This window comes from Roseateles sp. GW821-FHT09B06, from assembly GCF_059418245.1.
On sequence record NZ_JBWKPM010000001.1, the window covers coordinates 1 to 55195 of the forward strand.

51 protein-coding genes, 1 pseudogene and 3 riboswitches (1 of these 55 cut by a window edge) are annotated in these 55195 nt (G+C 69.1%); of the genes and pseudogenes, 34 read left to right on the forward strand and 18 right to left on the reverse strand.

Going from position 1 to position 55195, the window contains the following annotated elements:
* Positions 1 to 737, forward strand: a pseudogene (locus AC07OQ_RS00005) (hypothetical protein); the annotation flags it as partial.
* Positions 738 to 742: 5 nt separating this feature from the next.
* Here AC07OQ_RS00005 and AC07OQ_RS00010 read toward each other — a convergent pair.
* Both AC07OQ_RS00010 and AC07OQ_RS00015 read right to left on the reverse strand, forming a co-directional pair.
* Positions 743 to 1552, reverse strand: coding sequence for an alpha/beta fold hydrolase (locus AC07OQ_RS00010; RefSeq protein ID WP_495051024.1), 810 nt, complete (start codon positions 1550 to 1552; stop codon positions 743 to 745).
* Positions 1549 to 2859 carry an O-acetylhomoserine aminocarboxypropyltransferase gene (locus AC07OQ_RS00015; RefSeq protein ID WP_495051025.1) on the reverse strand — a complete coding sequence of 437 codons (1311 nt, stop codon included), beginning with the start codon at positions 2857 to 2859 and terminating at the stop codon, positions 1549 to 1551. The genes AC07OQ_RS00010 and AC07OQ_RS00015 overlap by 4 nt, the downstream gene beginning before the upstream one ends.
* A gap of 72 nt (positions 2860 to 2931) precedes the next feature.
* On the opposite strand from AC07OQ_RS00015, the gene AC07OQ_RS00020 reads away from it, so the two are divergent.
* The 5 genes from AC07OQ_RS00020 to AC07OQ_RS00040 all read left to right on the forward strand — a co-directional run bounded on the left by AC07OQ_RS00020 (position 2932) and on the right by AC07OQ_RS00040 (position 10313).
* Positions 2932 to 3396 (forward strand): CBS domain-containing protein, encoded by a 465-nt coding sequence (locus tag AC07OQ_RS00020; RefSeq protein WP_495051026.1) that lies wholly within the window; start codon positions 2932 to 2934, stop codon positions 3394 to 3396.
* Between the two features lie 147 nt (positions 3397 to 3543).
* Positions 3544 to 4641 (forward strand): chorismate synthase, encoded by a 1098-nt coding sequence (aroC, locus tag AC07OQ_RS00025; RefSeq protein WP_495051027.1) that lies wholly within the window; start codon positions 3544 to 3546, stop codon positions 4639 to 4641.
* On the forward strand, positions 4641 to 5843 hold the full coding sequence (locus tag AC07OQ_RS00030; protein WP_495051028.1) for an MFS transporter: 1203 nt from the start codon (positions 4641 to 4643) through the stop codon (positions 5841 to 5843). Before aroC ends, AC07OQ_RS00030 begins: the two co-directional genes overlap by 1 nt.
* 90 nt (positions 5844 to 5933) lie before the next feature.
* The gene (locus AC07OQ_RS00035) at positions 5934 to 7097 is read left to right on the forward strand and encodes an efflux RND transporter periplasmic adaptor subunit (protein ID WP_495051029.1); all 1164 of its coding nucleotides are present in this window, start codon (positions 5934 to 5936) and stop codon (positions 7095 to 7097) included.
* 12 nt (positions 7098 to 7109) lie between these two features.
* Entirely contained in the window at positions 7110 to 10313 is a 3204-nt protein-coding gene (locus tag AC07OQ_RS00040; RefSeq protein ID WP_495051030.1) for an efflux RND transporter permease subunit, read from the forward strand.
* Positions 10314 to 10320: 7 nt separating this feature from the next.
* On the opposite strand, the gene gntR is transcribed toward AC07OQ_RS00040, so the two are convergent.
* Complete coding sequence (gene gntR, locus AC07OQ_RS00045) at positions 10321 to 11367, reverse strand: HTH-type transcriptional regulator GntR (protein WP_495051031.1); 1047 nt, start codon at positions 11365 to 11367, stop codon at positions 10321 to 10323.
* Positions 11368 to 11535: 168 nt separating this feature from the next.
* Between gntR and AC07OQ_RS00050 the strand changes: the two genes are divergently transcribed.
* The 6 genes from AC07OQ_RS00050 (at position 11536) to AC07OQ_RS00075 (ending at position 16199) form a co-directional block, all read left to right on the forward strand.
* The gene (locus AC07OQ_RS00050; RefSeq protein ID WP_495051032.1) at positions 11536 to 12036 is read left to right on the forward strand and encodes a gluconokinase; all 501 of its coding nucleotides are present in this window, start codon (positions 11536 to 11538) and stop codon (positions 12034 to 12036) included.
* Positions 12033 to 12542, forward strand: coding sequence for a TRAP transporter small permease (locus tag AC07OQ_RS00055; RefSeq protein WP_495051033.1), 510 nt, complete (start codon positions 12033 to 12035; stop codon positions 12540 to 12542). The genes AC07OQ_RS00050 and AC07OQ_RS00055 overlap by 4 nt, the downstream gene beginning before the upstream one ends.
* Before the next feature lie 8 nt (positions 12543 to 12550).
* Positions 12551 to 13843 carry a TRAP transporter large permease gene (locus AC07OQ_RS00060; protein WP_495051034.1) on the forward strand — a complete coding sequence of 431 codons (1293 nt, stop codon included), beginning with the start codon at positions 12551 to 12553 and terminating at the stop codon, positions 13841 to 13843.
* A 31-nt stretch (positions 13844 to 13874) separates the two neighbouring features.
* Complete coding sequence (locus AC07OQ_RS00065; RefSeq protein WP_495051035.1) at positions 13875 to 14897, forward strand: TRAP transporter substrate-binding protein; 1023 nt, start codon at positions 13875 to 13877, stop codon at positions 14895 to 14897.
* 193 nt (positions 14898 to 15090) lie between these two features.
* On the forward strand, positions 15091 to 15519 hold the full coding sequence (locus tag AC07OQ_RS00070) for an MbcA/ParS/Xre antitoxin family protein (RefSeq protein WP_495051036.1): 429 nt from the start codon (positions 15091 to 15093) through the stop codon (positions 15517 to 15519).
* Positions 15510 to 16199, forward strand: coding sequence for an RES family NAD+ phosphorylase (locus AC07OQ_RS00075; RefSeq protein WP_495051368.1), 690 nt, complete (start codon positions 15510 to 15512; stop codon positions 16197 to 16199). The genes AC07OQ_RS00070 and AC07OQ_RS00075 overlap by 10 nt, the downstream gene beginning before the upstream one ends.
* On the opposite strand, the gene AC07OQ_RS00080 is transcribed toward AC07OQ_RS00075, so the two are convergent.
* The 5 genes from AC07OQ_RS00080 to AC07OQ_RS00100 all read right to left on the reverse strand — a co-directional run bounded on the left by AC07OQ_RS00080 (position 16200) and on the right by AC07OQ_RS00100 (position 23254).
* A complete protein-coding gene (locus tag AC07OQ_RS00080) occupies positions 16200 to 17588 on the reverse strand; it encodes an L-serine ammonia-lyase (RefSeq protein ID WP_495051037.1) in 1389 nt (462 codons plus the stop codon).
* 34 nt (positions 17589 to 17622) lie between these two features.
* The gene (gcvP, locus tag AC07OQ_RS00085; RefSeq protein ID WP_495051038.1) at positions 17623 to 20520 is read right to left on the reverse strand and encodes an aminomethyl-transferring glycine dehydrogenase; all 2898 of its coding nucleotides are present in this window, start codon (positions 20518 to 20520) and stop codon (positions 17623 to 17625) included.
* Between the two features lie 82 nt (positions 20521 to 20602).
* Entirely contained in the window at positions 20603 to 20980 is a 378-nt protein-coding gene (gene gcvH / locus AC07OQ_RS00090) for a glycine cleavage system protein GcvH (RefSeq protein WP_495051039.1), read from the reverse strand.
* 41 nt (positions 20981 to 21021) lie between these two features.
* A complete protein-coding gene (gene gcvT / locus AC07OQ_RS00095) occupies positions 21022 to 22164 on the reverse strand; it encodes a glycine cleavage system aminomethyltransferase GcvT (protein WP_495051040.1) in 1143 nt (380 codons plus the stop codon).
* Positions 22165 to 22216: 52 nt separating this feature from the next.
* Positions 22217 to 22339, reverse strand: a riboswitch (glycine riboswitch).
* 9 nt (positions 22340 to 22348) lie between these two features.
* Positions 22349 to 22454: riboswitch (glycine riboswitch) on the reverse strand.
* A gap of 53 nt (positions 22455 to 22507) precedes the next feature.
* Positions 22508 to 23254, reverse strand: a complete 747-nt coding sequence (locus AC07OQ_RS00100; RefSeq protein WP_495051041.1) for an SDR family oxidoreductase — start codon at positions 23252 to 23254, stop codon at positions 22508 to 22510.
* Between the two features lie 113 nt (positions 23255 to 23367).
* On the opposite strand from AC07OQ_RS00100, the gene AC07OQ_RS00105 reads away from it, so the two are divergent.
* Genes AC07OQ_RS00105 through AC07OQ_RS00115 form a run of 3 tightly spaced genes read left to right on the forward strand, consistent with a single transcriptional unit; the run spans position 23368 to position 26355 of the window.
* Positions 23368 to 24315 carry a LysR family transcriptional regulator gene (locus AC07OQ_RS00105; protein ID WP_495051042.1) on the forward strand — a complete coding sequence of 316 codons (948 nt, stop codon included), beginning with the start codon at positions 23368 to 23370 and terminating at the stop codon, positions 24313 to 24315.
* Between the two features lie 58 nt (positions 24316 to 24373).
* Positions 24374 to 25033, forward strand: a complete 660-nt coding sequence (locus AC07OQ_RS00110; protein ID WP_495051043.1) for a response regulator — start codon at positions 24374 to 24376, stop codon at positions 25031 to 25033.
* Between the two features lie 2 nt (positions 25034 to 25035).
* The gene (locus tag AC07OQ_RS00115) at positions 25036 to 26355 is read left to right on the forward strand and encodes an ATP-binding protein (RefSeq protein ID WP_495051369.1); all 1320 of its coding nucleotides are present in this window, start codon (positions 25036 to 25038) and stop codon (positions 26353 to 26355) included.
* A 3-nt stretch (positions 26356 to 26358) separates the two neighbouring features.
* On the opposite strand, the gene AC07OQ_RS00120 is transcribed toward AC07OQ_RS00115, so the two are convergent.
* From AC07OQ_RS00120 to AC07OQ_RS00130, 3 genes are read right to left on the reverse strand one after another with little or no spacing between them, the layout of a single operon-like run.
* Complete coding sequence (locus AC07OQ_RS00120) at positions 26359 to 28455, reverse strand: S8/S53 family peptidase (RefSeq protein ID WP_495051044.1); 2097 nt, start codon at positions 28453 to 28455, stop codon at positions 26359 to 26361.
* Complete coding sequence (locus AC07OQ_RS00125) at positions 28452 to 29591, reverse strand: phosphatase PAP2 family protein (RefSeq protein WP_495051045.1); 1140 nt, start codon at positions 29589 to 29591, stop codon at positions 28452 to 28454. Before AC07OQ_RS00125 ends, AC07OQ_RS00120 begins: the two co-directional genes overlap by 4 nt.
* Positions 29592 to 29610: 19 nt before the next feature.
* Complete coding sequence (locus AC07OQ_RS00130; protein ID WP_495051046.1) at positions 29611 to 31386, reverse strand: adenylate/guanylate cyclase domain-containing protein; 1776 nt, start codon at positions 31384 to 31386, stop codon at positions 29611 to 29613.
* 214 nt (positions 31387 to 31600) lie between these two features.
* Between AC07OQ_RS00130 and AC07OQ_RS00135 the strand changes: the two genes are divergently transcribed.
* The 3 genes from AC07OQ_RS00135 to AC07OQ_RS00145 all read left to right on the forward strand — a co-directional run bounded on the left by AC07OQ_RS00135 (position 31601) and on the right by AC07OQ_RS00145 (position 35472).
* On the forward strand, positions 31601 to 33106 hold the full coding sequence (locus tag AC07OQ_RS00135; RefSeq protein ID WP_495051047.1) for a Do family serine endopeptidase: 1506 nt from the start codon (positions 31601 to 31603) through the stop codon (positions 33104 to 33106).
* Between the two features lie 166 nt (positions 33107 to 33272).
* Complete coding sequence (locus tag AC07OQ_RS00140) at positions 33273 to 34100, forward strand: flagellin N-terminal helical domain-containing protein (protein WP_495051048.1); 828 nt, start codon at positions 33273 to 33275, stop codon at positions 34098 to 34100.
* A 403-nt stretch (positions 34101 to 34503) separates the two neighbouring features.
* Complete coding sequence (locus AC07OQ_RS00145) at positions 34504 to 35472, forward strand: hypothetical protein (protein ID WP_495051049.1); 969 nt, start codon at positions 34504 to 34506, stop codon at positions 35470 to 35472.
* 47 nt (positions 35473 to 35519) lie between these two features.
* Here the strand turns inward: AC07OQ_RS00145 and AC07OQ_RS00150 are convergent, their stop codons facing one another.
* Genes AC07OQ_RS00150 through AC07OQ_RS00180 form a run of 7 tightly spaced genes read right to left on the reverse strand, consistent with a single transcriptional unit; the run spans position 35520 to position 41789 of the window.
* A complete protein-coding gene (locus tag AC07OQ_RS00150) occupies positions 35520 to 37619 on the reverse strand; it encodes a flagellar biosynthesis protein FlhA (RefSeq protein WP_495051050.1) in 2100 nt (699 codons plus the stop codon).
* A complete protein-coding gene (gene flhB / locus AC07OQ_RS00155; protein WP_495051051.1) occupies positions 37616 to 38761 on the reverse strand; it encodes a flagellar type III secretion system protein FlhB in 1146 nt (381 codons plus the stop codon). Before flhB ends, AC07OQ_RS00150 begins: the two co-directional genes overlap by 4 nt.
* Complete coding sequence (fliR, locus tag AC07OQ_RS00160; protein WP_495051052.1) at positions 38754 to 39542, reverse strand: flagellar biosynthetic protein FliR; 789 nt, start codon at positions 39540 to 39542, stop codon at positions 38754 to 38756. Before fliR ends, flhB begins: the two co-directional genes overlap by 8 nt.
* A gap of 7 nt (positions 39543 to 39549) precedes the next feature.
* Positions 39550 to 39822: a flagellar biosynthesis protein FliQ gene (gene fliQ / locus AC07OQ_RS00165; RefSeq protein WP_495051370.1), complete on the reverse strand. Its 273-nt coding sequence runs from the start codon at positions 39820 to 39822 to the stop codon at positions 39550 to 39552.
* A complete protein-coding gene (gene fliP, locus AC07OQ_RS00170) occupies positions 39816 to 40571 on the reverse strand; it encodes a flagellar type III secretion system pore protein FliP (protein ID WP_495051053.1) in 756 nt (251 codons plus the stop codon). The genes fliQ and fliP overlap by 7 nt, the downstream gene beginning before the upstream one ends.
* On the reverse strand, positions 40568 to 40927 hold the full coding sequence (locus AC07OQ_RS00175) for a FliM/FliN family flagellar motor switch protein (protein ID WP_495051054.1): 360 nt from the start codon (positions 40925 to 40927) through the stop codon (positions 40568 to 40570). The genes fliP and AC07OQ_RS00175 overlap by 4 nt, the downstream gene beginning before the upstream one ends.
* Before the next feature lie 13 nt (positions 40928 to 40940).
* Entirely contained in the window at positions 40941 to 41789 is an 849-nt protein-coding gene (locus AC07OQ_RS00180) for a FliM/FliN family flagellar motor switch protein (RefSeq protein ID WP_495051055.1), read from the reverse strand.
* A 418-nt stretch (positions 41790 to 42207) separates the two neighbouring features.
* Positions 42208 to 42304: riboswitch (cyclic di-GMP riboswitch) on the forward strand.
* A 623-nt stretch (positions 42305 to 42927) separates the two neighbouring features.
* On the opposite strand from AC07OQ_RS00180, the gene fliE reads away from it, so the two are divergent.
* The 16 genes from fliE to flgN form a co-directional block, all read left to right on the forward strand.
* Positions 42928 to 43272, forward strand: coding sequence for a flagellar hook-basal body complex protein FliE (fliE, locus tag AC07OQ_RS00185; protein WP_495051056.1), 345 nt, complete (start codon positions 42928 to 42930; stop codon positions 43270 to 43272).
* Between the two features lie 13 nt (positions 43273 to 43285).
* Positions 43286 to 44965 (forward strand): flagellar basal-body MS-ring/collar protein FliF, encoded by a 1680-nt coding sequence (fliF, locus tag AC07OQ_RS00190; protein WP_495051057.1) that lies wholly within the window; start codon positions 43286 to 43288, stop codon positions 44963 to 44965.
* Positions 44958 to 45995, forward strand: a complete 1038-nt coding sequence (locus AC07OQ_RS00195) for a flagellar motor switch protein FliG (RefSeq protein WP_495051058.1) — start codon at positions 44958 to 44960, stop codon at positions 45993 to 45995. The genes fliF and AC07OQ_RS00195 overlap by 8 nt, the downstream gene beginning before the upstream one ends.
* Positions 45992 to 46669: a flagellar assembly protein FliH gene (fliH, locus tag AC07OQ_RS00200; protein ID WP_495051059.1), complete on the forward strand. Its 678-nt coding sequence runs from the start codon at positions 45992 to 45994 to the stop codon at positions 46667 to 46669. The genes AC07OQ_RS00195 and fliH overlap by 4 nt, the downstream gene beginning before the upstream one ends.
* On the forward strand, positions 46666 to 47976 hold the full coding sequence (fliI, locus tag AC07OQ_RS00205) for a flagellar protein export ATPase FliI (protein WP_495051060.1): 1311 nt from the start codon (positions 46666 to 46668) through the stop codon (positions 47974 to 47976). The genes fliH and fliI overlap by 4 nt, the downstream gene beginning before the upstream one ends.
* Positions 47973 to 48416: a flagellar FliJ family protein gene (locus tag AC07OQ_RS00210; RefSeq protein WP_495051061.1), complete on the forward strand. Its 444-nt coding sequence runs from the start codon at positions 47973 to 47975 to the stop codon at positions 48414 to 48416. Before fliI ends, AC07OQ_RS00210 begins: the two co-directional genes overlap by 4 nt.
* Before the next feature lie 75 nt (positions 48417 to 48491).
* Positions 48492 to 49853 carry a flagellar filament capping protein FliD gene (gene fliD, locus AC07OQ_RS00215; protein WP_495051062.1) on the forward strand — a complete coding sequence of 454 codons (1362 nt, stop codon included), beginning with the start codon at positions 48492 to 48494 and terminating at the stop codon, positions 49851 to 49853.
* Between the two features lie 10 nt (positions 49854 to 49863).
* Positions 49864 to 50250 carry a flagellar export chaperone FliS gene (gene fliS, locus AC07OQ_RS00220; RefSeq protein WP_495051063.1) on the forward strand — a complete coding sequence of 129 codons (387 nt, stop codon included), beginning with the start codon at positions 49864 to 49866 and terminating at the stop codon, positions 50248 to 50250.
* Positions 50243 to 50572 carry a flagellar protein FliT gene (fliT, locus tag AC07OQ_RS00225; RefSeq protein WP_495051064.1) on the forward strand — a complete coding sequence of 110 codons (330 nt, stop codon included), beginning with the start codon at positions 50243 to 50245 and terminating at the stop codon, positions 50570 to 50572. Before fliS ends, fliT begins: the two co-directional genes overlap by 8 nt.
* Before the next feature lie 50 nt (positions 50573 to 50622).
* Complete coding sequence (locus AC07OQ_RS00230; protein ID WP_495051065.1) at positions 50623 to 51699, forward strand: flagellar hook-length control protein FliK; 1077 nt, start codon at positions 50623 to 50625, stop codon at positions 51697 to 51699.
* Entirely contained in the window at positions 51696 to 52172 is a 477-nt protein-coding gene (locus AC07OQ_RS00235) for a flagellar basal body-associated FliL family protein (RefSeq protein ID WP_495051066.1), read from the forward strand. The genes AC07OQ_RS00230 and AC07OQ_RS00235 overlap by 4 nt, the downstream gene beginning before the upstream one ends.
* A gap of 11 nt (positions 52173 to 52183) precedes the next feature.
* Positions 52184 to 52912: a FliA/WhiG family RNA polymerase sigma factor gene (locus AC07OQ_RS00240; protein WP_495051067.1), complete on the forward strand. Its 729-nt coding sequence runs from the start codon at positions 52184 to 52186 to the stop codon at positions 52910 to 52912.
* Positions 52913 to 52936: 24 nt separating this feature from the next.
* The gene (gene motA / locus AC07OQ_RS00245; protein ID WP_495051068.1) at positions 52937 to 53878 is read left to right on the forward strand and encodes a flagellar motor stator protein MotA; all 942 of its coding nucleotides are present in this window, start codon (positions 52937 to 52939) and stop codon (positions 53876 to 53878) included.
* Positions 53868 to 54863 (forward strand): flagellar motor protein MotB, encoded by a 996-nt coding sequence (locus tag AC07OQ_RS00250; RefSeq protein ID WP_495051069.1) that lies wholly within the window; start codon positions 53868 to 53870, stop codon positions 54861 to 54863. The genes motA and AC07OQ_RS00250 overlap by 11 nt, the downstream gene beginning before the upstream one ends.
* 34 nt (positions 54864 to 54897) lie before the next feature.
* Positions 54898 to 55188 carry a flagellar biosynthesis anti-sigma factor FlgM gene (gene flgM, locus AC07OQ_RS00255; protein WP_495051070.1) on the forward strand — a complete coding sequence of 97 codons (291 nt, stop codon included), beginning with the start codon at positions 54898 to 54900 and terminating at the stop codon, positions 55186 to 55188.
* A protein-coding gene (gene flgN, locus AC07OQ_RS00260; RefSeq protein ID WP_495051071.1) for a flagellar export chaperone FlgN crosses the window boundary here: on the forward strand, positions 55185 to 55195 show its 5' end (the start). The gene runs 451 nt beyond the window's last position; only the first 11 of its 462 coding nucleotides appear in the window; it begins with the start codon at positions 55185 to 55187; its stop codon lies off the right edge, out of view. Before flgM ends, flgN begins: the two co-directional genes overlap by 4 nt.

Genomic DNA, 55195 nt, shown 5'->3' on the forward strand with positions numbered 1-55195 from the left:
AGGCCCTGCCGGCCGCCCCGCGCGCACCGCGGCTGCGCGAGGTCCCGCCGGCGCCGCTGGAGCGGGCCGCTGCGCTGCCTGTGCCGCCCGTTCTGGCTCCGGCCGAGGACTTGACCCAGGCCCTGCCGGCGCTGCCGCCGCAGGTCAGCGCGACCCTGCCGGCGCCGACCGTCATCGAACGCGGCGCCGCGCCGGCCGCGCCGGAGCTGACGCCGGCGGCACCCGGTGTGGCAACGGTGGAGCCCCTGCCTGAGGCGCCGTCGCTGCCGCAGCCGCGTCCAGCGCAATCGGCACAATTGGCGGCGCCGCAGCGCGCGGTCGAGCGCCTGCCGGCCGCGCAGCAGGAAGCGCTGCGGCCGCTGGCGCCGCGCTTCGAGCCGTCGCCGTCGCTGCTGCCCTCGACGCTGCCGGCTTTACCGGCGCCGCCGGTGAGCGTCGGCGCGCCGGATGCCGGTTCAAGGCTGGGGCACGACGTGGCCACGCCGCCCTCGACGCCCGCCAGCGCCGTGCCGCCCAAGCTGAACCTGAGCCTGCCGCGCGGCGGCGAGATCGCCGGCCGGGAGTCGCGCGGCGTGCTGCAACTGATGCCGCATCCGCCGGAGCGCAAGTCCAAGCTGGGCGAGGGCATCGAGAATGCCGCGCGCAAGGATTGCCGCGATGCCCATAGCGACAAGGGCCTGGTGGCGGCCGCGCCGCTGCTGCTGGGCGCGGCCAGCGGCAAGGGCTGCCGCTGGTAGTCGCGTCAGGCGCCGAGTGCCTGGCGCAGGGCCTTCAGCATCGCATCCGGCAGCTCGGCCATCAGCGAATGGCCGGCCGGCAGGCGATGCACCTGGGGCCGGCTCGCCATGGCCTCGACCAGGGCCGCGGTCTGCTTGGGCGAGGTCATCTGGTCGCGCTCGCCCAGCACCAGGTGCGTGGGGCAGCGCACCCGGGCCGCGGCCTCCAGCCCTTGCTCGTAGCCGTCGCAGAGCTTGAAGTCGTGCTCGAACAGGTTGAGCCCGGTCTGCTGGGCCTGCAGGCGGCGTTTCAGTGCGATCTCGCCGCCCTGCAGCCAGGCGCCGGGGCCGGGGTAGGCGGGCTTGGCGCCCAGGCCGGCGAAGGAGAAGCTGTTGACCATCGCGATCGCGCGCTCGGGCCGCTCGCGGGCGGTGCTCAGCAGGGCCTCGGACACCTTCATCGGGTAGGCCGTGGCCACCATGGCCAGCGCGCGAGCGCGCTCCGGCGCCTGGGCCGCGGCCTCCAGCGCGATCAAGGATCCCATGCTGTGGCCGACCAGCGCGGCCCGGCCTACGCCGGCGGCGTCCAGCAACTGCCAGATCCAGGCGCCAAGCGCCGGGATGCTGGCGAGCGGCGCGCCGGCGCTGCGGCCATGGCCCGGCAGGTCCAGCGCCAGCACGCTGTGGCCGTGATGGGCGAACCAGCGCGCCAGCAGGGTCCAGACGCTGTGGTCGTTGAGCGCACCATGGATGAAGACGACGCAGGGCAGGGTGGGGTCGAAGGTCTTGCCGCCGCTGTAGGCATAGGCTTCGGTGTCGTTGACGAGGATCTTCATGCTGCTTTGGCGGCGGCCTTGAGCGCGCGCTTGAGGTCGTCGATCAGGTCGTCGGCATCTTCCAGGCCGATCGACAGGCGGATGGTGCCCGGCGTGATGCCGGCCTGGGCCAGCGCCGGGTCGTCCATGCGGAAATGGGTGGTCGTGGCCGGGTGGATCACGAGGGAGCGGCAGTCGCCCACATTGGCCAGGTGGGAGAAGATCTGCAGGCTCTCGATGAAGCGCTTGCCCTGCTCGCGCGAGCCCTTCAGATCGAAGCTGAACACCGAACCGCAGCCGCGCGGCAGCAGCTTCCGAGCCAGCGCGTGGTCGGGGTGGCTCTCCAGGCCGGGATAGCCGACCCTGGCCACCAGCTCGTGGCCGGCCAGGAACTCGGCCACCTGCTGCGCATTGCCCACATGGCGCTGCATGCGCAGCGAGAGGGTCTCGATGCCCTGCAGGATCAGCCAGGCGGTGTGCGGGCTCATGCACGCGCCGAAGTCGCGCAGGCCCTCGCGGCGCGCGCGCAAGAGGAAGGCGCCGACCGTGCTTTCTTCGGCGAACACCATGTCGTGGAAACCGGCGTAGGGTTCACACAGCTCGGGGAAGCGGCCGTGCCTGTCGTGCGCGGCCTGCCAGTCGAACATGCCGCCATCGATCAGCACGCCGCCGACCACGGTGCCATGACCCGACAGGAACTTGGTGGCCGAGTGATAGACCAGATCGGCACCTTGGGCGATCGGTCGTTGCAGCCAGGGCGTGGTCAGCGTGGAGTCGACCAGCAGCGGCAGGCCGGCCTCATGGGCGATGGCCGCGACGGTGGGGATGTCCAGCACATCCATGCCAGGGTTGCCCAGGGTCTCGCCGAACAGCAGCTTGGTTTCGGGGCGGATCGCGGCGCGCCAGGCATCGATGTCGCCGGGCTTGACGAAGGTGGTGGCGATACCGAAGCGCGCCAAGGTGTAGTGCAACAGATTGTGCGAGCCGCCGTAGAGCGCGGCGGAGGCCACGATGTGCGAGCCGGCGCCGGCCAGGGTGGCGATCGCCAGATGCAGCGCGGCCTGGCCGCTGGCGGTGGCGATCGCGCCGACCCCGCCCTCCAGCGCGGCCATGCGCTCCTCGAACACCGCGGTGGTCGGGTTGGAGATGCGCGAATAGACATGGCCGGCGCGCTCCATATTGAACAGCGAGGCCGCATGCTCCGAGTTCTCGAACACAAAGGAGGTGCTCAGATGGATGGGCGTCGCGCGCGCGCCTGTCGCCGGGTCGGGCGCGGCGCCGGCATGTAGCGCCAAGGTGTCAAAGCCGGGATCGGCGTAGCCTGACATGGTGTCTCCGAGGTATTTGATGCAGGGATTGTGTGCTATGTTGGCCACAGGTTTTTGCAGGAGGCACCCCACATGAAAGTCGTCGACATTCTTCGCGTCAAAGGCGGCACCTTGTTCACCGTCCAGCCGGACGAGCCGCTGGCCGTGGCCGTGACCACCATGGCCGAGCGCGACATCGGCTCTCTGGTCGTGATGGAGCATGGCGATCTGGTCGGCATGCTGACCTTCCGCGAGGTGATCGCCGCGATCGTGAGGAACGGCGGTACGGTCGGCAGTTCGCTGGTGCGCAGCGTGATGGACGACCATCCGCTGACCTGCACGCCCGAGACCGAGATCGACGAGGTGCGCCGCATGATGCTGGGCCGCCACGCGCGCTACATGCCGGTGCTGAACGGCCGCACGCTGATGGGCGTGATCTCCTTCTACGACGTGGCCAAGGCCGTGGTCGACAGCCAGGACTTCGAGAACCGCATGCTCAAGGCCTATATCCGCGACTGGCCGGTCGAGGAGAACCCCGAGCCCGAGCCCAAGCTCTGAGTCGGGACCGAGGACAGTCCCTGCGGACTGTCCGACGCCCGGCGAAGGGCTGGCCATGTGTCACGGCCAGCCTGATCGGATCGAGGGGCGGCCTGCGGGCCGCCCTGCTGCTTTTAGAATCCCTGGGCACAGCAACCTTGGATCCCCATGTCAGGCAGCACCTTCGGCGACTTGTTCCGCGTCACCAATTTCGGCGAGAGCCACGGACCGGCCATCGGCTGCGTGATCGACGGCTGCCCGCCCGGGATGGAACTGTCCGAGGCCGACATCCAGCCCGAGCTGGACCGCCGCCGCCCCGGCACCAGCCGCCATGTGACCCAGCGCATGGAGCCCGACACGGTGGAGATCCTGTCAGGCGTCTACGAGGGCAAGACGACCGGCACGCCGATCTGTCTGCTGATCAAGAACACCGACCAGCGCAGCAAGGATTACGGCAACATCCTCGACACCTTCCGTCCCGGCCATGCCGACTACACCTACTGGCGCAAGTATGGCCTGCGCGACCCGCGCGGCGGCGGCCGCGCCTCGGCCCGCCTGACCGCGCCGATGGTGGGTGCGGGCGCGGTGGCGCGTAAATGGCTGAAGGCGCAGTACGGCACCGAATTCCGCGGTTGCATGACCCAGCTGGGCGAGATCGAGATCCCGACGGACGACTGGAGCCAGGTCGGCGCCAACCCCTTCTTCGCCGCCAACAGCAGCAAGCTCGCCGAGCTGGAAGCCTATATGGATGAGCTGCGCCGTGCCGGCGATTCGGTCGGCGCGCGCATCCTGGTGGAGGCCCGCGGCGTGCCGGTGGGCCTGGGCGCGCCGCTGTTCGACAAGCTGGACGCCGACATCGCCTTCGCGATGATGGGCATCAATGCGGTCAAGGGCGTCGAGATCGGCGACGGCTTCGGCGTCGTGGCCCAGCGCGGCAGCCACCATGGCGACGAGCTGACCCCCGCTGGCTTTGTCAGCAACCACAGCGGCGGCGTGCTGGGCGGCATCTCGACCGGCCAGGACCTGCGCGTCTCGATCGCGATCAAACCCACCAGCTCGATCCGCACGGCCAAGGCCTCGATCGACCGGGCCGGCAGCCCGACCCAGGTCGAGACCTTCGGCCGCCACGACCCCTGCGTCGGCATCCGCGCCACGCCGATTGCCGAGGCCATGCTGGCCCTGGTGCTGATCGACCATGCACTGCGCCACCGTGCGCAATGCGGCGACGTGAACCTGGGCGTGCCAGCGATCCCGGCCCAGGCCTGATGCCGGACAAGCCGGCCGAGAGCGGGCGCGTCCTAAGCGCCAGTGCGCTGCTGTCCTGCGCCTACTTTGCCGCGATCGGCGGCTTCAATCCCTACGCGCCGCTCTGGTACAAGGAGTTGGGCCTGCCGGTGTTCACGATCGCGCTGCTGGTGTCGCTGCAGAGCTGGACCCGGCTGTTCGCCCCCTATGCCTGGGGCGCGCTGGCCGACCGCACGGGGCGGCGCGTCGCCATCCTGCGCTGGACCTCGCTGGCCAGCTGCGTCGCCGCGATCGGCTTCCTGCTGCCGCCGCACCCGCTGCTGCTCGGGGCGGCGGTGTTCCTGATGTTCAGCTTCAATTCGGCCATCGTGCCGATGACCGAGACCGTGGTGGCGAGCCAGCTGAGCACGGCCGGAGGCGCGATGGACACGCGCCGCTACGGCCGGGTGCGCGTCTGGGGCTCGGTGGGCTTTCTGGCCAGCGTGGTGCTGGCCGGCTGGTGGTATCAATGGCTGGGCCTGCGCGCCTTTGCCGCCACCACCCTGGTGCTGCTGGGCCTGGTGGTGCTGGCCGCCTGGCGCATGCCGGCGCAGCGCCTGGCGGCGCATGCGCACGAGGCCGCGCCGCCGATCGGGGCCGTGCTGCGCCGGCCCGAGGTGCGCTGGTTCTTCGCCGGCGTGTTCCTGACCGTGCTGGCGCATGCGGCGCTCTATGCCTTCTTCAGCCTCTATCTGGACTCGCTGGGCTATGGCAAGCAGGTGGTGGGCCTGTTGTGGGCCGTGTCGGTGGTGATGGAGATCCTGTGGTTCGCCTTCCAGGGCCGGCTGCTGGAGGCGGGCACCCTGCATCGCTGGCTGCTGGCGGCGGCGCTGCTGACCGCGCTGCGCTTCGCGCTGACGGCCGGCTTCGGTGCCAGCCTGCTGCTGCTGCTGCTGGCGCAATGCCTGCACGCGGTGACCTTCGCGGTCCAGCACCAGGCCTGCATCGCCCTGGTCTCGCGCTACTTCCCGGGGGCCCTGCGCGGCCGCGGGCAGGCGCTCTATTCGGTGCTGGGCTATGGCCTGTCCGGCGTGCTGGGCGGTCTGGGCGGCGGCTGGCTGGCGCAGCGCTTCGGCTATGCCAGCGTGTTCTGGGCCGCCAGCGCGGTGGCGCTGGGCGGAGCCTGGTGCTGCTGGCGCAGCCACCGGCTGGATCTGTCCGGACCCGATGCAGGTCGTGCCTAGCAATCTGCATTTCGTCGCAGCATCACTATTCGTAAAGTATTGTCTCCCTACACTTCGGCCACTTTCTGAATGAGTCGAATGGGGGAGACCATGCGCAAGCAATGGCTTTATGGCGGCATGGCCGCCGCGGTGCTGGCCGGCGGCGCCGGCGTGGCGGTGTGGGCCTCGAAGGGCGAGGGCCCGAAGAAGCCCGCCGACAAGGCGCAGCAGGCCGCGCTGGAGTTCGTGCCCAGCGAGGTGGTCAAGCCTGCGCTGAGCCGCATGCCCGGCGTGATCGAGTTCTCCGGCCCGCTGATCGCGCCCGACACGGTGATCGTGCGCTGCAAGGCGGGCGGCACCCTGCTGAGCCTGGCGGTGGGCGAGGGCAGCCGGGTGCGCGCCGGCCAGATCCTGGGGCAGGCGGATCTGGAAGAGCTGCGCTACCGGGTCGCCGAGCGTGGTGCCAGCGTGGAATCGGCGCGCGCCCAGCTGGTCCAGGCCGAGCGCCAGCACCAGGCCAATGAGGGCCTGGCGGCGCAGAATTTCATCGCACCGACGGCGCTGGAAACCTCGCGTGCCAGCCTGGAGGCCGCGCGCGCCCAGCTGCGGGCGGCCCAGGCCCAGCTCGACACCAGCCAGGTGAGCCTGCGTCAGGCCGCGCTGATCTCGCCGATCAGCGGCGTGGTCGCCAAGCGCCACACCCTGCCGGGCGAGAAGCTGGCGCCGGAGCAGCAGATCCTGACCATCGTCGGCCTGGCCCGGCTGGAACTGGCCGGCCTGGTCGGCACGCACGAGGTCAGCCGGCTCAAGCCCGGCATGCCGGTGCAGGTGCGCATCGAGGGCGTGGACGAGCCGGTCGAGGCCCATATCGCGCGCATCGCGCCGGCCGCCGAGCCGGGCACGCGCTCGATCGGCGTGACCTTGGAGCTGAGCAACCCGAAGGAGCTCTACCGCGCCGGCCAGTACGCGGTGGCCAAGGTCGAACTGCCCGACGAGACCCAGCGCCTGACCGTGCCGCAGACGGCGGTCAGCAGCAACGCCGGGCAGGACCAGGTGTGGGTCATCGACCAGGGCGCGCTGGTGCGCCGCATCGTCACCACCGGCCGGCGCGATGCGCGCGAGGGCCGGATCGAGGTGCTGCAGGGCCTGGCGCCCGAGAGCCAGGTGCTGGCCGCGCGCTTCGACAATCTGCGCGAGGGCAGCAAGGCGGCGGTCGTCGCCAGCCGCGCGCCCAAGGTGGCCAGCGCCGCCAGCGGCCCGTCCCGCCAGCAATAAGGAGGCGCCATCATGTGGATGACCCGCGTCTCGATCCAGCACCCGGTGTTCGCCACCATGGTGATGGTGGCCCTGTGCGTGCTGGGCCTGTTCTCCTATGCCAAGCTGGGCGTCGAGCAGATGCCCGACATCTCGATGCCGGGCGCCTGGATCGATGTGCGCTACCCCGGCGCCAGCCCCGAGGCGGTGGAGCGCGAGGTGGCCAAGCCGCTGGAGGAAACGCTCAACTCGATCGCCGGCGTCAAGCGCATCCAGTCGCGCAGCTTCGAGGGGCGCGCCCAGACCAGCGTCGAGTTCAGCCTCGATACCGACATGGGCCGCGCGATGCAGGACCTGCGCGACCGCCTCTCGCTGGCCCAGTCCCGCTTCCCGAAGGACGTGAAGCCGGCCAATGTCTCGCGCTTCCAGGAGAACAACCAGCCGGTCGTCGTGCTGGCGCTGATGAGCAAGAACCGGCCGGCGCGCGAGCTGTCGATGCTGGGCGAGCTGACGGTGGCCAAGCGCCTGCAGCGCGTCGAGGGCGTCGCGACGGTGGACATCGGCGGCCTGACGGTGCGCGAGGTGCGCATCGACCTGGATCCGCTGCGCCTGCGCGCCTACGGCATTACCACGGCCGAGATCGCCACGGCGCTGAACGCGGCCAATGCCGACCAGCCGGTGGGCCTCTTGTCCGACCGCTACCAGGACGCGACCCTGCGCGTCGAGGGCCGGGTCAAGGACCCGAAGCAGTTCGCCGGCGTGGTGGTGGCCAAGCGCGGCAATCTGTCGCTGACCCTGGGCGATCTGGGCACGCTGGTCGAGCGCGAGCGCGAGCCGGACAGCCTGGCCCGCATCAACGGCCAGCCGGCGGTCAGCTTCAACATCTTCAAGCAGCAGGACGCCAATATCGTCAAGACCGGCGATGCGGTGAAGGAGGCGGCCGAGGAGTTGCGCAAGAGCCTGCCCAAGGACGTGGAGCTGACCCTGATCTTCGCCAGCAGCGACTTCGTCAAGGGCTCGCTGAAGGGTCTGCAGCACACGCTGATCGAGGGCGCGCTCTTGACCGTGGCGATCGTGTTCCTGTTCCTGCACAGCTGGCGCTCGACCATCATCACCGGCCTCACGCTGCCGATCGCGGTGATCTCCAGCTTCATCGCGGTGCATGCCTTCGGCTTCACCCTGAACTTCATGACGATGATGGCGCTGAGCCTGTGCATCGGCCTGCTGATCGACGACGCGATCGTGGTGCGCGAGAACATCGTGCGCCATCTCGGCATGGGCAAGGACCACCATACCGCGGCGGCCGACGGCACCAACGAGATCGGCCTGGCGGTGATGGCCACCACCTTCGCAATCTGCGCGGTGTTCGTGCCGGTGGCCTTCATGGGCGGCATCATCGGCAAGTTCTTCTACCCCTTCGGCATCACGGTCGCCGTCGCGGTGCTGGTGTCGCTGTTCGTCAGTTTCACCTTGGATCCGATGCTGTCCTCGATCTGGAAGGACCCGCCCAGCACGCGCATCAAGACGCTGCCGGTGATCGGCCACCTGATCCGCGCGACCGACCGGGTGATGGACCTGCTGCATGCCGTCTACGAGAAGACCTTGCGCTGGGCCTTCTCGGGCCGCCGCTACCGGCTGTGGGTGCTGCCGTCCTGGGGGCGGCCCTTCGATGCCGCGGGCCGGCGCGACAAGACCCAGAAACGCCGCCTGCGCTCGGCCACCATCACGCCGCGCGGCATCGTGATGGCCGGTGGCGTCGCGAGCTTCGTGGTCGCGATCCTGCTGGCGCCGCTGGTGGGCAGCGAGTTCGTGCCGGAGACCGACCAGGGCTTCACCCAGATCAATCTGCGCATGCCGGTGGGCTCGAGCCTGGAGCGCAGCCACGCCAAGGTGGCCCAGGTCGAGGAGATCCTGCTGGCCTTCCCCGAGGTCAAGACCATCTCCACCGTGGTGGGCAGCAGCGGCGAGGGCCTGTCGACCGGCCGCAACCAGGCGGCGCTGAACATCGCGCTGAGTGATCGCAAGGAACGCAAGCGCAGCCAGAAGCAGATCGAGGACGCGGCCCGCGCGGCCATCGCCAAGATCCCGGGCATCGACGTGTCGGTGGGCTTCAACCGGCCGATCTATGTGGCCATCCTGGGCTCGGACGCCGAGGTGCTGACCCGCACCGCGCAGGAGTTCGCCGACAAGGTGCGGAAGATCCCCGGCGCGGTGGACGTCGAGATCTCGGCCAAGCCCGGGCTGCCGGCCTACGCGGTGCGGCTGAAGGATTCGGCGATCCGCGAACTGGGCTTGAACCCGCCCCAGGTGGCCGCCTCGCTGCGCGCCTATGTCAACGGCGAGACCGCGACCTACTGGACCACGCCGGACGGCACCCAGGTGGAGGTGAACCTGCGCCTGCCGGGCACGATGCGCGAGCGCATCGAGCAGATGAGCAAGCTGCCGGTTGTCTATGCCGCCAATGGTTCGCCGATCGCGCTGGACCAGGTGGCCACGATCGAGCCGGTGTTCAACCCCGAGGTGATACGGCGCCAGAACCTGCAGCGCCGCGAGGCCATCTTCGCCGGCGTGCAGGGACGCTCGTCCGGCGACGTCGGTGCCGACGTGCAGAAGCTGGTCAAGGAAACCCAGCTGCCGCCGGGCATGAGCTTCGACGTCGGCGGCCAGACCAAGGACCAGGAGGACGCCTTCAAGGGCATGCTGGGCGCGATGGGCCTGGCGGTGATCTTCATCTACATCGTGCTGGCCAGCCAGTTCGGCAGCTTCCTGCAGCCGATTGCGATCATGGCCTCGCTGCCGCTCTCGCTGATCGGCGTGATGCTGGCGCTGCTGCTGTGGAACACCACCTTGAACGTGTTCTCGATGATCGGCCTGGTGATGCTGATGGGCCTGGTGACCAAGAACGCGATCCTGCTGGTGGACTTCGCCAACCATGCCCGCAAGGCCGGTGCCACGGTGGCCGAGGCCCTGCTGCAGGCCGGCCTGATCCGCATGCGGCCGATCATGATGACCACCGCGGCGATGGTGTTCGGCATGCTGCCGATGGCGATCGCGCTGAACGACGGCGGCGAGGTGCAGGCGCCGATGGGCCGGGCCATCATCGGCGGCGTGATCACCTCGACCATCCTGACCCTGGTGGTCGTGCCGGTGCTGTATTCCTATCTGGTGCGGGAGCGCAAGCCGAAGGCGGAGGCCGCCTCGCAGGGGCTGGCCGTGGCGCCCGCGGGCGACGATTGAATGCGCTTCAGGTGCTGCCGCGCAGCAGCACCTGATAGCCGAGATCGCGCTGCGGCTGGGCAACCGCCTCGCCGCGCATCAGCTTCAGCAGCATCGCGGCCGCCTCGCGGCCGATCTCGCTGCGCGGCGTGCGCACGGTCGAGAGCGGCGGCAGCATCTGGTCGCTGCCGGTCAGGTCGTTGAAGCCGGCCACGGCCAGACGTTCGGGCACCTTGACCCCCAGGCGCAATGCGGCCAGCAGCGCGCCCTGGGCCAGGTCGTCGTTGTTGAAGAAGATGGCGTCGACATCCGGCCGGGCGGCCAGCACGCGCTCCAGCAGTGCACCGCCCAGCGCCAGCGAGGAGGGCGCCGGGTCGAGGAACTCCAAGGTCGGGTCGTAGCAGCCGGCCGCGCTCAGCGCGCGGCGATAGCCCTCGGCGCGCTGCAAGGTGCGCGGATCCAGCTGGGCCGCGGCAAAGGCGATGCGGCGCCGGCCGCGCTGCAGCAGGGTCTCGGTCATGGCCTGGCCGGCCGCGGCCTGCGAGAAGCCGACGCTATAGACCCCCTCGCCGCCCTGGGTCTCCATCACATGCACGCAGGGCGCGCCGCTGGCCTGGATCAGCGCCGCGGAGGCAGCGCTGCGGTCGAAGCCGGTGACGATCAGACCGGCCGGGCGGTGCAGCAGATAGCTGCGCAGCAGCGCTTCCTCTTCGGCGGGATCGTAGTGGGTGACGCCGATCAGGGTCTGGTAGCCGGCCGCCAGCAGACTGCGCTGCACGGCGTCCAGCAGATCGACGAACAGGGCGTTGGACAGCAGCGGGATCAGCACCGCCACCTGCGAGCTGCGGCTGGAGGCCAGCGCGCGCGCGGCCGGGTCGGGCACATAGCCCAGGCTCTGCACCGCGGCCTGCACCCGTTCCACCAGGTCCGCCGCCACCGAGCGCTCGCCGCGCAGGGCGCGCGAGGCGGTGATCGGGCTCACGCCGGCCTCGCGCGCCACATCGTGCAGGGTGACGCGGCCGCTGGAGCGGCGGCGCTTGGGTCGCGCCGGGTCTTGGGGCGTGCTGCTGGGCATGGGTGCGTGTTTTCCCTGATATGGTGCGTGGTTCGAGACGCCTAGGATAGCGCTATCCAAGCTTTTGGCACAATGCGGGACCTCCCTCTGAGTGCCTGAAGGCTCAGTCGGTGGTGCCGGCAAGCGCCGCACCGCCTTTTGTTTGATGAATCAAGATAGCGCTATCCAATGACCGCAGTGCTTGTCATGGGCGTCGCCGGTTGCGGCAAATCCAGTCTGGGTCAGGCCTTGGCCCAGGCCCGGGGCTGGGCCTATATCGAGGGCGATGCCTTTCACGCGCCCGCCTCGATCGAAAAGATGCGCGCGGGCATTGCGCTGACCGACGAGGATCGGGCCGGCTGGCTCGACACGCTGGCCGGGGAGCTGCAGAAGCACCCGCAGGGCGTCGTGCTGGCCTGCTCGGCGCTCAAGCGCGCCTACCGCGAGCGCCTGCGTGCCGCGCGGCCGGGCCTGCGCTTCGTCTTCCTGGAGATCAGCCGCGAACTGGCGCTGCAGCGCGTGACGGCACGCGCGGCGGAACATCTGTTCCCGGCCAGCCTGGTGGACAGCCAGTTTGCCGCGCTGGAGTCGCCGATCGGCGAGGATCGAGTGCTGGGTGTCGCGGCCGCGCTGCCGCCGCAGGAACAATTGCGCCAGGCCCAGGCCTGGCTGGAAGGAGAGGGCGCATGAGCCATGATGTCGAGACGCGGGACCGGCCCTGGTGGGCCCGGCTCAGCGACAACCTGATGGCCGCCTGTCTGGCCGTGATGGCCGTGGCCGTCTTCGTCAACGTGGTGCTGCGCTACGGCTTCGGCAGCGGTATCAACGCTAGCGAGGAACTGTCGCGCCTGCTGTTCGTCTGGATGGTCTTCATCGGCGCCACCGCCGCCTATCCGCGCGGCGAGCACATGGCCTTCACCAGCCTGCTGCTGCCGCTGCGCAAGCGGCCGGCGCTGCTGAGGGGCATGACGGTGCTGATCCGCTTGGCCGTGGTGCTGGCCTGCGCGCTGCTGGCCTGGGGCGCCTGGCAGCAGGTGGTGGTGGGCATGGGCAGCCAGTCCGTGGTGCTGGGCTATTCGTCCGCGCTGCTGCCGCTGCCCGCCTTTCTGAGTGCGACGGCCATCGGGGCGATGGCCCTGTGGCAGTTGCTGCGCGGCCAGGCGCTGGATCTGGGCCACGAAACCGAAGTGGAGTGAGTGTCATCATGAGCAACGAGGCACTCGCCTTCATCGTCTTCTCGCTGGGCATGCTGGTGCTGATGGGCATCGGCATGCCGATGGCCTTCGCCCTGGTGCTGACCGGCGCCGGCATGGCCTGGACCCTGGACTTTTGGGACACCCAGCTGCTAGCGCAGAACCTGGTGGCCGGCGTCGACAGCTTCCCGCTGCTGGCCGTGCCCTTCTTCATCCTGGCCGGCGAGCTGATGAACGCCGGCGGCATCAGCCGGCGCATCATCACGATGTCCCAGGCCTGGGTGGGCCATATCCGCGGCGGCCTGGGTTTTGTCGCGATCGGCGCGGCGGTGCTGATGGCCAGCATGAGCGGCTCGGCCCTGGCCGACACCGCGGCGCTGGCCACCATCCTGCTGCCGATGATGCAGCGCCACGGCTATCCGATGGCCACCTCGGCCGGCCTGATCGCCTCCGGCGGCATCATCGCGCCGATCATCCCGCCCTCGATGCCCTTCGTGATCTATGGCGTGACCACCAACACCTCGATCTCGGCGCTGTTCCTGTCGGGCATCGTGCCGGGCCTGATCATGGGTGCGGGCCTGATCGTGGCCTGGAAGCTGCAGCTGCGCAAGATCGAACTGCCTGCGGGCGAACCGCTGCCCATGAAGGAGCGGCTGCGCGCCACGGCCAAGGCCTTCTGGGCCATCCTGATGCCGGTGATCATCATCGGCGGCATGAAGAGCGGCGTGTTCACGCCCACCGAGGCGGCGGTCGTGGCGGCTTTCTATGCGCTGGTGATCGCGCTGTTCGTGCACCGCGAGTTGACGATGGGCGAGTTGCAGCAGGTGCTGATCCGCGCCGCCAAGACCACCGCCATCGTGATGTTTTTGTGTGCCGGCGCCCAGGTGGCCAGCTACATGATCACGCTGGCCGACCTGCCGGGCACCTTGACCGGCTGGCTGGGCGGATTGGTGGAGTCGCCGCGCCTGCTGATGGCGGTGATGATGATCGTGCTGGTCGTCATCGGCACCGCGCTGGACCTGACGCCGACCATCCTGATCTTCGCGCCGGTGATGCTGCCGATCGCGGTCAAGGCCGGCATCGACCCGGTCTATTTCGGCCTGATGTTCGTGCTGAACGGCGCGATCGGCCTGATCACGCCGCCGGTGGGCACGGTGCTCAACGTCGTGGCCGGCGTGGGCCGCCTGTCGATGCACCAGGTGATCAAGGGCGTGAACCCCTTCCTGATCACCTACACCCTGATCCTGATCCTGTTCACCGTGTTCCCGCAGCTCGTGACCGCGCCGGTGGCGTGGATGCGCTGATCGATTTCCCATACCCCATAAGGAGACTGTCATGAAAGCAATGCGTCGCACCCTGCTGGCCGCCGCCCTCGGCCTGGCCACGATGGGTCTTGCCCCGCTGGCCCAGGCCCAGGACATCAAGCCGCGCCTGATCCGTTTCGGCTACGGTCTGGCCGAGGCCAGCAACCAGGGGCGTGCGGCCAAGGTGCTGGCCGAGAACGTCGAGAAACTCTCCGGCGGCAAGATGAAGCTGCGCGCGATCGGCGGCGCCGCGCTGGGGTCGGACAACCAGATGCAGCAGGCCCTGATCGGCGGTGCCCAGGAAATGATGGTGGGTTCGACCGCCACCCTGGTGGGTATCAGCAAGGAGATGGCCCTGTGGGACACGCCCTTCCTGATCAACAGCACCAAGGAGGCCGACGCGCTGCTGGACGGTCCGGTGGGCGAAAAGGTCAAGGCCAAGCTGGAAGAGAAGGGCCTGGTCGGTCTGGTCTACTGGGAGAACGGCTTCCGCAACCTGACCAACAACAAGAAGCCGGTGGCCAAGCTGGAAGACCTGGACGGCATCAAGCTGCGCGTGATGCAGAACAACGTCTATCTGGACAGCTTCAAGACCCTGGGCGCCAATGCCGTGCCGCTGCCGTACTCGGAGCTGTTCACCGCGCTGGAGACCAAGGCGGTGGACGGTCAGGAGAATCCGTACAACACCATCCTGTCGGCCAAGTTCTACGAGGTGCAGAAGTACCTGACCGTGACCAACCATGTCTACGCGCCGTGGATCGTCACCGTCAGCAAGAAGTTCTGGGACGGTCTGTCCAAGGACGAGCGCGCCGTGCTGCAGAAGGCCGCCGTGATCAGCCGCGACTTTGAACGCAAGGACACCCGCGAGGAAGCCACCAAGGCCCTGGCCGAGCTGAAGGCCAAGGGCATGCAGGTCAGCGAGCTGAGTCCGGCCGAGATCGGCCGCATGCGCGACAAGCTGACCAAGATCAATGCCGGCATCGCCACCAATGTGGGCATGGAGTTGTGGAACGAGACGCAGGCGGAGCTCGCCAAGATCCGCGCGAAGAAGTAAGACCACCCCCTACGGCCTTCGGCCGCCCCCTCAAGGGGGCACACCCGCAGGACCGGCAAAGCCGGATCCTCGGGTGTCGCTGGGTTGAGCCGTTGACTGCGATCGAAGTTCTTAAATGTACTGAGATTTGCATATAGTACGAAATTGAACTTATACTGAGAACCATCAGGGACGTCCAGAAAGGAAGGACCCGATGGCTCTCGTCTTTCATGCCCGCGAGGCGGCGCCGGCTGGCGTGGCGACCGATCTCGAGTCGCCGGCGGCCGCCGCCGCTGCGCTGCGCACCTTCTTCAATATTGCCAAGGCCTGGGAACTCTCCAACGAGGAGCAGCAGCGCCTGCTGGGCTGCGGCCGCACGACCTTCTTCGACTGGAAGGCCGGGCGCGTGAAGCGCGGACTGGACGCTGCGACCTTGGAGCGGCTGTCGCACCTGTTCGGCATCTATGCCGCGCTGCAGATCCTGCTGCCGATTCCCGAACGCGCCAATGCCTGGATCAGGAAGCCCAATAGTGCGCCGCTGTTCGGCGGCGGCTCGGCCCTGCAGCGCCTGCTGGGCGGCCAGGTGGCCGACCTCTATGTTGTGCGCCAGTACCTGGACGCGCAGCGCGGCGGCTGGGCCTGATGGCGGAGCGACAGACCGAGCTGGCCTGGCCCGACAGCTGCCGCCTGATACCGAGCCGTTTCCCGCCGGTCTCGCTGTTCGATGCGGTGGCCGACCCGGCCGATCTGGACGTGGTGTTCGCGATCGAGTCGCTGGGCAACCCGCGCCTGCGCGACGAGGTCGGCCAGCTGCGCCTGGTGCCGCCCGAGCAGCGCATCAGCGGCCCGGGCAGCAGCCCCATCATGGCCGCCTTCACCCACCTGAACCCCGAGGGCTCGCGCTTCAGCGACGGCAGCTATGGCGTCTACTACGCCGCCGCCAGGCTGGAGACGGCGGTGGCCGAGGTCGGCCATCACCGTGCCCGCTTCCTGGCTCGGACGGCCGAGCCGGCCCTCGATATCGATCTGCGCTGCTATCGCGTGAAGGTGCAGGCCCGGCTCAGTGATCTGCGCGGCCTGGGCGGGGCGCTGCACGATCCGGACAGCTATGCTGCGTCCCAGGCCTATGGCCTGAGGCTGCGCGAGGCGGGCGAGGCGGGCATCGCCTATGACAGCGTGCGCCATCCGGGCGGGCAATGCGTGGCGCTGTTCACACCGCGCGCCACCGTGCCCCCGGCCCGCCAGGCCGAGCATGTGAGCCTGCGCTGGAACGGCGAGCGCATCGATGCCTGGTACCTGAAGTCCGAGCACCATCCGCTCTAGCTAGCATTCGACGATATTCACGGCCAGACCGCCGCGTGCCGTTTCCTTGTACTTGGTCATCATGTCCGCGCCGGTGTCGCGCATGGTCTTGATGACCTTATCCAGGCTGACGAAATGCGTGCCGTCGCCGCGCAGCGCCATGCGCGCGGCATTGATCGCCTTGACCGAGGCGATCGCGTTGCGCTCGATGCAGGGGATCTGCACCAGGCCGCCGACCGGGTCACAGGTCAGGCCCAGGTGGTGCTCCATGCCGATCTCGGCGGCGTTCTCCACCTGCTCGGGCGTGCCGCCCATCACCTGGCACAGCGCGGCGGCCGCCATCGAGCAGGCCACGCCCACCTCGCCCTGGCAGCCGACCTCGGCGCCGGAAATCGAGGCGTTTTCCTTGTAGAGGATGCCGATCGCGGCGGCCGTCAGCAGGAAGTCGACGACGCCCTCGTCGTTGGCATGGTGCACGAAGCGCGAGTAGTAGTGCAGCACCGCGGGCACGATGCCGGCCGCGCCGTTGGTCGGCGCGGTGACGACGCGGCCGCCGGCGGCGTTTTCCTCGTTGACGGCCAGCGCATAGAGGTTGACCCAGTCCATCACCTGCAGCGGGTCGCGCAGCGCGGCCTCCGGGTTGGCGGTCAGGTCGCGGTGCAGCTGGGCGGCGCGGCGCTTGACCTTGAAGCCGCCGGGCAGGATGCCCTCGGTGCGGCAGCCGCGCGTCACGCAGTCCTGCATCACCTGCCAGATCTTCAGCAGGCCGGCGCGGGTGTCCTCGTCCGAGCGCCAATGGCGCTCGTTGCGGCGCATGACTTCCGCGATCGAGATGCCATGCTGCTGCGTCAGCGCCAGCAACTCGTCGCCGGTCTTGAAGGGATAGGGCAGGACCGTGGCGTCGGGCGCGATCACCTTCTGCTTCGAGCCGTCGGCTGCCACCTCGTCGCTGACGACGAAGCCGCCGCCCACCGAGTAGTAGATCCGGTTGGCGATTTCTGCGCCTTCGGCATCGAAGGCCAGGCAGCGCATGCCGTTGGCATGGAAGGGCAGGGACTCGCGCCGCTTGAAGACCAGGTCCTTGGCCTCGTCGAAGCCGATCCGATGCTCGCCGATCAGCCGCAGCTCGCCACCGCGGATGGCGGCCAGCAGCTCGGGAATCGCTTCCACGTCCACCGTGTCGGGCTCGTGGCCGGCCAGGCCCAGCAGCACGGCCTTGTCGCTGCCATGGCCCTTGCCGGTGGCGCCCAGGCTGCCGTAGAGCACGATCTGCACGCGTGCCGTGCGTTCGAGCAGCTGCTCATGCTTGAGCCGCAGGCCGAACAGCCGTGCCGCGCGCATCGGCCCCACGGTGTGGGAGCTCGATGGGCCGATGCCGATCTTGAAGAGGTCGAAAACGGAAACGGCCATCGTGGCTCCCTGGGTTCAGCCCTGATTCGAGGTCTTAGGCTTCGTACGCGGACAGTGGCAGGCAGGAGCAGAACAGGTTGCGGTCGCCGTAGACGTTGTCGACGCGGCCCACCGGCACCCAGTACTTCTGCTTGCGCAAGGTGGCCACCGGGTAGGCGGCGTCCTCGCGGCTGTAGCCGTGAGGCCATTCCGCCTTCAGCAGGCTCTCGGCCGTGTGCGGCGCATTCACCAGCGGATTGTCCTCCCGGGTCCAAGTCCCTGCCTCGATCTTGGCGATCTCGGCGCGGATGGCCAGCATCGCGTCGCAGAAGCGGTCCAGCTCGAACTTCGACTCCGATTCGGTGGGCTCCACCATCAGGGTGCCCGCGACCGGGAAGCTCAGCGTGGGCGCATGGAAGCCGTAGTCGATCAGGCGCTTGGCCACGTCCTCGGCGGACACGCCCGAGGTCTCCTTCAGCGGACGCAGGTCCAGGATGCACTCGTGGGCCACGCCGCCGCCCTTGACGCCGTCGATATTGCCGCTGAAGTGGATGTCGTAGTGATCGACCAAGCGGGCGGCCACGTAATTGGCCGACAGGATGGCGGTCTCGGTGGCCGCGGTCAGGCCGTCCGCGCCCATCATGCGCACATACATCCAGGAAATCGGCAGCACGGCCGCGTTGCCCAGCGGAGCCGCCGAGACGGCGCCGATGGCCGTTTCGGACCGATAGCCGGCCGCACGGTGCGTCGGTAGGAAGGGCACCAGATCGGCCACCACGCAGACCGGGCCGACGCCCGGGCCGCCGCCGCCGTGCGGGATGCAGAAGGTCTTGTGCAGGTTCAGGTGGCTGACGTCGCCGCCGAACTCGCCCGGCGCGGCCACGCCGACCAGCGCGTTCATGTTCGCGCCGTCCACATAGACGCGGCCGCCATGCGAGCGCACCAGTTGGCAGATCTCCTTCACATGGGTGTCGAACACGCCATAGGTGGAGGGGTAGGTGATCATGATGGCGGCCAGATTGGCACTGTGCTGCTCGCACTTGGCCTTCAGGTCGACCAGGTCGATATTGCCTTCCTTGTCGCACTTGGTCACGACCACCTGCATGCCCACCATCTGGGCCGAGGCCGGGTTGGTGCCATGGGCCGACTCTGGGATCAGGCAGATCTTGCGATGGCCTTCGCCGCGCGACTCGTGCCAGGCCTTGATGGCCAGCAGGCCGGCGTACTCGCCCTGCGAGCCGGCATTGGGCTGCAGGCTGATGCCGGCATAGCCGGTGGCCTGGCACAGCCAGTTGGTCAGTTGCTGATCCAGCAGCTCGTAGCCCTTGAGCTGGTCGCGCGGTGCGAAGGGGTGCACGGCGGCGAACTCGGGCCAGGTGATGGGGATCATCTCGCTGGTCGCGTTGAGCTTCATCGTGCAGGAGCCCAGCGGGATCATCGTGCGGTCCAGCGCCAGATCCTTGTCGGCCAGGGCGCGCAGATAGCGCAGCATCTCGGTTTCCGAGTGGTGCGTGTTGAAGACCGGATGGCTCAGGTAGGCGCTGGTGCGGGCCAGTTCGGCCGGAATCAGCGAGGCGATGCCCTTCTCGAAGGCGTCGAAACCGGCCACCGGGCGACCTTCGGCGAACACGCCCAGGATGGCGCGCAGCGCCTCGCGCGTCGTGGTCTCGTCCAGCGAGATGCCGACGCTGCCGGTGTCGGCACGGCGGAAGTTCATGCCGGCGGCTACGGCCGCGGCCAGCAGCACATCGGTCTTGGCGCCGGTCGTCACCTGCAGGGTGTCGAAGGCCGAGCCGTTGGCGACGGCGAAGCCCAGGGTCTTCAGGCCTTCGGCCAGCAGGGCCGTGTAGCTGGCCACGCGCTGAGCGATGCGCTTCAGGCCCTGCGGGCCGTGATAGACGGCGTACATGCTGGCCACCACCGCCGGCAGCACCTGGGCCGTGCAGATGTTCGAGGTGGCCTTCTCGCGGCGGATATGCTGCTCGCGGGTCTGCAGGGCCAGGCGGTAGGCGGGGTTGCCATGCGAGTCGACGCTGACGCCGACCAGACGGCCGGGCAGGTTGCGCTTGAATTCGTCCTTGCAGGCCATGTAGGCGGCATGCGGGCCGCCGTTGCACATGGGCATGCCGAAGCGCTGGGTCGTGCCCACCGCGATGTCGGCGCCTTGCTCGCCGGGCGCCTTCAGCAGGGTCAGCGCCAGCAGGTCGGCGGCGGCGATCAGCAGCGCGCCCTGGGCGTGCAGGGCATCGGCGATGGGCTGCAGCGGCCGGATCTCGCCGTTGACGCCGGGGTACTGCAGCAGCGCCGCGAAGCACTCGCTCTTGCCCGCGTCCTCGGCCTTGCCGACCTGCACCGTGAAGCCCAGCGGTTCGGCGCGGGTGCGCACCACTTCCAGGGTCTGCGGCAGCACGTCGTCGGCGACGAAGAAGATCTGGCTCTTGCTCTTGCCCACGCGGGCGGCCAGGGTCATGGCCTCGGCGGCCGAGGTGGCCTCGTCCAGCATCGAGCTGTTGGCGATCGCCATGCCGGTCAGGTCGGTCACCATGGTCTGGAAGTTGACCAGGGCCTCCATGCGGCCTTGCGAGATCTCGGCCTGGTAGGGCGTGTAGGCCGTGTACCAGGCGGGGTTCTCGAGGATGTTGCGCAGGATTACGCCCGGGGTCAGGGTGTCGTAGTAGCCCTGGCCGATATGACTGCTCAGCACCTTGTTCTGCCGGGCCAGCGCCTTCAGCTCGGCCAGGGCCTGGGCTTCGGTGGCGGCGGCGGGCAGGGCCATGCCTTGCGAGCGCTTGATGCTGGCGGGCACGATGGCCTCGATCAGCGCGCGGCGCGAGGCCTGGCCGATCACCGACAGCATGCCGGCCTCGTCGGCGGCATCGGGGCCGATGTGGCGGGCTTGGAATTCGGCGGCGTTCTCGAGCTCGCCCAGGGGCTTCAGCGCAGACATCAACATGGCAAACAATCCTTGCGATACAACAGCGGGCACCGGAGTGCCCGCCTTTCTTCTTTCTCTTACGACGATGGCTTCCGGACGATCAGCTGTTCTTGACCAGCTCGTCGTAGGCCGTGCCGTCCATCAGGCCGTCCAGTTCCGCGCCGTTGGCCAGCTTGACCTTGAAGAACCAGCCGCTCTTCAGCGGATCGCTGTTGGCCAGCGAGGGGTCGTTGCGCAACTCCTCGTTGACCTCGGTGATCTCGCCCGACACGGGCATGTAGACGTCGGCGGCGGCCTTGACCGACTCCACCACGCCGGCCACTTCCTTGGCGGCATAGCTCTTGCCGATCTCGGGCAGGTCGACAAAGACCACGTCGCCCAGCGCGTCCTGGGCGTGGACCGTGATGCCCACGGTGACGGTGCCGTCGCCTTCGATCTGGATCCACTCGTGGTCGGCGGTGTACTTGATGGTGCTCATGGGCTGCTCCGTGATGTTTTGAGGGTTGCGGGAGGGGTGAATCAACCGCGGAAGTATCCGTTGGGCGTGAAGGGCGTGGAAGACACCGTCATCGGCGTGCGCTTGTCGCGCACCAGCGCGAACAGCTCGGTGCCCAGCGTGGCGTGGCTGGTCTTCACATAGGCCAGGGCCACCGGCTTGCCGACCGTGGGGCCCAGGGTGCCGCTGGTGACGGTGCCGACCTCGGCACCGCTGGCGTCCACCAGCTTGGCGCCCTCGCGCACCGGCATGCGCTCGCTGCTGACCAGGCCGACGCGCTTCTTCGCGGCACCTTCGGCGAACTGACGGTCGATCACGGCCGCACCGGGATAGCCGCCGGCGCGGGCGCCGCCGGCGCGGCGCACCTTCTGGATTGCCCAGGTGAGAGACGCTTCCACCGGCGTGGTCGCGGTGTCGATGTCATGGCCGTAGAGGCACAGGCCGGCTTCCAGGCGCAGCGAGTCGCGGGCGCCCAGGCCGATCGGCTTGACCTCGGGTTGGGCCAGCAGCTTGCGCGCCAGCGCCACGGCCTGGTCCTGGTGCACCGAGATCTCGAAGCCGTCCTCGCCGGTGTAGCCGGAACGGGTGATGAAGCTCGGGATGCCGTCCAGCTCGAAGAAGCCGCCGGTCATGAAGACCAGTTGCTTGACGTCGGCATTCAGCCTTGCCAGCGCGTCCACGGCCTGCGGCCCCTGCAGCGCCAGCAGCGCCTGCTCGGGGCTGGGGATCACCCGGCAGTCATCACCAAACCTGCTGCCGATCTTGGCCTGCAAATGGGCGATGTCCTGTTCCTTGCAGCCGGCGTTCACCACGACGAACAGGTCGTCCGGGCGGCGGCAGATCATCAGGTCGTCCAGGATGCCGCCCTTGTCGTCGGTGAACAGGGCATAGCGCTGCTTGAACAGGCCCAGGTCGATCACGTCGACCGGCACCAGGGTTTCCAGGGCCGCCGCGGCCTGCGCGCCGACCAGGCGCAGCTGGCCCATGTGGGAGACGTCGAACAGGCCGGCCGCGGCGCGCGTGTGCTTGTGCTCGGCCATCACGCCGGCGGGGTATTGCACCGGCATGTCGTAGCCGCCGAAAGGCACCATCTTGGCGCCGAGTTCGATGTGCAGCGCGTGCAGGGGGGTGGTCTTGAGCGGGGCGGCGGAATCGGCAGCGGACATGAGGAAAACTCCGAGGGCATTCGTCAGACCCACGACCCGAGTCGTGGGGAAATATGCCCTCGCTGTCCGCTTTACCTGAGAGATTGGCCACCAGCCTTTCCCTGTGGAATACGGCCAGCGGCTTGCCCCTTCGGTGGGCGGACTCCGGGGTCCGCCTCTCTCCAGTGAGGAACGCTCCGGTCGGAGCGTCTTGCCAGTCCTTTTGCCTGAGCGTTCGCAGCCCGGGATCAACCCATGCCACTGCGCCTTCGGCGGCCCCCACGAGGGGGACTCTCTCCTGACGCGGCGGATTGTAGCGGCGCTTTGGACGCCACCGGATGCAAATCGTCGGTGCGGGACGAACTCAGGCCTTGAAACCGCCGTCGATGGTCAGGCTGGCGCCGGTCACGAAACCGGCCTCCGGGCCGGCGACATAGGCCACCATGCCGGCGATCTCGTCCGGATGCGCATGGCGCTGCAGCGCCATCAGGCCGTGCAGGCCGGCCGCGAAGTCGCCGCTCTCGGGGTTCATGTCGGTGTTGGTCGGGCCGGGCTGCACGTTGTTGACGGTGATCCCCCTCGGGCCCAGGTCGCGCGCCATGCCCTGCACCAGGCCCTGCAGCGCCGACTTGCTCATCGCGTAGGCGCTGCCGCCGGGGAAGGGCATGCGCTCGGCATTGGTGCTGCCGATATTGATGATGCGGCCGCCCGCACCCATGTGCGGCAGCGCGGCCTTGGCGGCGACGAAGACGGCGCGCACATTGACGGCCAGGGTCTTGTCGAAGTCCTCCAGCGAGAAGGCGTCCACCGGCCCCAGCAGCAGCACGCCGGCGTTGTTCACCAGGATGTCGATGCGACCACCCAGTTGCGCCGCGGCGGCGTCGATGGCGCCGCTCAAGGCCACGGCGTCGGCCGCATCGGACTTGAAGGCCAGGGCGCGACCACCGTCCGCCACGATGTCCTGGACCAGCTCGTCGGCCGCGGCGGCGGAGTTTTGGTAGGTGAAGGCGACGGCGGCGCCGTCACGGGCCAGGCGGCGGACGATGGCGGCACCGATGCCGCGGGCGCCGCCGGTGACGAAGGCGACCTTGCCGGAGAGGGGCTTGTTCATGATGCTGTGCTCGGGAAATGGAGTGAATGTGAATCCAGTATGGGCAGTGCATTGCGATGTTTGTAGCTATGAATCTGGAATATCAGCCTCAACCATCGATATAAGATGGACGCGTGGAATCGCTCAATCTGCTCGAATCCTTCCTCCAGAGCGCCGAGACCGGCAGCTTCTCGGCCGCCGCGCGGCGCCTGGGGCTGACGCCGGCGGCGGTGAGCAAGAACGTCGCGCGGCTCGAGCTGCGCCTGGGCCTGCGGCTGTTCCAGCGCAGCACCCGGCTGCTGACCCTGACCGTTGGCGGCGAACGCTTTCTGCGCGAGGTGGCCGGGCCGCATGCCAGTCTGCTGGACGCCTTCGCCGGCGCGGCGCAGGACGAGGAGGGCCAGCCCGCGGGCGAACTGAAGGTGGGCGTCGGCGTGGCGTTCGGGCGCCAGTACCTGCTGCCGCTGCTGGATGAGTTCCTGCGGCGCTATCCGGCCATCGTGTTGGACTGGCATTTCGACAATCGCCAGGTCGACCTGATCGGTGGCGGCTTCGACGTAGCCATCGGCGGCGGCATCGAGCTGCCGCAGGGCGTGGTGGCGCGCGAGCTGGCGCGCACCCATGTGATCGCGGTGGCCTCGCCCGCCTTTGTGGCGAAGCATATGGCCGGGCGGCCGCTGCCGGCGCATCCAGCCGAGCTGGCGGGGCTGGACGCCATCGTGCGCCGCTCCGTCATGACCGGCCGGCTGCGCAACTGGGTCTTGCGCAATGCGGCCGGTGAGGAAGCCCCGGTCGAGTGCCGCACGCGGCTGATCTTCGACGACCCGGAGGCCATGGCCCAGGCGGCCATGCAGGGTCTGGGCATCGCATTGCTGCCAACGCCGCACGCCTGGCCGGGGCTGCAGTGCGGCGCGCTGCAGCGCCTATTGCCCGGCTGGTCGGTGGACCAGGGGCCGATCTCGCTGTACTACCCTCACAAGAAGCTCCTGCCTTCGCGCACCCGCGTCTTCGTCGATTTCGTGCTGGCCGCCTTTCGCGAGCAGGGGATGGCGGCGCGCTTCGACGCCAGCGCCGGGGCTTAGACCAGGTTTAAGCCCGGCCTAAGCCGCGTCCCTCGGGGCATCGGACAATCCCATCACCATGCGACTCCTTCTCGTCGAAGACGACCCGATGATCGGCGAGCAGCTCTTGGACCTGCTGCGTGCCGAAGGCTATGCGGTCGACTGGGTCAGGGACGGCGAGCTGGCCGACACCGCCTTGCAGGCCCAGAACTACGATCTGCTGCTGCTGGACCTGGGCCTGCCCAAGCGCGACGGCCTGTCGGTGCTGCACGCCCTGCGTGCGCGCAAGCAGCGTCTGCCGGTGCTGATCGCCACCGCACGCGACGCCCTGTCGCAGCGGGTGGCAGGGCTGGACGCCGGCGCCGACGACTACGTGCTCAAGCCCTTCGAGCTGGACGAGCTGCTGGCCCGCATTCGCGCGCTGCTGCGCCGCGCCAGCGGCAGCGCCGAGCCGGTCTATGAGCATATGGGCGTGAGCCTGAACCCCGCCACTCACGAGGCCATGGTCGGGGGCAGGCCGGTCACGCTGACCGCGCGCGAATGGGCGGTGCTGGAGCCGCTGCTGGCGCGGCCGGGCCTGGTGCTGTCGCGCCAGCAGCTGGAGGAGAAGCTCTACAGCTGGAAGGACGAGATCAGCAGCAACGCGGTGGAGGTCTATATCCACGGCCTGCGCAAGAAGCTGGGTGCGGCGCTGATCCAGAACGTGCGCGGGCTCGGCTATATGGTGCCCAAGCAATGAGGATGAAGCGCCTGCTGGGCGAGCTGTCGCTGCGGCACCGGCTGATGCTGTTCCTGCTGCTGGCCGTGGGCCTGGCCGCCGTGCTGCAGGCCTCCAGCGCCTACCGCACCGCGCTGCAGGAGGCCGACGAGATCTTCGACTACCAGATGCAGCAGACCGCGCTGTCGATGAGCGGCGCCACGCCGGGCCGCTCGCAGGCCATGCCCGAGGAGCTGGAGCTGATCATCCAGGGCTGGAGCGTCGACGGCCTGCAGCTCTTCGCCCAGCCGCGCGCGCGCCTGCCGCAGCGTGCGGTGCTGGGTTTTGCCAATGTGCGCGGCGAGGACGGCAAGCAGTACCGCGTGCTGTCGATGCAGACCGGCGGCCAGGTGGTGCAGGTGGCGCAGGAGCTGGCGGTGCGTTCGCGCCTGGCGGGCCGCCTGGCCTGGCGCACCATCACGCCGATCGCGATCGTGCTGCCGATCCTGATGTTCGTGGTCGGCTGGGTGGTCAGCCGCTCGCTGGCGCCGGTGGAGCGGGTGCGGCGCCAGCTGGCGACGCGCGAGGCCGAGGATCTGTCGGCGGTGGGCGAAGAAGGTCTGCCGGTCGAGATTCGGCCGATGGTGCGCGAGCTGAACTCGCTGCTCGGGCGGGTGCGCCAAGCCTTCGAGCTGCAGCAGCATTTCGTCGCCGACGCTGCGCACGAGCTGCGCTCGCCGCTGACCGCGCTGAAGCTGCAGATCGAGGGCCTGCAGCGCGCCGGCGACGCGGCCGGCCGGGCCCAGGCCCAGGCCCGCCTGGTGGCCGGCGTGGAGCGGGCCAGCCATCTGGTCGAGCAGCTGCTGCTGCTGGCGCGGCAGGAGACGCCGGGCGGCGCCCGCCAGCCCGTCGCGCTGGAGCCCCTGCTGCGGCGGGTGCTGGGCGAACAGGTGCCGGCGTCCCAGGCCAGAAACATCGATCTGGGCCTCTTGCGCGCCGATGCCGCGCAGATCCAGGGCCAGCCCGAGGCCCTGGCCGTGCTGCTGCGCAACCTGCTGGACAACGCGGTCAAGTACACGCCGGCCGGCGGCAAGGTCGACGTGCTGCTGCTCGACGAGGGCACGCGGGTGCGGCTGCGCATCGAGGACAGCGGCCCCGGCATCGCGGCCGAGGAGCGCGAGCGCGTGTTCGACCGCTTCTACCGCAGCGGCGAGGCCCAGGCCCAAGCCACCGGCAGCGGCCTGGGCCTGGCGATCGTCAAGACGATCGCCGACCGGCATGGGGCGCGGCTGCTGCTCGACCGTTCGGAGGCGCTGGGCGGGCTGCGGGTGGATGTGCTGTTCGCCTCGGTGCCCTGGACTTGAGCCTCAGGGGCGGCGCAGCCGCGAGCGTGCGACCAGTTCCGTGTCGGGCCGCACCAGTGGCCGCGGCGTGCTGTTGTGGTCATCCACCTTGGTAGGGGGAACCGGTGCCGGCAGAGCAAAGGCGAGCGCGCGCGCACGCTGTGGTGCGGCCGTGCTGGTACCGCTGAGGGCCACCACCGTGCCGCTGCGGCAGCCCGCCGCATGGATGCCGCGCAGTACCGGAGAGTCCTCGGTGATGGCCAGTTCGCGTTTGGATGCACGCCGGTCGACCGGAAGGCTAACCGAAGAGTAGGGCGCCGGGTCGAGCCGCCCGCCGGACCGAACTTCGAGCCCGCCGACCACCTTCACTTCATTGCCGCAGGCCAGGCCGTTGATCGTGCCGGCGCGGCGGCGGAAGCTGTCACCGTCAGCCAGCCGGGTCCGGCCGACCTCATCAAAGACCTTGTCGTAGCCGTCCTCGATCACCGCCTGGCGTCCACGCCCTGGATGTCCGAAGGATTTCTCGTCCCGTTGCGAGTAGACGTTGCAAAACAGCGGCACGCCCTGGCTGCCCTGGCGGATGGTCAAGGACCAGGGGCCTGACGGGGCCGAATAAGACCAGGGGCCATAGGCCGCGGTCGGCGCGACCGCCAGCAGACCCATGCAGAGGTCGCCGTTGGCCGGGTCGGGATGGATGCCAAACACCGCTAGCGGATGCTGACTGCCATCCTTTCCATCCTTTTCCTTCAGTACCCATTCCTGGGCGGCGAGCGGTTCGTCGGCCTTGATCATGAAGCTGATCGGCAGTACCGGACCGCCGGGCGGCTGCAGCTCCCAGCTCATCTCGATCGGGCGGTCCTGCTTGTCCCCGGTGGGGCGCAGCCAGATCTCAAGAAAGCTGGAAGTGCCGTCGTCGGGGCGCAGACACCATTTCAGCGGGAGCACGCCGGCTTCGCTGGCCTTGTCGGCCTTGTCGAACTGGCTCCAGGCATGGCAGCGAGACAGATAACTGTTGCCCTCCGGCAGCACGAGCGCGACCGGCGCGGCCTGCTGTTGGCGCCTGAGCGTGACCAGGGCGTCGATCGCCGCCTCGAACATCGACGAGCCGTTGTGCGGCCCGGCGATATTGCCGAGACTGGCATTGACCACCACGCGCTCGGCGCCGGCGCGGTCGGCCTGATCGATGACGAAGCGCATCGCATCGAACAGATGGGCACCAGCGGAGATGCACAAGGTCGATTCCATCGGCCGCAACTGCACACCGACGATGGCCGGCGCGTGATGCGGCTGCGACGGTGGCGGCATGCCGCAGGCCAGGTCGGCGACATGGGCGCCATGGGTTACCCGATGCCGCAACAGGGGGGCCAGACCGAGCTGGGCATAAGCGGCCTCTTCGTCGACCCGCAAGGCGACATCGCTGGCACCGACGATGGCCCGATCCATCGCTGCCCGATCCAGCACCCGGCCCAAACCCCAGCGCCGGTCCAGACGCGCTGGAGCCGCAAGATTCCACAAGGCCAGGAAGCGCGTATGGCGCAGGCCTGCGGCGTCGCGCCAGCACAAGCGTTCATGGGCAAAGGGCAGTCCGTCATCGATGATGCCTACCACCACCGGCGCGGGGGCGTCGTGCGTTGTTATCGAATCCGCGACGGCGCTGCTGGGGGGCGCGCTCGAGTCCGGCCACCAGTCGCCCTGCAGCGCAATCTCGTAGCGTGCGATCGCGCCGCGGATCTCCAGCAGTTGTGCCTGCAACGGCTTGGGCAGGGCCGCGAGCTCGCCGGTATCGGTCAGACAGCGGATGAATCGCGGACTTGCCAGCGCGGTGCAGAACCGCAGCCCGGCTAGGCCCTTCAGGGGCGCCGCGTAGCTGTCAGACAGGCGCAGCCACCCAGGCGGAAGTCCGGCCGCGCGTTCGTACAACCAGACCCCGGGGCAGGGCGGGGCGGGCTCCTGCTCGCGCAGTTCCAGCATGAGCCAGATGGCGGCCGGCCGGCCCTGCTGGCCGGGCAGCAGGGCATCACGGAACTCGGATTGCTGCGCCCAGCTGGTGAAGGCGTCATGGCGCGGATCGAGGTCCGGATCGCATTTGCGCGCCGGCAGCGCATGCCATTCCGGCGTCATGGCAGCTCTTCCTTCGCTTCCGACCAGAGCCAGGCCGGCAGCTCGGTTTCGGAGTCGCAGCTCCAGGGGCCGGGTGCTGCGATGCCCTTGGTCAGACCCAGTGCGGCCTTCTGCTCAGGCAAGAGCACGAAGTCTTCGTCCATGGCCTCGGGCACGGGGGTGAAGGTCAGGTGCGAGAGCGGTGCCTCTCCCGAGCAGCGTGCCGCCACATAGTTGGCCAGCGCCATGCCCAGCACGCGGCCGCAGCGGCTGTCGATCGGGAAATGCACGCCTGCAACGGTGCGGTTGATCGCGATTCGTTGGGCCAGCCTCAGCAGGGTGCGGCCACGCAGGCTGGTCTGCGAGTCCCCCAGCAGATGTAGCAGGGTGAAGGCCACGGCATGGGCCTCGGTCGAATGCCCGCTCGGATAGGCACTGTGCTGCGGCGTCAGGATCATCGGCTGCACCTGCGGCGAATACTGCATCGGCCGTGGGAAGGCAAAGGCATGCTTGAAGCGCATCTCGACCGAGATTGCCAGCCGTACGACCGCGCCGAGCAGCTCCAGCGTGCGCGGCGTGCGGCTGGCGTGCAGGCCGACCACCGAGGCCCAGTACGTGGCCAACTGCGGCACTTGCGACAGCACTTCGGCCGCGCGGTCTTCGCGCAGCGCTGCGTATTCAACGACCAGTTCCAGCTGCCTGGCCATCGATATCCCGGGCGCGGGCCGAAACAGCGTGACGATGGGCGGGCCACCGCAAGCCAGTTGCAGCCGGAAGCCGTCGCTGCCAACGACCGCGTATTCAAGACCTTGCAGCAACTCCGTGTCGATCAGATTGGCACGGATCCAGGGCTCCCAGCGTTCGATGGGCGCTACAGCATCGATACTACCGATCGCAGGGGAAAGCAGCGCCGAGGCCTCGAATGCATCAACGATGCCATCCCGGCTGGTGATCGCGCCGCCGAGGTCCAGCCCGCTGTCGCCGCCACCGGCCCCCCCGGCCCCACCCGCGCCCCCGGCGCCACCCGCCCCACCCGCGCCCCCGGCGCCACCAGCCCCACCCAGACCGATCGCCCCCCCGGCGCCGCCCGCGCCACCGAAGCCGCGCGCCCCACCAAACGGGATCTGCAGCACATGTCCCCGATGTCGGTTCAGCATTGCCTGTTCCTTTCGATGCTCAGCGCAGCGGCACGCCGGCGGCGGCCAGGCTGCTTGCCCACAATTCGCCGGTGGCGTAGCCCATGCTCGGCGAACGTGCCCGGTAGGCCGCGACCGAGAGATCCGGCTCGAGCGCCATCAGTCGCGCAGCCCATTCGCGGGCCTCGGCGATTCTTCCCGTTTGCACATGCGCGATCGTCAGCACTCTTAAGGTTGACGTGTGGTGGCAGTTGAGTCGCAGTGAATGCCGAGCCCGTTCGATGGCGGTCTCCCATTGCCCGGCCGACAGCGCCGCGGTGGCGGACAGGGATTCGAAGAAGTAGCGCATCGGGTCCAGCGGCGAGAGTTCCAGCGCACGCTGCGTGGATGCCAATGCCGCCTCGCCTTCGCCCATGAAGGCCATCAGGGTGCCGTGGAACAGCCAGGCCAGGGACTCGTTGGGATTGATCTCCAGGGCCTTGTCATAGCGCGCGCGGGCGCCTTCCAGGTCCTTCAGCAGGTTGCAGTGGACGAAGCCGTCGATGGCCAAGGTGAGCGTGGAGTTCGGGTCGAGCTCCAGGGCGCGCTGGGTCTGCTCCAGGGCGAGCCGCGAGTCCCGCTCGAGCTCGCCCCAGCCTTGCTGGACCTGCATCACATGCCATTTGGCCAGCCAGGCATGCGGGGCCGGGTGGTGGCGGTCGCGCTCGATCAGGTAGTCCAGCATCTGCCGGGCGCGCTCGAATTCCGCGCGGCTGGCGCCGTGCAGCAGACCTACCGCGGCCATCAGGAGGCAGTAGCTGGCAAGCGTCGGCATCGGCTCGCTGCGGGCCCGCTCCACGCTGCGTATCGCGAGCGCCCGGCTGACCTCGCGCGCCACGGTCGGCGCCAGCGCGTCGGTGCCGGCAAATACCGCCATGGCGCTGCCGGTGTGCTCGCCCGACCAGATCACCGTCGAGGAGCCGACCTCGACCAGCTGCAGCGCGATCCGCAGGCGATCGCCGGCCATGTGCACGCGGCCGGACAGCACATGGTCGGCCTGCAGATGGGTGCGGATGCCGTCGAGCGCGGCGGCGCGGCCGCGGAAGGCCGTCGTCGACAGGCGCGAGATGACGCGCAGCGAGGGGTTGCGCGACAGGGCGTCGATGATTTCGTCGGCGACGCAGTCGCCCAGATAGGCTTGCGGGCCTTCGGCGGCAATGGTCGCGAAGGGCACCACGGCCAAGGTCGGGCACAGCGGGGTCAGCCGCGCCGGTGTCGGGGCGGGCCGCGGATCGCCGGCCTGCGACACCACGAAGGTGCGCACCGGATCGGGGCTGTCGCGCAGCCAGCAGTCGCCCAGATCCTCGACATTCGCATCGAGCCCATGCACCAGCCGGTCGCGCACCTTGGCCGGCACCGCGGTCTGCCCGGGGCGCGCCAGGCGGGCCAGCAGCACGGCCTGGTTGACATCGACCCCGAACACGTCGAGCTCGGAGATCTCGATCTCGCCGACGGCCACGCCGGCGCGCAGCAGGATGCGCAGCTCCTCGGCCACGCCCTGATTGAAGGTCTCGATGCGTCGGTGCATGTCGAGCGCGGCATTGACGGCATCGCGGCTGTCCTCGAACAGGACCAGCATGCCGTCGCCCAGATGCTTGACCATCTGGCCGCGGTGCTGCGGCAGGCACTCGTCACGCACCTCCCACACGAAGCGCGTCCAGCGTTCCGCAAAGCGGCTGCCGGGCCGCTGCACCAGCCGTACGGATTCCACCACGTCGATCACCAGGATCGCGCGAACCTGATGATCCAGCACGAAGTCATCAGAACCTTTCGCCATCCGATCTCCCCGCCATGAGTCCCGGAGCCGATTCTGGGCGTCGGCGGGGGCATACACAAGAAAGGCGCGGTCGAGCGGCCACAACAATCTGGGGATGCGTCGAGCGCAGCGCCGGCGGCCGGCTGCGGCTTAAGTGCCGTCTAAGTCTGCTTCGCCACAGTTGAGCCATCCCGAATTTCCTCGCAACGGAGGCTTTATGGCAGCAGCAGAACGAATGATTCCCGCGAAACGCCTGGTGTGGGCCCTGACGGCCGCCGGTCTGATCGGCCTGGGCGGCGGCGCGGTGGGAGCCGTCGCGCTGACCAGGAGCGGCGCCGACACGACCGCGCCCCCGGCCGGGGCATCCCCGGTGGCCGCGCCGGCCGCCGCCGCGCTGCCGCTGGCGCAGCCGGGCGCGGCGGCAGCGCTGCCGGACTTCGCGCAGATCACGGCGAAGAACGGCCCGGCCGTGGTGAACATCGGCGTCACCGGCACGGTCAAGACCGCGTCGCGCCGCGGGCCGCAGCAGATGCCGCAGCTCGATCCCGACGATCCCTTCTACCAGTTCTTCCGCCGCTTCCAGGTGCCCGGCCAGCCGGGCGAGCAGCCGCGCGAGCTGCCCACGCGCGGCCAGGGCTCGGGCTTTATCGTCAGCGAGGACGGCATCATCCTGACCAATGCCCATGTGGTGCGCGACGCGCAGGAGGTGATGGTCAAGCTGACCGACCGCCGCGAGTTTCCGGCCAAGGTGCTGGGCAGCGACGCCAAGACCGATGTCGCGGTGCTGAAGATCGAGGCCCGGAACCTGCCGACGCTGAAGCTGGGCAGCACGCAGGACCTGCGGGTCGGCGAATGGGTGCTGGCGATCGGCTCGCCCTTCGGCTTCGAGAACAGCGTCAGCGCCGGCGTGGTCAGTGCCAAGGGCCGCGCGCTGCCGGACGAGAGCTTCGTGCCCTTCATCCAGACCGACGTGGCGGTCAATCCCGGCAATTCGGGCGGCCCGCTGTTCAATGCGCGCGGCGAGGTGGTGGGCATCAATTCCCAGATCTACAGCCAGTCGGGCGGCTACCAGGGCATCTCCTTCGCCATCCCGATCGAGGTGGCCAGGCGCGTGCAGCAGCAGATCCAGAACGGCGGCCGCGCCCAGCATGCGCGCCTGGGGCTGGTGATCCAGGATGTCAACCAGGCCTTTGCCGACTCCTTCAAGCTGGAGCGCCCGGCCGGTGCGCTGGTGTCCAGCGTGGAGGAGGGCGGCCCGGCCGCCAAGGCCGGCCTGAGGTCGGGCGACGTGATCCTGAAGTTCAACGAGCAGCCGATCAACGCCTCCAGCGACCTGCCGGCCCTGCTGGGCCAGGCCACGCCGGGCGAAACCGCCAGGCTGGAAGTGTGGCGCCAGGGCAAGCGCGAGAGCTTCGGCGCGAAGCTCGGCGACGCGTCCGAGAAGGGCGCGGTCAAACTGGCCCAGGACGAGGCCTCGCCGGCCGGCAAGCTGGGTCTGGCCCTGCGGCCGCTGGAGCCGGGCGAGGGCGGCGCCCATGTCAAGGGCCTGGTGGTCGAGGATGTCGCCGGCGCGGCCGCCCGGGCCGGCGTGCAGCCGGGCGACCTGCTGCTGGCCGTCAACGGCACGAAGGTAGCCACGGTGGAACAGGTGCGCGAGGTAGTGGCCGGGGCCCAGAAGTCGGTGGCCCTGCTGGTGCAGCGAGGCGGTCAGCAGATCTTCCTGCCGGTGCGGCTGGGCTGATCCGTGAACTAGTGCCGCCATGGCGCCGCCATGGCGCCGAGTTTTGCGCGGCGCCATTTTTTTTGCATCCGGCGTTTAAGTTCCCGCCAGGGGAGGCCGCCCTGTGCTGGTGAGGGCAGCTGAAACTGCCCGCTACGCAGACAACCCTTTCAGGAGTGACCCCATCATGTTGAGCCTGCATACCAACGCCGCCGCCCTGTCCACCCAAGGTTCGCTGGGCAAGACCCAGAGCGCCCTGTCCACCTCGATGACCCGCCTGGGCACGGGCTTCCGCGTCAACTCCGCGATGGACGACGCCGCCGGCCTGCAGATCGCCACCCGCCTGAACGCCCAGACCCGCGGCATGGCCGTGGCCCAGCGCAACACGCAGAACGGCATCTCGATGCTGCAGACCGCCGAAGGCGCCCTGGACGAAGTGACCAACATCGTGCTGCGCATGAAGGATCTGGCCACCGAAGCCGCCAACGGCACCTCGAACGCCAGCGACAAGACGGCCATGGAGACCGAGTTCAACGACCTCGGCAACGAGCTGACCAACATCCTGACCAACACCAAGTTCGGTGGCCAGGCCCTGTTCACCGGCGGCACGCTGGCCGCCGCGGTGACCTTCCAGATCGGCTCCGACGCGGCCGAGACCTACGCCCTGAACGTGTCGGCCGACCTGACCGCCGCCAACGCCGCCGTGACGGCCCTGAAGGCCGGTGACCTGGATGCCGCCGCCAATGCCGCGATCGGCCTGGCCAACACCACCCTGGACGAAGTCGGCGAACTGCGCTCCAAGCTGGGCGCCGGCGCGAACCGCCTGGACCATGTGTACAACAACCTGCAGAACATGAGCACCAACGTGTCGCAGGCCAAGGGCCGCATCATGGACGTGGACTACGCGACGGAATCGTCCAACATGACGACCAAGCAGATGCTGATGCAAGCCTCGTCGTCGATGCTGAAGCAGAGCAACAGCATGTCCGGCCTGGTGATGTCGCTGCTGCAGTAAGCGGCGGGGGCTCCGCGCCCCATGTCCCGATGTGCAGAGCCGGGCCGCGTGCCCGGCTTTTTCTTGGCTCTTTGTGCGTTGATTCGTGATCCCCCTGCCTGGCCTTGATCGCCTCTGCGAGGACCGGGTTAGGCCGGGACGCGGGTGTGCGCAATTGCTCCGTGTCCCCCGGGCCGCAAGCGGCCCTCCTCCTTCACCTGCGCAATTGCGCACACCCGCATCCCGGCTTCTCCACCGCTGGGCTCCCGCGGAGAAACGCAGCGCCAGGCCGTCGTCATCTCAGCATCACCAAACAACACGCAAAGCGCCTTTTCCTTTCCGGCGGCCCATTCGCGGCGATGCCCTGCCCGCGGCTGCGCCGACCGGTTTAAGCGGGCGGCCCGCCGGGTCGCTTTGCAGGCTTATGCCGGCCCCGATCCCCGTCCTTAGCCCCCTCCGCGCCCCGCACCGCATCGAGGTCCAGGCGCGCGATGCCGGCGCGCGCGAGGTCCAGGTCGGCGAGCTGCTGCGGCTGCGCGTCACCTGGGAGCCGCAGGGCGCGCTGCTGGGCAGCGATGAGAGCGGCCTGCAGCTGCAGCTGCCGCCGGATGCGGCGCTGCCGGGCGAACTGCTGCTGCTGCGCGTGCTGGCGCGCCAACCCAGGCTGGAGCTGCAGATGCTGCAGCGCGAAAGCATGCCTTCGGTATCTCTGCTCGGCGCCGAAGGCGAATGGGCGTCGGTGGCCATGCGGCCCGACCAGGCCTGGCTGCAGCGCTGGCACATCAGCCGCTCGGCCGAATTGCCGAGCCATCTGGCCGCCCAATGGCGCGCCCGTGCGCTGGCGCAGCAGCTGCGTCAACCCGAGGCGCTGCCGGGTCAGGTGCTCGGCCCCGAGGCCCTGCTGGCCGCCCATGCCGCACCGATCCAGCTGCCGGGCTGGATGGGCCAGGCGCTCTGGCTGCGCCTGCTGAGCCCTCTGCCGGAGCTCTGGCATCCGCTGGATGCCGAGCAGGGCGCGGCGGATGACGCCGACAGCTCGAGCGGGGAGGGCGGGAAGGGCGCGGAAGGGCATAGCGGGCTGCGGCTGTGCCTCAATCTGCGCCTGGACGGTGCTTGGCTGCTGGTGCTGCTGCAATGGCGGCATGGCCTGCTGCTGCATTTCAGCGCCGAACGCCAGGACACCTTGCAAGGGCTGCGCGAGCGCCTGCCGCGCATCGCCGCCGCCCTGGCGGCCGTGCCGCTGCTACTGCGGCACTGTTCATTGAGCCTGCGTCAGCCGGCCCTGCTGGATGCCAGCCCCGGCCAGCGGGCCCAGGGCCTGGCCCAGGCCGGCAGCCAGCTGCTGTTCCGCGCCGCGGCCGAGCTCGTCAGCGTGCTGCAACAGGGCGACTGACGGCTAGCGCCGTCGCCCCGGCCGGTCCATGCGAGACATGGCCCGGCTCACCCCAGCGCCCCGATCACCGCGATCTCGCGCTGCTCCGGCACCTCGTTGTAGGACAGCACGGCCAGCCCGGGCGCGAACAGGCGCGCATAGCGGGCCAGCAGCGGACGGATCTGCGGCATCACCAGCAGCACCGGGGCGGCACCCTGCTGCTTCATCTGGTCGCGCGCCTGCGGCATATGCCGCTGCAGCTGGGCCAGCAGCTGCGGGTCCACGGGGTAGCTGTCCAGCTGCACCTTGGCATTGCCCTGGCGCGCCTGGTTCAGCGCGCCCAGCAGCAGGTTCTCCAGCTCGGCACCGAGGTTGAACACGCGCATGCTGCCCACCGGGCCGCAGAGCTGGCCGACGATCTGGCGCTTCAGGGTGCAGCGCACCTCGGCGGCCAGCAGGATGGCGTCCTTGGTGGTCTCGGCGTTCTCCACCAGGGTGCTGGCGATCGGCACGATGTCCTTGATCGACACCCCTTCGGCCAGCAGCAGGCGCAGGATCTTCAGCAACTGGCTGTGGCCGTAGGCCTTGTCCAGCGCCGCCGCCAGCTTCGGCGCCAGCGCGGTGAGGCGCTCCAGCAGCGCGCCGACATCGTCGAAGCGCAGCAGCTCGGGCAACTGCTCGCGCACCAGCTTGGAGAGATGGGTCGCGATCACGCTGGGCACGTCCACCACCTGATAGCCCAGGCCCAGCGCATGGGCCTTCTGCTCGGGCGCGATCCAGATCACCGGCAGACCGTAGGCCGGGTCGGCACCGGGCGCGCCGTCCAGCTCACCGTAGACCTGGTTGGAGGCGATGGCCATCAGGCGCTCGGGATGCACCTCGGCCTGGGCGATCACGCTGCCGCCCAGCAGCACCGCGTACTGGGTGGGCTTGAGCGAGAGGTCGTCGCGCACATTGATGCCGGGCAGCAGCAGGCCCAGGTTCTCGCTCAGGCTCTGGCGCATGCCCTTGACGCGCTGCTGCAGCGGCGCGCCCTGCTCGGGGCTGATCAGCCCGACCAGCTTGTAGCCCAGCGAGACCGAGAGCGTCTCCACCACCGGCAGCGCGCGCCAGTCCAGCTCGGGCGGCGCGGCCGTCAGCAGCGCGCCTTCCAGCGGCGCGGCCGGCCTGACCTGGCCGGCGGCCTTTCTGCTCATGCGCCAGCCGGCATAGGCCAGCGCCGCGGTGAAGCTGGTGAAGGCCAGCGTGGGCATGCCCGGGATCAGGGCGAGCGCCAGCATCACGGCGGCGGCGCTGTACAGCACCTGGGGCGAGGCCAGCAGCTGCTGGCCGATCTGGGCCTCGAAGGCACCGTCGCCATCGCCGGAATCGCTGACGCGGGTGACGATGATGGCGGCCGCGGCCGACAGCAGCAGCGCCGGGATCTGCGCCACCAGGCCGTCGCCGATGGTCAGCAGCGCATAGGTGCGGAAGGCCTCGCCCAGGCTCAGATCGTGCATGAAGGCGCCGATCGCGACGCCGCCGATCATGTTGATCAAGAGGATCAGGATCGAGGCGATCGCGTCGCCGCGCACGAACTTGCTGGCGCCGTCCATCGCGCCGTAGAAGTCGGCCTCGGCGCCGACCTCCTTGCGGCGTTTCTGCGCCTGCTCCTGGTTGATCAGGCCGGCGTTCAGGTCGGCATCGATCGCCATCTGCTTGCCGGGCAGGGCGTCCAAGGTGAAGCGGGCCGAGACCTCCGAGATGCGCTCCGCGCCCTTGGTGACGACGATGAAGTTCACCACCATCAGGATCACGAACACCACCAGGCCGACGACGAAATTGCCGCCGATCACGACATTGCCGAAGCTCTCGATCACCTGGCCGGCCGCATGCGTGCCCTCGTGGCCGTGCAGCAGCACGACGCGCGTCGAGGCCACGTTCAGCGACAGGCGCAGCAGGGTGGTGGCCAGGATGATGCTCGGGAACACCGAGAAGTCCAGCGGCCGCTTGCTGTTCACGCTGACCAGGATCACCACCAGCGCCAGCACGATGTTGAAGGTGAACAGCACGTCCAGCAGCACCGGCGGCAGCGGCAGGATCACCATCGCCAGGATGGCCATCAGGAACAGCGGCGCGGCGACGCGGTAGGGGCCCAGCTGGGCCGTGAGACGTTCGAAGAAGTTCATGAGGGCGAGGACTGGGGGTCCGATAGATGCGGGGGCACGGCCAGGTCGCCGGGCAGCTGGGGCGCGCTCTTGCGCTTGCCCGACTTGAAGGCCTTGAGCTGCATCACATAGCTCAGCACCTGGGCCACGGCCTGGTACAGCGAGGCAGGAATCTGCTGCTGCACCTGACTGCTGTTGTAGAGGGCGCGAGCCAGCGGCGGCAGGGTGAGGGTCTGCACGCCATGCTGGCGCGCGATCTCGCGGATGTAGTAGGCCATCTCGTCCACGCCCTTGGCCAGCACGAAGGGGGCCTCGGCGCGCCCTTCGTCATAGCGCAGTGCCACCGCGTAATGCTCGGGGTTGACGATCACGACGTCGGCCTCCGGCACGGACTTCCTGACGCCGCGCTGCGCCAGCGCGCGCTGCAGCTGGCGGATGCGCTGGCGCACCTCGGGCCGGCCTTCCTGCTGCTTGTACTCGTCCTTCAGCTCCTGCTTGCTCATGCGCTGCCTGCGCATGAAGAAGAAATGCTGCAGCGGCGCATCCAGCAGCGCGAAGCCGCCGAGCAGGGCCGCCAGCACCATCAGGCTGTCCAGCAACATGCCGGAGCCCTGCGCCAGCGCCTGGTCCAGGCTCTGGCCCTGCAGCGCCACCCAGGCGTCGGCCAGGCTGCGGCCCAGGTAGACCAGCGCCGCCAGCAGGCACAGCACCTTCAGGATGGACAGGCCCAGATCGCTGTAATGCTTGGCGCTGAACAGCCGGCCCAGATTGCTGAGCGGGCTGAGGCGCTCGAGCTTGGGTGCCCAGTTGCCGGGCACGAACACCAGGCCGCCGGGATAGAGCGAGGCCAGCAGTGCCGCCAGCGGCAGCAGCAGCAGGGGCGCGGCCAGCTTGAGCAGCAGCGCCAGGGTGGCGAGGAGCAGCGCGGACCAGACGTTGTCCTGCGCGCCCTCCAGGTTCAGCGGCGCATAGATCAGGTGGAAGAGGGCGCGGAAGTCCTCCAGGTAGATGGGCATCAGCAGCACCAGCAGCTTGAAGCTGAGCAGCATGGCGACCGCCATCGGCAGATCGCGCGAACGCGCCACCTGGCCCTGCTCGCGCGCCTTGCGGAGCTTCTGTTCCGAGGGCTTCTCGGTCTTGTCGCCGCTGCCGGCCTCAGACATGGCCGGCCCCCGTGCGCAGACCGCGGTCGATCATCTCCAGCACCTGCCGGGTCATTCGCAGGTAATGGTCCGGCACATGGGCGAGCATGCGGGTCAGCATGAACAGGCCGAACAGGGTCACCAGCGAGAAGCCCAGCGAAAAGAGGTTCAGGCTCGGGGCCACGCGGTTCAGCAGCCCCATGCCCATCTGCACCACCAGGGTGGAGAACACCACCGGCAGCGCCAGCAGCAGCGCGGCCGAGAACACCCAGGCCAGGTTGTAGGCCAGCGTCTCCATGCTCAGCGCCGCCAGGCCGGCGCCGACCGGCCAGGCCTTGAAGCTGCCGCCCAGCACCTGCACGAACAGCAGATGCCCGTCGACGCTGAAGAACACCAGCATGCACAACATGGAGAGCAGGGCCGAGATCACGTCGGACGAGGCGCCGTTCATCGGATCGTTCATCACCGCCATCGCCAGGCCTAGCTGCGAGGACAGCAGGAAGCCCAGCACCGTGATCGCGGCCATCGCCAGGTGGAAGGCCAGGCCCAGCACGAAGCCCAGCAGGGCCTGTTCGGCTGCCGCAACGACGCCGGCCAGGGTCCAGGGGTCGATGGCGATGGCCGTGCTCTGCGACACCGGCATCAGGATCACCGCCAGCGCCAGCGCCAGCAGCAGCCGCGCGCTGATCGGCACCATGGCCTCGCCGATCAGCGGCGCCGCGCTCAGGAAGGCCAGGCCGCGGCAGAACGGCCACCACAGGGCGCTCAGCAGGGGCAGCAGCTGTTTGAGCTCCCACTCCATGGCGGAGTCAGGCCACCAGGGTGGCCGCGCGCTCGAAGATCGAGACGCAGAAGTCCATCAGATAGCCCACCATCCAGCGCCCGGCCAGGCCGACCACCAGCAGGGTGACCAGCAGCTTGGGCAGGAAGGATAGGGTCTGCTCGTTGATCTGGGTGGCGGCCTGGAACAGGCTCACCAGCAGGCCCACGATCAGGCTGGGCAGCACCAGCAAGGTGACCAGCAGCAAGGTGATATTGAGCCCTTCGCCGATCAGGTCGGTCGCGATCTCGGGCGTCATGATCCCACCATCCTGACACTGGACACCAAGGTGTTGACCGTCAGGGTCCATCCGTCCACCAGCACGAACAGCAGCAGCTTCAGTGGCAGCGAGATCACCAGCGGGCTCAGCATCATCATGCCCATGGCCATCAGCACCGAGGCGACGACCAGGTCGATCACCAGGAAGGGGATGAACAGCATGCAGCCGATCTGGAAGGCGGTCTTCAGCTCCGACAGCACGAAGGCCGCCAGCTTGACGGCGAAACCATGCTCCTCGGGCTTGGCGACGTGCTCCTCGCCGGCCAGCTTGGACACCTGGGCCAGCGCGCTCTTGCCCGTCTGCGCCAGCATGAAGCGCGACAGCGGCGCCTCGGCAATCCGCAGCGCCTGAGTCAGGGTGATCTTCTCGGCGTCGTAGGGCATGAAGGCCTGTTCCCAGATCTGCTCGCCGACCGGCCGCATCACCAGGATCGTGAGGATCAGCGCCACGCCGGTGATCAGCCGGTTCGGCAGGCCCTGCTGCAGGCCCAGGGCCTGACGCAGCAGCGACAGCACGATGATGAAGCGGGTGAAGCTGGTCATCATCAGCACCAGCACGGGCAGCAGCCCGAGCAGGGTCATGATGATCAGGACCTGGGTCTTGACCGTGAACTCGTTGGCCGTGCCGGGGACGGCGCCGGTGATCTTGACGGTCTGGGCCAGCAGCGGGTGGTGCAGCAGCGAGAGACCCATGCCCAGGGCCATCGGGCCCAGGGCGCGCGCGAACTTCATGGCTGCAGCTGATCCAGGTCCAGGCCGGCGATCTCGATGATCTTCAGGCCGTAGTTCTCGCCGGCCACCACCACCTCGGCGCGGCCGATCGCGGTGCCGTTGACCTTGATGATCAGCGGTTCGCCGGCCAGGGTGTCCAGCTCCACGACGCTGTCGGCCTGCAGCCGGGCCAGATCGTAGAGCGAGAGCCTGGCCTCGCCGACCTCCAGGGTCAGCGTGACCGGGATCTTGCGCATCAGCTTTGGCAGGTCGCGCGCGGGCGGCGCCGGGGCGGCCTCGGGCGCGGGCAGGGCCAGCTCCTGCTCGGGGAAATCGTTCAGCAGGGCCTCGATGGCCTGGTTGTCGTTCATGTTCATCGGATTGCTCATGTCAGTCGGCGTCCGCAAAGGAGGTCAGGCACAGCTTGCCCTGGTGTTCGGCCACCGAGGCCGTGAAAAGGCGCGAGCCGTCGACCAGCACCTCGGTCGCCTTCAGGCGCACCGGCACCAGATCGCCGGGCCGCAGCGCCAGCAGCTCGCCCAGCGGCAGGGTCTGCTCCAGCAGACGGGCCTCCAGCTTCAGGCCGAGCCGGCGTTCCAGCTGGTGGGCGTCCGTTGCGCTGCGCGGGCTGCGATCCGGCAGTTCCTCGGCCAGGCGCTTCAGCAGGCGGTCGATATAGGCGGGCTCCAGCGCCAGCAGCATCTCGCTGTCCAACTCGCATCCGGCTTCGCGCACCGGCACTCGCACGATCCAGCTGCCGGCGGCCAGCCGGGGCTGCTGGCTGGGCTGCAGCTCCGGCGCCTCGGTGTTGTCGATGGCCTGCATGCAGCCTTCCAGCAGTTGGCGGCACAGCAGCGCCTGCAGGCGCTCCTCGGTGGCGGTTTCCGGCACGGCGGCATCGGCGCCGGATTCGGCCGCGCCGTAGCGGTGCGCCATCAGGCTCAGCACCAGGCCGCGCTCGACCCAGCAGGCCACGCGGCCCTGCGGACCCAGGCCGACCAGCCAGCGGCCGGTGTTCTGCGCGAGGCTGCCCGGCTTGATGCTGATCTCGCCGAGCTGGTACTGGGCGCGGTAGCGGCGGTTGTGCTGGCGGAACTGCTCGCCGAGCGCTTCGCCCAGCTGTCTTGCGAAGCGCGGCAGCAGATGCACGGGACGGCCCAGGGTGCGCGGATCCAGCGGCGCATGGTGGCCGCCGTCGCGGTCCGCGGACCTGGAGGGACGTTGATCGGAGGCGGTCATCGGCGTGGGTTTGCGCAGGTTTGGCTAAATAGATAGCCGTTTGCCAGGAGGCGGCGCGCGGCGGGCGTGGCTTATTGAAAGCCGCTCGCATTTTATGGAGCCTTGGATACTCTCTTGATATTCGAGATGCCATGCCGGCGGCGCGCACGGTAAAAAATCACAGGGCCCGAATTTAAGTCGACTCGGATCAGGGTCGCCTTGCTTGCGTGGGACCGGTCTATATACCCCGCCTGTACCTCGGCAGTGGGGTGGCGACCATTCATATGGCTGCAATATGACGCCGGCGTCTGTGCGGCGCAAAAATAGCGATCTGTCGATCCTTCGTCCGGATCCGCGTGTACAAAGTCACGCGGATCCGGACTGCTTTATTGCACCGCCGCAAAAATTCTTGTCCGGCTGTTTGTACCCCGTTACAGTTTGCTCATCAGGGCACACCCGAACGAAAGTCGGGGTCGCAAAGCCTCCGGTCTACCATCCACGGGACTTCCCGGGATCACGATAGCGGGGTTGCCAGACCTGAGTCTGCCGAGTCCGCGTGCTGCGTGGGCTCAGGGTGAACTCTCGCCTGCCGGGCTGCTCCCGCAGCCTGTTGCGACCTGCTGGCTTTCGCCAGGGCTTGCCGCCGATCGACCCCTTGGTGTGACGCGACCATGAGCAAGCCGAACAGTCTCTCCTCCTTCCCCGATGTCCCCGCCGCGATGTCGTGCCCCACGTCCGGCGCGCGGGCTCCGTTCGCGCCATCGGTCCGGGCGCAGCGCGCACAAATGGTCGATCGGCAACTCATGTGAATAAGGTGTCGGCAGATCGCGCTTTATTGCTGGGGCGTGCGGCTGACGATACAGGCAAGGAAATAAAAACCGGCGCCGCGGGCGTATGTTCTGATTGAATTTCATATTCAATTAATGAATAGCAATGAGACTCGCGCGAAATTGAAAATGGGTCCGCGATCAAAGGGGGTATCGATGTCGGGATTCATCTCGAAGTAGTTTCAAGTGTCACCGCTTCATGCTGGTTTCGCCCCGCGGTGAAACAGCCGGCGAAAACCAAAAAATCCCGAAACAAAAATATGCTCTGCGAATGGGCAGGGAATTGCTCCGCCCTCGATCGGTGCATTTCCGGTAACGCGAAGGACTCGAATATGGCCGTCTCCGGCACCGTCTCGCCACAGCTCAGTACCGGCGCCCTGCAGGCCGAACTGGCGCGCCTGGAGCAGGATGCGCTGCGCCTGGCCGCGAGCGCGTCCGAGCCTCGGCCCGAGGGCGTGCGCGGCTTCGCCGACAGCATGGCCCAGGCCCTGCGCGGCATCGATGCCAAGGATCAGGACGCCGCGGCCCGCATGGGCGCGGTCGAGGCCGGCGAGAGCGACGACCTGGTGGGGGCCATGCTCGCCAGCCAGGAAGCCAGCCTGTCCTTCTCGATGCTGATGCAGGTCCGCAACAAGGTGGTCGGCGCGGTGGACGAACTGATCAAGCTGCAGCTCTGAGGCCCGGAACACCATGCTGAAAGCCCTGACGACCCGCCTGGGTCCCGCCTGGAGCAATCGACCGGCCCTGCCGAGCGGCCTGCTGCGCAGCCTTGCGCCGCTGCTGGGCCTGGCGCTGGCCGGCACCGCCCTCGCCCTGATGCTGATGTGGCGCGACCAGGCCGGCTACAAGCCGGTGTTCGGCCAGCGCGAGCGCGTGGCCACGGCCGAGATGCTGGCCGTGCTGGACGGCGAGCAGATCGCCTACCGCCTGCATCCCGACACCGGCCAGGTGCTGGTGCCCGAGGGCCAGCTGGGCCGCGTGCGCATGCTGCTGGCGGCCAAGGGCGTGGTCGCCAAGCTGCCGGCCGGCCTGGAGCTGATGGACCGCAACGACCCGCTGGGGGTCAGCCAGTTCGTGCAGGACGTGCGCTTTCGCCGCGGCCTGGAGGGCGAGCTGGCGCAGAGCATGATGAGCCTGGATGCGGTCGATGCGGCGCGCGTGCATCTGTCGATCGCCAAGTCCTCGTCCTTCGTGCTGAGCGATGGCCAGAAGAGTTCGGCTTCCGTAGTGCTGACCCTGAAGCCGGGCCGCAGCCTGTCCAACGAACAGATCGCCGCTGCCATCAACCTGGTGGCCGGCAGCGTGGCCAGCCTGGAGCCAACGCGCATCAGCCTGGTCGACCAGTCGGGCAATCTGCTGTCGGCGCGCGTCGACCTCAGCGAGGGTTTCGAGGCCAATCAGGGCGGCGACGCCGCCAAGCGTTACCAGGACGAGGTGCGCCGCAATGTGCGCGACCTGCTGGCGCCGGTGCTGGGCGAGGCCAACTACCGCGTCTCGGTCACCGCCGAGGTGGACAACGACCGCGTGCAGGAGACCCGCGAGCAGTACGGCGATGCGCCCAAGCTGACCAACGAGGCCATGCGCGAGGAGCAGGACCGCGAACGCATCGCGCTGGGCATCCCCGGCTCGCTGAGCAACCGCCCGGTCAACGCGCCTGATGCCGCCGCTTCGGCGCCGGCCGATGCCGCGGCCAATGCCAGCACCGCGCGCAAGAACGCGGCCACGCGCCAGTACGCCTACGACCGCAGCATCACCCAGGTGAAGAAGAGCCGGGGCCGCCTGGCTCGCCTATCGGTGGCCGTGGTGCTGAACAACGCGGCCGCCCCCGGTGGCGCCACCGCCTGGACGCCCGACGACCTGGGCAAGGTCGAGCGCCTGCTGAGCATGGGCCTGGGCGTCAATGCGGAGCGCGGCGACAAGCTGGTCGTCTCGACGCTGAGCTTCCCCAGGCCGGCCGCGCCCGAGCCCTGGTACCAGCAGCGCGACCAACTGCTCGACATCGGCGGCTGGGTCGGCTATGCGCTGGCCGCGCTGCTGGGCTATCTGCTGCTGGCCCGTCCGCTGCTGCGCGTGGCGCAGCAGGCCGTGGCGCCACGCGCTCCGCTGACGCCGCTGGAACCGGTAGCGATGCCAGCGAACCCGGGTGGCTCCGCGGCGCTACCGGTCGAACTTCCGGCGCCTGCCGCCGGTCTGCCTGCGCCGGTTGCCGAGCGACCCATGCCCGTCGTGCCGCTGCTGGAGAACTACGAATTGCCGCCCCCCGGCTCGCCGGTGGATGTCCTGGTCGACCACCTGAAGATCCTCGCGTCCAAGGAGCCCGAACGCGTGGCCGAGGTGGTGAAGCAATGGGTGCAGAAGAAAAATGCCTGATCACAACATTGCCGCCGACTTCATTCCCGCCACCAGCGCGGCCGGCCTGACACCGGTCGAGCGCGCGGCCATCGTGCTTCTGAGCATGGGTGAGGAGCCCGCTGCGGCGGTGCTGCGTTGCCTGTCGCGCGAGGAGCTGCTGGACGTGACCCAGGTGATGTCGCGCATGAGCGGCATCAAGGTCGACTGGGTCAAGACCGCGCTGCAGGGCTTCTTCGACGACTACCGCGAGCAGAGTGGCGTGCACGGCGCCTCGCGCAGCTATCTGAAGCGCTCGCTGGATCTGGCGCTGGGCGGCGACATCGCCAACAGCGTGCTGAACAATATCTACGGCGACGCCATCCGTCCCAAGATGCAGCGTCTGCAATGGGCTTCGCCGAAATGGCTGGCCGACCATATCGCCGACGAGCATGTGCGCATGCAGGCGGTGTTCCTGGCCTTTCTGCCGCCGGCCCTGGCCGGCGACGTGATCGCGGCCCTGCCCGAGGCCGGCCGCGACCTGGTGCTGCTGAACGTGGCGCGTCTCTCCGAGGTGGATGCCGAGCTGCTGCAGGAGCTGGAGCAGCTGGTGGAACGCTGCCTGGCCGGATTGGGCCAGCAGGGCGCCAGCGTCGAGGGCGTGCGCCAGGCGGCCGAGATCCTGAATCGCCTGCCGGGCCAGCGCCTGCAGATGGTCGAGCTCTTGCGCGCGCATGACCCCGAGGTGGTCAGCGAGATCGAGGTCAGCATGTACGACTTCTTCATCCTGTCGCGCCAGAGCGAGGCGGTGCTGACCCGCATCATCGAGGAGGTGCCGCTGGAGCTGTGGGCCGTGGCGCTGAAGGGCGCCGAGGCCCAAGTGCGCGATGCCATCCTGGCCGCGATGCCACGCCGTCAAGCGCAGAGCTTCGAGGATCTGATCCGCCGCAGCGGCCCGATGCCGCTGTCGCGCGCCGAGCAGGCCCGCAACGAGGTGATGGCCCAGGTCAAGGCCCTGGTCGATGCCGGCGAGATCCAGGTGCAGCTGTTCGCGGAGGCCACGGTCGAATGAAGCCCGTGCTGCGTCCGCATCGCTTCCCGCCGCTGGCCCAGCTGAACGCGGCCCGCGAGCTCGCGACGAGCTCGCCGGCCCAGCTGCAGGAAGCGCTGGCCCAGGGCTTCCAGGAGGGCCTGGCCAAGGGTTACGAGGAAGGTCATGCCAGCGGCCTGCAGTCGGGCGCGGATGCGGCCCAGGCCGCCGGGCGCGAGCAGGGCCGCGAACTGGGGCGGCGCGAGATGCAAGAGCGCTTCGGCGTGCTGGCCCGGCCGGTCGATGCGCTGCTGGGCGAGCTGCGCCAGCTGCAGGCCGACTACCAGTCGGCGCTGCGCAAGGAAGTGGTCGAGCTGGTCGAGAAGGTGGCCCGCCAGGTGATCCGCGCCGAGCTGACCCTGCAGCCCACCCAGCTGCTGGCTCTGGTCGACGAGACCCTGGCCAGCATGCCGGTGCGCCGCGAGGGCGTCGAGGTGTTCCTGAATCCCGAGGATCTGCGCCGCCTGCAGGACCTGGCGCCCGAGCGCGCCCTGGCCTGGACCCTGATGCCCGACGCCGGCCTCGAAAGCGGTGAATGCCGGCTGCTGGCCGGCGGCCGCGAGGCCGATGCCGGCTGCCGCCAGCGCTTGGAGGCCTGCATGAGCCAGGTCAAGGCCCAGGTGCTGGATCATGCCGGCGGGGAGGGCGCGCGATGATCGCCGCCGCACTGCGCAAGGTCGAGCTGGGCGAGGTGCCGGTGGCCACCCCCACCGGCCGCCTGGTCGGCGCCTCCGGCCTGCTGCTGGAAAGCGTCGGCTGCCCGCTGCGCACCGGCCAGCGCTGCATGATCGAGGGCGCCGACGGCGCCTGGACCGCGGCCCAGGTGGTGGGTTTCCGCGATCAGGTGTCCTACCTGATGCCCTTCAAGAAGCCCGAGGGCCTGGCCACCGGCGCGCGCGTGCTGCCGGCGCCGGAGAGCCGCCTGCCGATGATCGGCCCGGCCTGGCTGGGCCGCATCGTCAACGGCCTGGGCGAGCCGATCGACGGCCTGGGCCGCCTCACCGGCGAGCATGCGCTGCCGAGCCAGCCGCCCAAGGTCAATCCGCTGAAGAAGACCCCGGTGCACGAGCCGCTGGACGTGGGCGTGCGCGCGATCAACGGCATGCTGACCCTGGGCCGTGGCCAGCGCGTCGGCCTGATGGCCGGCTCGGGCGTGGGCAAGAGCGTGCTCTTGGGCCTGATCACCCGCCAGACCGTGGCCGACGTGGTGGTCGTGGGCCTGATCGGCGAGCGCGGCCGCGAGGTGCGCGAGTTCATCGACCTCTCGCTGGGCGAGGCCGGGCTGAAGCGCGCCGTGGTGGTGCTGGCGCCGGCCGACGAGTCGCCGCTGATGCGCATGCGCGCCACCGAGCTGTGCCATACCATCGCGGCGCATTATCGGGACCAGGGCCAGCATGTGCTGCTGCTGGTCGACTCGCTGACCCGCTATGCGATGGCCAAGCGCGAGGTGGCGCTGGCCCTGGGCGAACCGCCGGCCACGCGCGGCTACCCGCCCTCGGTGTTCTCGGTGCTGCCCGAGCTGGTCGAGAGCGCCGGCAACGGCGAGCATGCGCAAGGCAGCATGAGCGCGATCTATACCGTGCTGGCCGAGGGCGACGACCAGCAGGATCCGGTGGTCGACACCGCCCGTGCCATCCTGGACGGCCATATCGTGCTGTCGCGCGCGCTGGCCGAGCGCGGCCACTATCCCGCGATCGACATCGCCCAGTCGATCAGCCGCTGCATGGCCCTGGTGGCCGCCAAGCCGCATCAACAGGCGGCGCGTCAGCTCAAGCAGCTGGCGGCGCGCTACGAGCAGGTGCGCGAGCTGCTGCCGCTGGGCGCCTATGTGCCCGGCGCCGATCCGCTGACCGATCGCGCGGTCGCGCTGTTCCCGCGCATCGAGGCCTTTCTGCACCAGGGCGTCAACGAGGCCGCGCCGCTGGCCGAGACCCTGGCCAAGCTCGAGGAGCTGCTGGCATGAGCCAACAACAGCTGCAACGCAGCCTGCAGCGCCTGATGGGCCTGCGCGAGCGCGAGCTGGAACGCCACCAGGCCCAACTGGCCGCCAAGGAGCAGCTGCGCGCCCGCTATGTCTCGACCGTCGAGCGCCTGGAGCAGCTGAACGCCCAGATCGGCCCGACCGGCGCGGCCCTGCCCAGCCTGGCCGCCAACAGCGCCGAATACAAGCAGGCGGTGCTGCAATGGGCCGAGCAGCAGCGCCAGGACCTGGCCCTGCACGAGGCCGACATGGCGGCGCAGCGCCAGTCGATGCTGGCGGTGGCGCGCAAGCAGGAGGCCTTCGGCCAGTTGCTGGGGCGCGTCGATGCCCGCCTGCTGGCCGCGCGCGGCCGCCTGGAGCAGAAGCAGCAAGACGATCTGGCCGGCCAGGTCTGGCAGCGCGGCCAGGGGGAACCCGCATGAGGCCGTTTAAGCCCGCGCGCCGCGCCGTCGCCCTTGCCCAAGGTAGTCCCACCGACAACCTTGCAGGAGCTTGCCATGGCTAGCATCGACCCGACCACCCTGGCCACCAATCTGGCCACCGCCTACACCCAGTCCGCCCGGACGCTGCTGGCCTCGCAGACCAAGAGCAGCCAGGCCACCGCGACCGCGCTGAGCAAGCTGCAGTCCGCGCTGAAGGCCTTCGATGCCGCGCTGGACGGCCTGTCGGACAAGAAGAGCCTGCAGCAGCTGACGGCCGCCTTTGGCAACAGCGCCACCGGCAGCGCCGTGGCCAGCGCCAGCGCGCTGCCGGGCAGCTACCAGATCTTCGTCGAGAAGCTGGCCAGCTCGCACCAGGTGGCCTACAACGACCTGCCCGCCGTGCCGGCCTGGCCCAGCGGCCCGGTCAACATGACCCTGCGCCTGGACAATGGCAGCAATTTCGTGGTCGACCTGTCGAACGCCGACGGCGACGGCGACGGCACGCTGTCCCAGGTCGAGCTGGCGCGCGCGATCAACCAGGCCTCGGGCAACGGCGGCCTGGTGAGCGCCCAGGTCGTCAGCGGCGGCGGCCAGAGCCAGCTGACCCTGAGCTCGGGCGTCAGCGGCGAGGGCGGCAAGATCACGCTGGACACCAGCAGCCTGCCGGCCGGCGCGCTGCGCACCGCGCTCGAAGACCCCAGCAAGCAGGTCGAGCTGAAAGCGGCCCAGGATGCAGTGGTCTGGATGGGGGCACAAGGCACCGGCCTGCAGATCAAGCAGGGCAGCAACGAGTTGACCGCCATTCCCGGCGTCACCGTGACGCTGAAGGGCCTGAGCAGCGGCACGCCCGATACGCTGACCGTCACCAAGGACGACAGCGCCACCACGGCCAATGTGAAGAGCTTCGTCGAGGCCTACAACACGCTGGAGAAGGCGCTCGACGAGCTGACCGCGGTGGGCAAGGACGGCGCCGCCTCGGCGGCCTTCGCCACGGATGCCGGCGTGCGCTCGTTGCGCAGCCGCCTGAACAACATCCTGCGCCAGGACTTCGGTGGCATGACCCTGCGCGACCTCGGCATCAGCGCCGACCGCGGTGGCCAGCTGAGCCTGGACAGCACCCGCCTGAACAAGACCCTGGCTGCCAAGCCGGATGCGCTGGACACCGTGTTCGGCAGCAGCTCGAGCAGCGCGCCCAAGGGCGTGATGGGCGCCTTCGCCGGCCTGCTGGAGCAGTGGACCAACAGCAGCTCGGGCCAGATCCAGCAGCGCCAGGCCTCGGTGCAGGCCGCGCAGAAGGCGCTCGGTGCCCGCCAGACCCGTCTCGATGCGCAGTACGAAACCATGTACCAGCGCTACCTCAAGCAGTTCACCGCGCTGCAGGAAGTGCAGTCGCGCATGAGCGATACCAGCAGCCTGCTCAGTTCGCTGAGCACCTAGCCCCCACACGATGACTTACGACGCCTACCAAAGCTACCAAGCCGTCAATCTCAAGGCCCAGACCGCCCAAGCCTCGCCGGTGCAGCTGGTGCTGGTGCTGATGGACGGCCTGCTCGATGAACTGGCCCGCGCTCGCGGCCACATCGAGGCCCGCCGCTACGAGCTCAAGGCCGCCAGCCTGGAAAAAAGCGTCGCCATCATCAACGGCCTGTCCAGCGCCCTGGACATGGAGGCCGGCGGCGAGGTCGTGCAGAACCTCGCCCGCCTCTATGACTACTGTGCCGAGCGCCTCTACCGCGCCGGCATCGACCTCGACGTCGGCATCGTCGACGAGGTCGTGACCCTGCTCTCCAATATCCGCACCGGCTGGGCCGGCGTGCAGGCCCGTCATGGATAAGCTGATGCAGCTGCGCCAGCTGACCCAGGGCTTGCGCGAAGCCGGCCGCGGCCGCGACTGGGCCGCGTTGTCGCGCCTGGATGCCGAGCTGGCCGCCATGCTGCGCCGCTGGCCGGCGCCGGTGCAGCTGAACGAGGCCGAGCGCCAGGCCCTGCAGGGCCTGAAGCAGGCCCATGCCCAGTCGCGCGAACTGTGCGCCGCCGAACTCGCCAGCCTGACCCAGACGCTGCAGAGCATGCGCCAGGGGCGCGAGCGCTGGAGCGCCTATGCCGAAAGCGCCGGCTGGTCCGATTCCGCCCATGATCCGGAGGTCCGCGCATGAACGGCGGCACGCTTTTGAACAGGCCCGCGGCGGGCAATCAGCCGCTCGCCATGCCTGCTGTCGTCGGCGCCTTGGCCGAATCGCGCATCGGCCAGGCACGCGGCTTCTTTGCCGATGCCCTGCTGGTCGAGCAAGGCGCCACGCCGCCTCAAGACCCGTTCGTGGCAGCCGAGGCTCGGATGCCGGACGCCCTGGTCGACAGGGCAGCGGCCGAATCGGATGCAGCCGCCGGTGACCTGCCGACGGCCGACACCGCCACGCCGATCGATCCGCAAAGCACCTATGCGATGGCGGCACTGGGCCTGCTGCAGGCCTTGGTGGCGCCATCACAGCCGCAGCAACTGCTGCGGTCGCCGGGTGCCCAGACCGTCGCGCCAGACCTGTCGGGCGCGCTGCCGGTGGCAGACGAGGCGCTGGCCATCGTCGCGCCGCCGGGCCGGGCCGAGACCCGGCCCGCGGATGCGCCAGCCGCGCCCGCAGTCCAGGCCGTCGTGGTCGACCCGAACCAGGCGGCGGCCGACCCGATCGTCGCCGCTGCCGCCCCGGCCGGCCTCCAGCCGCCACTCGCCGCACCGGAGCCCGCTACCAGCGCCACCAGCGCCGGCGTCGGCATGGATGCCGGCCGCGACGCCGGCCTGGCCCTGAAGGGCGAACCACGCCAATGGCAGCAACCGCTGCTGCAGGCCCTGGGCGACCGCCTGCAACTGCAGATCTCCGCGCGCAGCGAGCAAGCCGTGATCCGCCTCGATCCGCCGCTGCTGGGCCGGGTCGAGATCGCGATCCGCCAGCAGGCCGGCGAGCTGCAGGTGCGCATCGCCGCCAGCCATGGCGAGGTGGCGCGCCAGGTCCAGCAGGTCAGCGAGCAGCTGCGCCAGGACCTGGTGCAGCGCCACAGCGGCGAGGTCAGCGTGCAGGTGCTGCAGCCGGCCTCGGCCGGCCGCGAAAGCGACGCGCGCGGCGCCCCGCGCGACGCCCAGCAGCAACAGGCCCAGCAACAGGCCCAGGAGCAAGCCCAGGAGCAGCGCGAACAGCAGCAACGCCGCCCCGGCCGCGCGCTGGGCGATGCGGACCCGGCCGCTTTCGTCTCCACCTTCACGGCCGCCACGACCCGAGAGCCCTCACGATGAAGAAGAACATCAAACTGATCCTGGTGATCGCCCTGGTCGGCCTGCTGGCGGCGGCCGGCGCCGGCGCCGCCGTCTGGTGGAAGCTGGGAGGCGCCGCCGACGAGCGGACCAAGGCGGCGGATGCCGCCAAGGCCGAGACCGCCAAGCCCGCGCCCGACTACAAGTACGTCACCTTGGACAAGGTGCTGGTGATGCTGCGCGGCAATACCGGGGCTGCCGTCTCGCATTACATGGCCGTGGACGTGGTCTTCAAGGCCCTGCCCGAGCAGGAGAAGCGCGCCAAGGAACACCTGCCGCTGCTGCGCACGGTGGCCGTGACGGCCCTGTCTGCCTACACGGTGGAGGCGGCCCAGGCGATGACGGTGCCGCAGTTCGCCGCGGTGCTGAACAAGGCCTACCGCGACAGCTACGCAGCCGAGCGGCGCGAGCCGCCGTTCGCCGAGGCCCTGATCGGCAAGCTGATCATCGAGTGAGCGCAGCCGCGATGTTCGCCCCCTCCGCCGCCACGGCCTATGCCGAGTTCGCCCAGCCCCGACCGGGAGAACTGGGGCCGGACTTCGAGCAGGCCCAGCTGCGCCAGTACACGCCGCTGGTCAAGCGCATCGTGCGCCAGCTCAAGACCCAGGCCAGCGCGGTGATGGACCGGGAGGACATGGAGCAGATCGGCCTGATGGGCCTGCTGGAGGCGTTGCGCCGCTACGGCCGGCCCGACGAGGCCTTCGGCGCCTTTGCGGCGTTGCGCGTGCGCGGCGCCATCCTCGACGAGCTGCGCCGCCAGGACTGGCGCCCGCGCTCGGTACGCCAGGACAGCCACAAGCTGCGCGACGCCTTGCGCGCGCTGACCCGCAAGCTCGGCCATGAGCCCAGCGAGGCCGAGATCCTGCAGCACCTGAAGATCACGCCGCAGGCCTACCAGGCCTTCCAGCAGGACGAGGTGGCCGAGGAGCTGGCCAGCTTCGACGAGCTGGTGGCCGAGCTGAGCAACCTGCCCAGCGACAGCCGCACGCCCGAGGCCCAGCTGATGGTCACGCGCTCGATCGCCCAGGCCCTGACCAGCCTGGACGAGCGCGAGCAGCGGGTGATCCAGCTCTATTACGAATTCGACGCCAGCCTCAAGGAGATCGCCGCCGTGCTCGATCTCACCGAGGCGCGCGTCTCGCAGATCAACAAGGGTGCGCTCGGGAAGATGAAAGCCTTCCTGCAGCAGGCCTGATGCCCGAAGGAAAGAAGTAAAGCCATGCAGCCGTTCATTGGAATCGTCATCGTGCTGGGTTGCGTCTTCGGCGGCTTCATGCTGCACGGCGGGAGCTTCAAGGTGATCTGGCAGCCGGTCGAGCTGCTGATCATCCTGGGCGCTGGCCTGGGTGCCATCGTATTGGGCAACCCCAAGCATGTGCTGTCGGAGATGGTGCTGCAGCTCAGGAAGGTGGTGGGTCGCAAGAAGCCCGGCGAGGAATTCCAGCGCCAGCTGCTGCTCTTGATGTACGAGCTGCTGCAGACCGCGGCCGGCGGCCTGAAGGCGCTGGACGCCCATGTCGAGGCGCCGCACGAGAGCGTGCTGTTCAAGCGTTACCCGCTGATCCTGGAAGAGCCCAAGCTGCTGCACTTCATCGTCGACAACTTCCGCCTGATGGCGATGGGCAAGATCAATGCGCATGAGCTCGAGGGCGTGCTGGAGCAGGAGCTGGAAGCCATCCACGAGGAGATGAGCCAGCCGGCTCGTTCGCTGGGCAAGATCGCCGAGGCGATGCCGGGCTTCGGCATCCTGGCCGCGGTGCTGGGCATCGTGATGGCGATGAGCTCGGTGGCCGATGGCGCCGGCACCTCCGAGATCGCCGTGATGGTGGCGGCCGCGATGGTGGGAACCTTCATCGGCATCTTCTTCTGCTACGCGCTGTTCGACCCGCTGGCCAACATGATGAAGCAGCTGGTCAACGAGGAGCTGGCCGCGCTGGAGTCGGTCAAGGTCGTGCTGGTCACCCATGTCTCGGGCAAGCCGCCGCTGCTGGCCATCGACGCCGGCCGCCGCCTGGTGCAGCTCAATATCAAGCCCAGCTTCGCGCTGCTGGAAAGCTGGATCGACAAGATGCAGAACCCCGGCGATGCCGACGCCACGCCGCGCCGCCGCGCCACCGACCGCATGCCCGGCGAACGCGGGGGAGAGCGCCGTGCCGCCTAACAAAGGGGACGGTCATCAGACCGTCGTCAAGCGCGTCTCGCGCCGGCACGAGGAGGAAAGCCATGGCGGCGCCTGGAAGGTGGCGTTCGCCGACTTCTGTCTGGCCCTGCTGTGCCTGTTCCTGGTGCTGTGGCTGCTGGCCTCGCGCAACTCGGAGCGCATGCAGGTGGTCTTGAAGAGCGCCGGCGCGAATCTGCTGGAGGACGGCAACGGCCTGACCAGTTCGCTGGCCTCGGGCTCGCGCGGCAGCATGATCGAGCGGCACCCGGTGCCGGCCCATGGCGAGACACGCGCCGAAGGGGCTTCGCGCTACAGCAGCAATGCGCGCAGCGACGACGGCCCGGCCTCGCCCGGGCGGACCAGCTACGAGAGCCCGGCCGCGCTGCAGGCGCTGGCGCGCCAGATCGAGCGCGTCAGTGCCGAGGAAGGGCTGGGCGGCAATCTGAAGAGCGCCGTCACGCCGCAGGGTCTGCGCGTGATGCTGCACGACACCGACTCGAGCGGCATGTTCGAACGCGGCAGCGCCGTGCCCTCGGCGCGCTTCCGCGCGCTGCTGCGCAAGCTGGGGCCGGTGTTTGCGCGGATGCAGAACCAGCTGCTGATCGTCGGCCACACCGACGCCTCGCAGTACAGCGACCGCGGTCCGGCGGCCTTCTCCAACTGGGCGCTGTCCACGCATCGCGCGATGGCCGCGCGCTTCCATCTGCTGGAGGGCGGCATGCCCGAGCACAGCGTGCTGCAGGTCTCGGGCATGGCCGACAGTGCACCGCTGGACCCGGGCGACACGCAGGCCGCGGTGAACCGCCGCATCGAGCTGATGATCCTGACCGGCCGCCAGTCCAGCCAGATGGCGGCCATGTTCGGTGCGCCGCGCCAGAGCGTGACGCTGGGCGCGGCGGGCGAGAGCTTGGGCGCCCTGAGCGCCGAGGCCCCCGAGGCCGCACGCGAGCTGCGCCGCGCCCTGCCCATGGCCGGCAAGGAGTGAAGCGGCCATGCGAACCAAAGGAAGAGGTGATCGAATGAAAATCGTGGGTCAGAACGGCCAGGCCGTCGAAAAATCGCTCGCCAAGACCGACGAGCTCGCGATCGCCAAGACGGCCTCGGCCGCCCCCGCCGTGCTCGGCACCGACGCCGCCGCGGCACTGGAATCGAGCGTGCTGCAGCCGGCCAAGACCGCGCTGGACGCCATGCCCGAGATCGACCAGGCCAAGGTGGCGGCGCTGCGCGAGGCCCTGGCGCGCGGCGAGATCAGTTTCGATGCGAATCGCCTGGCCCAGCTGATCCAGCGCTTCCACGGAGGCCGGGGATGAGCGCCGT

Bases quoted from the DNA above. Each gene is read 5' to 3' on its own strand.
- AC07OQ_RS00210 (WP_495051061.1), top strand. From the start codon at position 47,973: ATGAGCCAACAACAGCTGCAACGCAGCCTGCAGCGCCTGATGGGCCTG.
- fliE (WP_495051056.1), top strand. From the start codon at position 42,928: ATGGCCGTCTCCGGCACCGTCTCGCCACAGCTCAGTACCGGCGCCCTG.
- AC07OQ_RS00010 (WP_495051024.1), bottom strand. From the start codon at position 1,552: ATGAAGATCCTCGTCAACGACACCGAAGCCTATGCCTACAGCGGCGGC.
- AC07OQ_RS00135 (WP_495051047.1), top strand. From the start codon at position 31,601: ATGATTCCCGCGAAACGCCTGGTGTGGGCCCTGACGGCCGCCGGTCTG.
- AC07OQ_RS00240 (WP_495051067.1), top strand. From the start codon at position 52,184: ATGTTCGCCCCCTCCGCCGCCACGGCCTATGCCGAGTTCGCCCAGCCC.
- fliD (WP_495051062.1), top strand. From the start codon at position 48,492: ATGGCTAGCATCGACCCGACCACCCTGGCCACCAATCTGGCCACCGCC.
- AC07OQ_RS00140 (WP_495051048.1), top strand. From the start codon at position 33,273: ATGTTGAGCCTGCATACCAACGCCGCCGCCCTGTCCACCCAAGGTTCG.
- AC07OQ_RS00175 (WP_495051054.1), bottom strand. From the start codon at position 40,927: ATGAACATGAACGACAACCAGGCCATCGAGGCCCTGCTGAACGATTTC.
- fliS (WP_495051063.1), top strand. From the start codon at position 49,864: ATGACTTACGACGCCTACCAAAGCTACCAAGCCGTCAATCTCAAGGCC.
- AC07OQ_RS00115 (WP_495051369.1), top strand. From the start codon at position 25,036: ATGAAGCGCCTGCTGGGCGAGCTGTCGCTGCGGCACCGGCTGATGCTG.
- gcvP (WP_495051038.1), bottom strand. From the start codon at position 20,520: ATGTTGATGTCTGCGCTGAAGCCCCTGGGCGAGCTCGAGAACGCCGCC.
- AC07OQ_RS00235 (WP_495051066.1), top strand. From the start codon at position 51,696: ATGAAGAAGAACATCAAACTGATCCTGGTGATCGCCCTGGTCGGCCTG.
- motA (WP_495051068.1), top strand. From the start codon at position 52,937: ATGCAGCCGTTCATTGGAATCGTCATCGTGCTGGGTTGCGTCTTCGGC.
- gntR (WP_495051031.1), bottom strand. From the start codon at position 11,367: ATGCCCAGCAGCACGCCCCAAGACCCGGCGCGACCCAAGCGCCGCCGC.
- AC07OQ_RS00195 (WP_495051058.1), top strand. From the start codon at position 44,958: ATGCCTGATCACAACATTGCCGCCGACTTCATTCCCGCCACCAGCGCG.
- fliH (WP_495051059.1), top strand. From the start codon at position 45,992: ATGAAGCCCGTGCTGCGTCCGCATCGCTTCCCGCCGCTGGCCCAGCTG.
- fliP (WP_495051053.1), bottom strand. From the start codon at position 40,571: ATGAAGTTCGCGCGCGCCCTGGGCCCGATGGCCCTGGGCATGGGTCTC.
- AC07OQ_RS00070 (WP_495051036.1), top strand. From the start codon at position 15,091: ATGGCTCTCGTCTTTCATGCCCGCGAGGCGGCGCCGGCTGGCGTGGCG.
- AC07OQ_RS00130 (WP_495051046.1), bottom strand. From the start codon at position 31,386: ATGGCGAAAGGTTCTGATGACTTCGTGCTGGATCATCAGGTTCGCGCG.
- AC07OQ_RS00020 (WP_495051026.1), top strand. From the start codon at position 2,932: ATGAAAGTCGTCGACATTCTTCGCGTCAAAGGCGGCACCTTGTTCACC.
- AC07OQ_RS00180 (WP_495051055.1), bottom strand. From the start codon at position 41,789: ATGACCGCCTCCGATCAACGTCCCTCCAGGTCCGCGGACCGCGACGGC.
- AC07OQ_RS00065 (WP_495051035.1), top strand. From the start codon at position 13,875: ATGAAAGCAATGCGTCGCACCCTGCTGGCCGCCGCCCTCGGCCTGGCC.
- AC07OQ_RS00040 (WP_495051030.1), top strand. From the start codon at position 7,110: ATGTGGATGACCCGCGTCTCGATCCAGCACCCGGTGTTCGCCACCATG.
- fliT (WP_495051064.1), top strand. From the start codon at position 50,243: ATGGATAAGCTGATGCAGCTGCGCCAGCTGACCCAGGGCTTGCGCGAA.
- flgM (WP_495051070.1), top strand. From the start codon at position 54,898: ATGAAAATCGTGGGTCAGAACGGCCAGGCCGTCGAAAAATCGCTCGCC.
- AC07OQ_RS00230 (WP_495051065.1), top strand. From the start codon at position 50,623: ATGCCTGCTGTCGTCGGCGCCTTGGCCGAATCGCGCATCGGCCAGGCA.
- fliF (WP_495051057.1), top strand. From the start codon at position 43,286: ATGCTGAAAGCCCTGACGACCCGCCTGGGTCCCGCCTGGAGCAATCGA.
- AC07OQ_RS00060 (WP_495051034.1), top strand. From the start codon at position 12,551: ATGAGCAACGAGGCACTCGCCTTCATCGTCTTCTCGCTGGGCATGCTG.
- AC07OQ_RS00050 (WP_495051032.1), top strand. From the start codon at position 11,536: ATGACCGCAGTGCTTGTCATGGGCGTCGCCGGTTGCGGCAAATCCAGT.
- AC07OQ_RS00055 (WP_495051033.1), top strand. From the start codon at position 12,033: ATGAGCCATGATGTCGAGACGCGGGACCGGCCCTGGTGGGCCCGGCTC.
- gcvT (WP_495051040.1), bottom strand. From the start codon at position 22,164: ATGTCCGCTGCCGATTCCGCCGCCCCGCTCAAGACCACCCCCCTGCAC.
- aroC (WP_495051027.1), top strand. From the start codon at position 3,544: ATGTCAGGCAGCACCTTCGGCGACTTGTTCCGCGTCACCAATTTCGGC.
- AC07OQ_RS00110 (WP_495051043.1), top strand. From the start codon at position 24,374: ATGCGACTCCTTCTCGTCGAAGACGACCCGATGATCGGCGAGCAGCTC.
- fliR (WP_495051052.1), bottom strand. From the start codon at position 39,542: ATGGAGTGGGAGCTCAAACAGCTGCTGCCCCTGCTGAGCGCCCTGTGG.
- AC07OQ_RS00120 (WP_495051044.1), bottom strand. From the start codon at position 28,455: ATGACGCCGGAATGGCATGCGCTGCCGGCGCGCAAATGCGATCCGGAC.
- AC07OQ_RS00035 (WP_495051029.1), top strand. From the start codon at position 5,934: ATGCGCAAGCAATGGCTTTATGGCGGCATGGCCGCCGCGGTGCTGGCC.
- AC07OQ_RS00145 (WP_495051049.1), top strand. From the start codon at position 34,504: ATGCCGGCCCCGATCCCCGTCCTTAGCCCCCTCCGCGCCCCGCACCGC.
- AC07OQ_RS00100 (WP_495051041.1), bottom strand. From the start codon at position 23,254: ATGAACAAGCCCCTCTCCGGCAAGGTCGCCTTCGTCACCGGCGGCGCC.
- AC07OQ_RS00030 (WP_495051028.1), top strand. From the start codon at position 4,641: ATGCCGGACAAGCCGGCCGAGAGCGGGCGCGTCCTAAGCGCCAGTGCG.
- AC07OQ_RS00125 (WP_495051045.1), bottom strand. From the start codon at position 29,591: ATGCTGAACCGACATCGGGGACATGTGCTGCAGATCCCGTTTGGTGGG.
- flhB (WP_495051051.1), bottom strand. From the start codon at position 38,761: ATGTCTGAGGCCGGCAGCGGCGACAAGACCGAGAAGCCCTCGGAACAG.
- AC07OQ_RS00150 (WP_495051050.1), bottom strand. From the start codon at position 37,619: ATGAACTTCTTCGAACGTCTCACGGCCCAGCTGGGCCCCTACCGCGTC.
- fliI (WP_495051060.1), top strand. From the start codon at position 46,666: ATGATCGCCGCCGCACTGCGCAAGGTCGAGCTGGGCGAGGTGCCGGTG.
- AC07OQ_RS00080 (WP_495051037.1), bottom strand. From the start codon at position 17,588: ATGGCCGTTTCCGTTTTCGACCTCTTCAAGATCGGCATCGGCCCATCG.
- AC07OQ_RS00015 (WP_495051025.1), bottom strand. From the start codon at position 2,859: ATGTCAGGCTACGCCGATCCCGGCTTTGACACCTTGGCGCTACATGCC.
- gcvH (WP_495051039.1), bottom strand. From the start codon at position 20,980: ATGAGCACCATCAAGTACACCGCCGACCACGAGTGGATCCAGATCGAA.